Source organism: Caballeronia sordidicola (assembly GCF_002220365.1).
Lineage (GTDB): Bacteria > Pseudomonadota > Gammaproteobacteria > Burkholderiales > Burkholderiaceae > Caballeronia > Caballeronia sordidicola_C.
On sequence record NZ_MTHB01000070.1, the window covers coordinates 1 to 40,809 of the forward strand.

Here is a 40,809-nt window from a genome sequence, read left to right on the forward strand (position 1 = left end):
CACCTGACCCGCCGCCCGAACCGCCGTTGCCGTTGCCGTTGCCGTTGCCGTTGCCGTTGCCGTTGCCGTTGCCGTTGCCGTTGCCGTTGCCGTTGCCGTTGCCGTTACTGTTACTGCTGCCGGACCCTGCTCCGTTCGCACTGCCTGCGGATGGCCCTGATGTACCGCTCCCGCTGCCGCCCGTGCCGCCGCCAGAGGTGCTACCCGACGAACCAGCCGAGGCTCCGCTCCCCGTCCCCTTGCCTTGGTTACCTGATCCTGCACCGCTGCCTGAAGTCCCGTTCGACGAATTACCGCCGTGCCCTTCAGCGGCGATGCCCGTATTAGACCCAGTCGCCGACGCCACGGCAGAACCCGACGTCTCCGAGCTGGATGCATCGGACTCCATGCCATATCCATCGTTCACGGGTCCGCAATTTCCCGCCATCAGCTTGTGATGGCTGTCATAACAAGGCAGCAACGGCGCCGCTGAAAGTAGTGTGCTCCCGGCTTGCGCATTGGCCATCGGCGGAATAGCGCTGGCGATAACAATGCAACTCACTCTAAGTGCGGTCTTCAGATTCTTTTTATAAGCAGTACTCATATTTCCCCCGGATTTAAACGCGTCTTTGTTCCGCGTTCCTCATCAATCAAGGACGCGATGTGAACCTAGAATGACAGCATGGGAGAAGCGTTCTGTGCGCTGCGCCACGTGAGCCTGGGGAGATGATTCGAAAGAGTGCGAGAGAGCGCAGAGAACGTTTGCGCATGCCGGTGAAAACCATATGGAAAACCCGGGGTGCCGATCGAAAACCCTGATTCAAGTCCTGTTTTATAAGGGTTTCATCAGTTTGGAATGCCGGTCACGTATCCGATTCCGACGCGCCCGGATCTGAGCAACGCGATGAGGCTCAAACGTGTAGGAAGCAACCATCGACGATGTTCCGGCCATGGTTGCCGCGTCATCTTGTAGAGGGAGAAAGGGGTTGGCGAGACAATCCAAAAAACGAAGCGAAAATCACAGCGACGAATATGGATACACCAGCGAATGTTGCTGAGGAGATGAAACGAAGGATGGTAATGCGAGGGAAAAGAGACCAGCGCTGTCCAGCCGGATTCTCTATCGGCTGACAACAGTCATGTAAACAACCGCATAGGCATTTTCAACAACCGGCCGATCAGGTCACCGGCGCGGGATTAAACAAAGTAAGCGCGTTATGCAACTTCAAATGCTCGACAATATTCGACAACGCGCCTTTCTCGTTTCCGGGCGTCGTGTTCGCGCTGCGATCCGCGCCGCCACGCTTCAGATACGTGTCGTACCACCGCATCTCGCGGATGATCGCCCGCGCAACCTCGGCGTTGGCAGCGCGGCTCGTCAAGTGGGACACGCCATCGCGAAGTTCGGGCACGTCGGCAAACATCACCGTCGCGCCCGCACGCACCAGCAGATCGGTCGCCAATCCCACTCTAAGGTGACTGCTCACGGCTGCTCGCCCATCACTACCGCTGTTCCTTGACCCGCGAAACGAGTTGCGTCGGGCTCACGAACTGCAGCGCGATCAATACCCATACCAGCGTGATCGCCATGTAGATCATCGCCATTGCATCAATGGATTGAGGCGCGCGCACACCCGTCGAAAAGACCGCGTAGTACAGCGCGACCACCAACGTCTGCGTGGTTGGCCCGGCGGTAAAGAACGTCAGTTCGAACATGCCGATAGTGCGAACGAGCACCAGCAAGCCCGCAGCCAACATGCCCGGCATCAGCAGCGGCAACAGCACATAGCGGAAATACTTCGCCGTGTTCGCACCAAAAATACGTGCGGCTGCTTCAAGGTTCGGATCGATCTGTTCAATGAACGGTGTCATCACGAGAATGACAAACGGCAGCGCCGGTACCAGGTTCGCCAGGATCACGCCGCTCAACGTCCCGGCAAGACCAACCTTGTACATGACGGTTGCCATCGGGATGCCGTAGGTGACGGGCGGGACCATCAGCGGCAGCAGGAACACGAGCATCGCGAAACGCTTGCCTCGAAATTGCACGCGGGCAAGCGCATAGGCGGCCGGCACGCCCAGTGCGATTGACAGGATCACCACGGCGCCAACCACCTCCATCGTCACCCACAACACGCTCGCAAGCTGGAAGTCGCTCCATGCCTGAGCGTACCAGTGCAGAGTGAACCCGGGCGGCAGCAGCGTGCCGAACCAGCGCGTCGCGACCGAGTTGACAGCCACGGTTGCAATCAGCAACAGGACGTTGAACAGGAAAAACGCCATCGCGCCCCAGACGAATAGCTTCCAGAGCCGGTCCCCAAGGCTTAAGCGCGGTTTCATCGGCTTGGCCGGTTGTGCACCGTCGTTGCGGCTGTCGCGAGGAGCCGAGGCTTGCGGGGAAGTGGGAACTGTCCAGGCAGGTGCATGATTATCGGTCGCCATCAGCCTTTACCTCCGGTCACCGGACCTGTGTAGAAGAAGCGGCGCGTGCTCAGCATGCCTGCCACCACCAGCAACTGTACGAAGCCCATCACCATCGCAATCGCGGAGGCGAGAGAATAATCATAGCTTTCGAATGCGGCTTCAGCCGCGGCTATCGAGATCACCCGCGTGGGTCCGGCCGGCGCACCGAGCAGCACCGCCGACGGGAACACCGAGAACGCCTGCACGAATGACAAACACGCGGCCATGGTCAGCCCCGGCATCAGCAGGGGCAGGTAGATCTGTCGAAACTGCTCCCAGGGACTGGCCCCCAAGGTGGCCGCGGCGCGCGCCAGTGTCGGGTCGATGCCGGTCACGTACGAGAGCGTCAGCAGAAAGGCAAACGGAAACCCCGACACGATCAGCGATATCAACACGCCCCAATAGTTATGCGTGAGACGCACTTCATCGCTATATAAATGCAGTCCATGCACCGCCTGCGAGAACCAGCCGTTCGGACCGAAATAGGTCAGCATGCCATCGGCAATCAGCACGGTGCCGAGCGTCACAGGGATCACCAGCAGCGTGGTCACGAACTTCTGATACGGCGAATTCCGGCGCAAAGCGAACGCGACCGGAACCGACAGACCTACGTTGATGATCGTCGCCGGCACCGCTAGCTTCAAGGTCACGATGATGGTCGGCCACATCGCCGTATCGGTGAAAAAGGCGATGTAGTTGGCGAAGGCGGAGCCGCCGTTCATCGGCTGGAACGACAGCACGAGGCCGTACACGAACGGATAAACAAACAGCGCGAGGATGAAGATCAGCGCGGGAGAAACCAACCACGCTTTGGCGTCACGCGGGACTGCAGCCGGCAGGGGAGCATTTGGCAGGGTTGGCGAGCTCATGGCGTTTCCCCGTCGTACACCAGCGTGCGTGATGGAGGAACGCGCAGACAAATGGGTTCACCTACCGCCACGTCACCTGTCACGCGCGCCCACAGATTGCCGAACGCGGCCTTCACGCGGATCAGCGAATCGTGGCCGCCGTATTCCACCGTCAGTACCTCTGCATCGAACGCATTCTCGGCTCCCGGCGCAGCGCGTTCCAGGTCTTCGGGACGCATGGCGACACTCACGCGCTTGCTGTCGAAGCCGGCCATTGGCATGCCAATCAGCCGCACGCCGTCCGAGCTCACGGCCACTCCTTCGCCCTGCATGCCTTCCAGCGTAAATTGGGCCACGTTCCGATAACCCAAGAAACGCGCGACATGCAGGTTGCCGGGCCGTTCATAGATTTCCTTCGGCGACGCGACCTGCTGCACGCTCCCCTCCCGCATCACGACAATGCGGTCGGCCATCGAGAGCGCTTCGTCCTGGTCGTGCGTCACGTAGATCGTCGCGCGTCCGAGCTGGCTGTGAATGCGCCGGATCTCGGCACGCATTTCAATGCGCAGCTTGGTATCGAGATTCGACAGCGGCTCGTCCATCAGCACGAGTGACGGTTCGATCACGATTGCGCGGGCAATCGCAACGCGCTGCTGCTGACCGCCGGACAATTGCCCCGGCAGCTTCTTCTCCTGACCAATGAGCTGCACCATCTGCAGCGCTTCATAGGCGCGACGGGCGGCTTCGCTCTTCGCAATGCCGCGCATCTTGAGGCCGAACCCAACGTTGTCGAGCACGGACATATGCGGGAACAGCGCGTAGTTCTGGAACACCATGCCAAAGCCGCGCTTTTCCGGCGGCAGGACGTCAATCCGCTGGTCGTCGAGCCAGATCTGTCCGCCGGTCAGCGGTTGCAAGCCGGCAATACAATTAAGCGCCGTCGACTTGCCGCATCCGGACGGCCCGAGCAGCGCGATGAATTCGCCGCGCTGGATGTTCAAGGCAAGACCACGGAGCGCCGCGACCGCCTGACCTTCGGCGTTCATGAAACTGCGGCTGACCGAATCAAGACGCAACTCATCAAACTGATGCTTCATGGCAGGTTCCTGAGGCTGATAACGACACCGTGCAACGGACTTGACTTGATTGCTCTAAAGCAATCATCAAGCCGCTGCACGGCCGCGAAAATTACTTCGATTTCTGCGACCCGATCTCGCGGTCCCACTTCTGGAACGCGGCGACCATCGCGGTGGCGCTCAGCGGCACCACATGCGGACGGTCAGCCAGCAGCTTCGCGTATTCAGGCCGGCCGTACTTCTTGATGACTTCCTGGCTCTTCGCCGGGGCCGAGTCGATGGTCACGCCCTTGACTGCCGGACCCGGATAGAAATAACCGTCATCGAAGGTCATGGCCTGCTGTGCGGGTTCAAGCATGAAGTTCATCATCTTGTAGAGCACCTCGAGCTTTTCCTTCGGCACGCCGTTCGGGATCACCATGTAGTGGGCATCGTTGACCCACGTCATGTTGTCGAAGGCCTGGACCTTGTATTCGGCCGGCACAAGGCCAAGGGCGCGCGGGTTGATGTCCCAGCCGGTCACGGTCACCGTCATGTCACGCGAGCCTTCGCCCAACTCCTTCATCACCGCTGACGTACCGCCCGGGTAATACGGAATGCAGTCGTTCAACTGCTTCAGGAACGCCCAGGTCTTGTCCCAGCCGTTGATCGGGTCTTGCGGATTCTTGTCGCCGAGCACATACGGCAAGCCCATCAGGAAAGTGCGGCCGGGACCGGAATTGGCAGGACGTGCATAGATCAGCTTGTCCGGATGCGCCTTGCACCATGCGAGCAATTGCTCAGGCGTTTTCGGCGGATCGGTCACCTTGGCCGGGTTGTATTCGATCAGCGGACCCGCGGGCATGTACGTCACTTCAATCCCGTAGCCTTGCGCCAAGTCCTGCATCTTGCGCGGACCGGGCGCGTATTTATCGAGTACGCCCGGGAATGCCGCGGCCTGATCCGGCAGCAGTTTCATCCAGAGCTTTTGTTCGATACCCGCGGCAAGCGCGTCCGTGCCGGTCAGCACGAGGTCGATATCCGAGCGGCCGGCAGCCTGCATCGCCTTGATCTTGCCGGGCAACTGCGGCGCGGGCGCGTTCGTGAACGTGATGCTGGAGACGAGTTGCGGGTACTTCGCCTTGAAGGCCTCGAACGCCTTCTGCGTCAGTTGCAGGTTGCCTGCCACATCCACGATGTTGATCGCCACCGGGTCCGCCGCGTGCGCGGCAGGTGCGGTAACCATGGACACCGCGGTAACCGCCGCCACTGCGCTCAACGCCATGCGCAGTGCCCCCAGCTTCGCCGACAAACGGCCGGACAGAATCATTTCGTCTCCTCGCTCTTTGTATGGATCTTATTGCGGATCGATTTGAGGCCGATGCCGCCACGCGACACAAATGGACCGCGGCCAGGATCAGCTTCGCGGCGCATTTATCGATGTATGTTGTCGTATGAGAACATAACTGTCGCAGGGCAGGTTTTCTATCACCGTAAACCCTTAAACGCGATCCCTTCGCCCTCCCGTTCAAGATCGGACAGATATCGTCTTTTCCCTTATGGATGGTCGTTCCCACGATTTGATCCCGCGTGGGATAAGATCGATACGGAGGCTTGATGACATCGGATGGGGACGCGAATATCATCGACCATGTTGTACGACAACCTATCTTTTGAAAATGATTGCAGATGCCGCGCTCAGTGGCGCGGAAAAGACGAATAAAGGGGATTATTGCCCGAGGGGCCGCTCCCCGGCGCGCGAAGCGCCGGGCAAGCCTTGTACCAACATCACATTCAGTGACTTGCCGACGCCGGTTGCAAGGGGACATCGGACGACGCACCGGACGACGCGCCGGACGACGCTTCCACCAGCGCATTGGCGGCCGGCATTCCAGGCACACTCTCCTGCTCGCTGCGCGACGCGGCGACCGAGAACGCGAATGTGTTAAAGCCCCCGGCGCTCGCAGCAAACACCTTGCCACCATGCATTTCCGCGGTCGCCTTGACGATTGCCAGGCCCAGTCCATGGTTCTCACGGCTGTTGGTCCGCGAGACCTCGGCGCGGTAAAACCGGTCGAACAGATGATCGAGCACGGCGGGCTCAATAGGCTCCCCCGGATTGGTCACGGCCACGCGCACCAAGTCGCCTTCACGCGCAATCGAAACCTTGATGGTCGATCCTGGCACGCAATGCTGGATCGCGTTCATCAGGAGATTGATGCACGCCCGGCCAAACAACGACTTGTTCACCCGCACGAGCGCGTCGCCGTCAGCGATCGCACGCACGTGCGCCTCCTCGAGCGGGATCTCTAAAAATTCCAGCGTATGGGCAACTTCTGCAGCCAGCGACGCATCGACCAGTCCCGTCGCGCGTTCGCCCTGATCGGCCCGGGCGAGGAACAGCATGTCGTTGATGATCGCCCGCATGCGCTCGAACTCTTCCAGGTTCGACTGCAACGTGTGACGCAAATCTTCCACAGAGCGGTTGCGGGTCAGCGCCACTTCGGTCTGCCCGATCAGGATGGTAACGGGCGTGCGCAACTCGTGCGCGACATCGGCATTGAACGATTCAAGGCGCCCGTAAGCGCCGTCAAGACGCTCGAGCGCTCCGTTGAATGAGTTGGCCAGATCGTTGAGTTCCAGCGGCAGCGAGCGCGTATTCAGCCGCTGCGAGCGATTGTTCGGGCTCACCGCCGACGCGTCCCGGGTCAGCCGCGTGAGCGGCGCAAGCCCGATCCGGGTGACCCAATAACTCAGCAGCAGCACCCCGAGACTACCCAGGGCGGACAAAGCCGCTAGCGCAAAGCCGAAGGCGCGCATGGTTCGCGCGTTGGCCGAATAACCGGCCGCGACCTGCAGCATCACCGCTGGCCGCGTGCCATAAGCGGGAAGCTCGACCGTGTTGGTCAGCATGTCGTTTTCGCTGCCGGGGCCGGTTCGTACCCGTTCGTAGCCGCCCGACCATCGGTCCATGACCTGTCCGGTGACCGGTTTGCCGAAGTGGTAGGACGAATCGGCGCTCCACACTGAATACAACGTGACGCCGTCGCGCGGAGTCATGTCAGTGAGCTTTTCGCGCGCCATTTTCCATTTTTCAGGCGTGATCGCGTGATACACGATGATCCGCGCGATCTGCGTGCGGTCGTCGAGCGACTCGCGCAAATGCAATTCGAGTTGCGTGCGCAACACCAGGAAAAGCCCGGTTCCGACCAGCGTAAAGACAAACAGCGCGACGGCCGCGAACATGAAAGCCAGACGCCGGGCGATTGATCGATTCATGATGTTCCCGCTTCTTCGCGGACCTCCAGAACGTAGCCCATGCCGCGCACCGTGTGCAGCAACTTGGTCGGGAAGGGGCCGTCCAGCTTGGCCCGTAGACGTTTGATCGCGGTTTCCACCACGTTGGTATGGCTGTCGAAATTGACGTCCCAGACCAGTTCGGTGATTGCCGTCTTCGACAGGATATCGCCCTGGCGGCGCGCCAGCACGCTCAGCAACTGGAATTCCTTGGCCGTCAGGTCCAGCCGCACGCCGTCACGCGTGGCGCGCCGGCCGATCAAATCGACATACAGGTCGCCCAGCGAGATCAGCGTCGACTCCTGCACGCGGGTGCGCCGCGCCAGCGCATGCAGCCTCTCGACCAGTTCCAGGAAGGAGAACGGCTTGGTCAGGTAATCGTCGGCGCCTTCGCGCAGGCCCCGCACCCGGTCGTTGATCTGGTCGCGCGCGGTCAGCATGATGACGGGGGTCGCCTTATGCGCGCGCAGCGCCTTCAGCACGCTGAAGCCGTCGCGTTTGGGCAGCATGACGTCGAGCACGATCACGTCGTAGTCGAATTCGATCGCGAGATGCGTGCCCTCCTCGCCGTCAAGGGCTACGTCGACAATCCACCCCTGCTCCGTCAAGCCGGAGCGCAGATAGTCAACGACCTTGTGTTCGTCTTCCACGATGAGCAATTTCATGCGCGCCTTCTTGTGTACGTCTTCCCATTATAGAAAAACGTTTTCTCTCTCCCTGCGGCGAGTGGCGTAACCCGGTCTCGCGTGGTCCAGCGCGGTCCGGGTCGGGACCCGCCAATCGCGCGTCAAATCAGTTTGGCGGGTTGGTTGCCGCCGTTTTCTCCGGTGCTGCCGCGTTGACGTCCCAGCCGCCCCCCAGCGCCTTTGCCAGCGACACCGACATCGTCCATTGCTGGCCATGAATCTGCACATCCTGACGCTCGCTCGTGAGCAGCGACTGCTGAGCGGTGATCACATCGAGGAAGGCAACCAGCCCGCCCGAATAACGATCGTTGGCGAGCGAGAGCAAACGCCGCGCGTCCGTGACGGCCTCCTGCGACTCCTTCGATGCCGCATCGAGCACCGATAACCCGGTCACGCCATCCTGCACCTGCTGGAATGCATTAAGCACCGTCTGGCGATAGTTTGCTTCGGCCGCCTGATAACCGGCGCTTGCAAAGTCCACATTGGCGGCGCGCCGGCCGCCATCGAAGACGACTTGGCCGAGTGTGGCGCCCAGGGTCCACATCAGCGTGGGCGCGGTCAGCAGGCTGGCGAACTGCGTGCTTTCCCAGCCGATGCCCGGCATCAGCGAAAGGCTCGGGAAAAACGCAGCTTTCGCCACGCCGATCTGCGCATTTGCAGCCGCCATCGCGCGTTCCGCGGACGCAATGTCAGGACGCCGCTGCAGCAGATCGCTCGGCAGTCCAAGCGGGATCGTGGGGACGGAAGCATCGATCACCTTCGGCGCAATGGCGAACTGCGGTGCGGGCACGCCGATCAGCGCGGCGATCGCATGTTCGAACTGGGCGCGCTGGTTGAGCAGCAGGCGAGCCTGGACCCGCGTGGAATCGAGTTCGGATTTCTGTTGCAGCACGTCGAGCCCGGACACCGAACCGAGGTCATGCTCAGTGCTCACGTAATCCAGTGCCTTCTGCTGCAGGACGACTGACCGGTTCAACACGTCGATCTCGGCATCGAGTTCGCGCATCGAAAAGTAGTCGCTCGCGAGGTCCGTGGTCAACACGAGCCGCGCGTTGGCGAGATCGTCTCGCGATTGCTCGGCAGACGCTGTCGCTCCTTCGACTTCGCGGCGAATCCGGCCAAACAGGTCGGTGTCGTAGTTGATAGTCGGACCGACCGTGATGTTGTTCTGCACCGTCGACTGTGTCGGCGTGGCGTAGTTGGTCAGTGGCCGGTTCTGCGATATCCGGAAGCGTGACCCGCTCGCGCCGAGATCGACCTCGGGCACCTGCTGCGCACGGTTGTTGGCGAGCGTCGCACGCGCCTGCGCGTAATGGGCACTTGCGGCGGCGAGCGTCTGGTTCTGCGCAAGCGCCTGCTGTTCGAAGCCATTCAACGATTCATCGCCGAAACTCGCCCACCATTGCGGGGCCAGCGGCGCGTGCGACGGCTCGGCGAGACGCCAGTACGAATCGGTGTGCCACGCGGGCGGTGCATCGGCGTGAGGCTGCTTGTAGTCCGGCCCAACCGTGCAGGCGGACAGCAGGACCACTCCGGATGCGACCACGGTCGTACTCGCGATCAGGGTCTTGAGGGTCTTGAGGCTCTTGAGCCGTGCCGGCAGAATCGGCCACTGAATCGGCCACTGAACCGGCCTCGGGCGCGCGCGCTTCACGATGTCCCCTTCTTGGCAGGCTGCTGCGGCGCGATCAGGACATGGTCACCGTCTGCAATGGAATCGCTTGGATTGATGATGATCTTGTCGGTTGCTTCAATGCCGCTTTCAATCTCCAGCGACTGCCCCAGGTCCTGCGCAATCACGATCTTGCGCAGATCGACCTTGCCGTTCTGATCGACGACCGCAACCCGTGGCCCTTCGGAGCGGAACAGTAGCGCGTTGCCCGGCACCAGCAAGGGCGCCCGCACGGTAGCAGGCAGCGAAACCTGAACGTACGCACCGGGCCGCAGCTTGCTATCGGGATTGGGCAAGCGCACTTCGATCTGCAGCGACCGGGTCGGGACGTCGATCGCGCCGGAGATATGAGCGATCGAGCCGTGGAACTGCTGGCCCGGCAACTCCGCCTGCGTGACGATGACATCCTGCCCTTGCGTCACGTTCTGCGCATAAGCCTGCGGAAGCTGTACATAGACTCTCAGCGGGTCCGACTGCGCCAGCGCGAAGAGCGCACGGCTCGCGCCGCTGCCCGCATCGATCAAATCGCCCACATCCACGTTGCGCTGCGTCACCACACCCGCGAACGGCGCGACGATGCGCTTGAACGATTCAAGCTGCTTCAGGCGCTGCACGTTGGCGTTTGCTGCCGCAAGATTCGCGACATCCTGGGTGTAGGTGCTCTGGCGTTCATCGAGTTCCTGTTGAGAGACGGCATCGCGTTGGCGCAGTTGCTGCCAGCGATCGAAGGAACTCTTCGCGAGCACGAGACTGGACGAGGTCTGATCCCGTTGCGCCACTGCTTGCGCGAGTTCCTGGTCGATTTCAGGCGTATCGAGATCGGCGAGCAACTGGCCTTGCTTCACCCGCGTGCCGATATCCGCATACCAGTGCAACAGATAACCCGTGGCGCGTGCGTAGATAGGCGACTCCACGTAACCGCGCAACGTGCCCGGCAGCAGGGTGTTGCCGCCACCCACCGCTTGCTTGGGCAAGATGACGTTCACGTACACCTTCGCGTTTTGCTGCGAGGTTGCAGCCACCGAGTGGCTTTGCATCACGTCCGACACCACCGTGCGTCCGGCGCCAAGCACGAGCAGGACCAGCACCACGATGACGGCGATCTTCGCGCGTTTCCATTCCCGGCCCCGAGGCGGCAACGCGTGCCCGTCCTCGGTATCCCTTGCGGGAATCGCCAGCGAAGCATGAGATTTTTCAGTCATATCAGTCAGCCATATTTAACTTGGAACGTGCTCGCCGGCGCCATGGCCCGGGCCATCATGGCCTGGGTTGCCGCCTGAACCGCCGCCTGAACTCCCGCCGCCATGATCATCCCGGTCACCCGCCGAACGATCACGCCGCCGGGCCAGCCGGCTGTGAATACCCGCAAACACGAGCGGCACGAAAAAGAGTGTGGAAACAGTAGCGAACAACAATCCGCCGATCACCGCGCGGCCGAGCGGCGCGTTTTGTTCGGAACCCTCGCCCAAACCAAGCGCCATCGGAATCATGCCGATGATCATGGCGAAGGCCGTCATCAGCACCGGCCGGATACGGCTTGCACCGGCTTCCAGTGCCGCGGTCAGCGGAGGTGCGCCGGCTTGCAGCCGCTGGCGCGCAAAGGACACCATCAGGATACTGTTTGCGGTCGCCACGCCCATCGTCATGATGGCCCCGGTGAGCGCCGGAACGCTCAGGTGCGTGCCGGTGAGGAACAGCATCCAGACGATACCGGCAAGCGCCGCCGGCAACGCGCTGACGATAATCAGCGGGTCGACCCACGACTGGAAATTCACCACGATCAGCAAATACACCAGCACGATCGCCATTGCCACACCGACACCCAGGCCGAAGAACGACGAACGCATGGTCGCGACCTGGCCGCGCACGACGATCTGACTGCCGCGCGGCAACGTTGCGCGGGCCTGGTTCACGAGCTTGTCGACCTCTGTCGCAATGCTGCCGAGGTCACGCCCTTCCACGCTCACGAACACGTCGATGACCGGGCGGATGTTGTAGTGGGTGACTACCGCGAACTGGCTTTGCGGCGTGACCTGCACGAGGTTGCCAAGCAACTGCGTGGGCCCGGTGGCGCTGCCTGAAACCGGCGTGCGCAGCAGTTCGTCGATCGATGAAATCTGGTACTGCGGTGTCTGCACCGCGACTGAATACTCAACGCCGTTCTTGTTGTTGAACCAGAAACCCGGCGATGTCTGCGAGCTGCCCGACAACGAAATCAGTACGTTCTGCGCGACGTTGTTCGCCGTGAGGTTGAGCTGCTGGAGCCGGGTGCGATCCATCTGAAGGTTGAGCGCGGGTTCGTCGAGCTTCTGCTGGATGTGCGTGTCCACCGTGCCGGGAATCTGGCGGATCGCTTTCATGAGCTTCGCGGCAACTGCGAAATTGCCCTTCTGGTCGGCCCCGGAAATCTGCACGTCAATGGCGGCCGGCAACCCAAAGTTCAGGATCTGCGTCACGATGTCCGCAGGCTGGAAGAAAAACTCGACGCCTGGAAAACGCTGCGGCAGCACGGCGCGCAACTTGTCCACGAAGTTCTGCGTGGGTTCGTGGTCCGGCTTCAACGCCACCTGGATTTCTCCGTCGAGCGTACCGATCGTGCCCGCGTTGCTGTAAGACAAGTTGATGCCGCTATACGGCAAGCCAAGGTTGTCGAGGAGCGTGTTGAGTTGATCCGCCGGCACGACCTGGCGCACCACTTCTTCGACCTGGTCAGCCAGCCGCGCGGTTTCCTCGATGCGCGTGCCGGTCGGCGCGCGCATATGCAGGCGGATGTCGCCGGCGTCGACCGTCGGAAAGAAGTCTTCACCGAGCACGAACACCAGTCCCACCGACAGCACGCAAAAGCCAAGAAACAGCGATGCGAACATGCGGCGGCGCACGAGCAGCGTGCTCAGGATCACGATGTAGGTGGCGCGCATGCGCTCGAAACCCGCATCGAAACGGTGATACAGCCGCATGAACAGATTCGGCTTCGAACCGTTCTTCGGCTTGTGCGCGTGGCCCATCAGCAACATCGCGAGTGTTGGCACCAGCGTACGCGACAGGATGTATGACGCGAGCATCGCGAACACCACGGCTTCGGCGAGCGGCACGAACAGGAATTTCGCCACGCCGGTCAGGAAGAACATCGGCACGAACACAATACAAATACACAGCGTGGAGACGAGCGCGGGAACTGCGATTTCGCCGGCCCCTTCAAGAATGGCCTCGTGCAGGTCCGTACCCATGTGCAGGTGCCGCTCGATGTTCTCGATGGTCACCGTTGCATCGTCGACCAGGATACCCACCGCCAGCGCGAGCCCCCCGAGCGTCATGATGTTGATGGTCTGCCCGAGCGCATGCAGCACAAGCAGGGATGAGAGGATCGACAGCGGAATGGAAACCGCGATGATGCAGGTGCTGCGCCAGTTGCCGAGGAACAGCAGGATCATCGCGGCCGTCAGTGCGGCGGCAATCAGCGCTTCGTGGATCACGCCCTGCACTGCTGCCTTGACGAACACCGACTGATCGAAAAGCGGGGTGATGGTGAGGTCTGCTGGCAACGAGGCCCGGGCGTTCGGCAGCAGCGCGTAAAGCGCATCGACGATAGACAGCGTCGATGCGCTGCCGTTCTTCATCACCGACATCAGCACGCCGCGATGCCCGTTCTGACGCACGATATTCGTCTGCGGAGAGAAGCCGTCGCGTACATGGGCGACCTCTCTCAGGTAAGTGGTTGCACCATTGAGCGTACGCACCGGAATGTCGTTCAGCGCGGCTATGGTGGCCGGCGAACCATTCATGTTGATCGTGTATTCCTTCATGCCGATCTTGGCCGTGCCGGTCGGCAGGATCAGGTTCTGCGCATTGAAGGCGCTCACCACGTCCGACGGCGTCAGGCCTTTCGCCAGCAGCGCGCGCGTATCCAGATCGACCGAGATCAGCCGGCTTTTACCGCCATAGGGATAAGGCACGGCTGCACCGGGAATGGTCACCAGCTGCGGGCGCAGGAAGTTCAGGGCGGAGTCGTTCAGGTCCTGCTCGGAGAGCGTGGGACTGGACAATCCCAGCTGGATCACCGGGATACTGGAGGCCGAATAACTGATCACGAGCGGCGGCGTGGCACCCGGCGGCATCTGCTTCAACTGCGCCTGCTCCACCGCCACCGTTTGGGCAATGGCCGTCTGAATGTTCGCGGTGGGTTGCAGGAACACCTTCAGGATGGCGATGCCGGGCAGTGACTGCGACTCGATATGTTCAATATCGTTGACGGTCGTGGTCAGGCTGCGCTCATTGACCTGCGTGATACGGTTGGCCATGTCCTCGGCTGACAGGCCCGTGTAAGTCCAGATAATGCTGACGACAGGAATGTTGATGTCCGGCAGCACGTCGACCGGCGTTGTCAGGAGCGCAAACGGCGTTGCCAACAGGATCAGGATGGCCATCACGATAAACGTGTAGGGCCGCTTTAGCGCAACGTTGACGATCCACATTGAGACGCGCTCGAAAAAAGCAGGAAAGAAGAATGAACCGCTTGGATTCAGCGACGACACCATTCAGGCAAAGCCACTTAGGCAAAGCCATTAGGCAATGTCTTGCACACGGCGAGCCGGATCGAGTGCGGCCCGAAGCCATGCGGCCTTTCATGCAGCCAACAGGCCACGGATAGGCAACTCATGCCCTGATCTTAACGGGCAGGTGCCAACGCCTAGATGGCGCCAAAATGGCAGAAATGTCAGGAAGCGGATCTTTCCGCTGATTTGTCAGAGGCAAACGTTTTCGCGCCGTCGGGGCTGCTTTTCATACCCGATAAAAATAGAAGACTTCACGCCAGTTTCGAGTCGACCCACGTTACAAAAGCAGCCACCAATGGCGCCTCCGTCAACTCATGCCGACGTATCCAGTAATACGCATGCTTGGCCGGCACGGTGACACGAAACGGACGAACGAGCGTGCCATCGGCGAGATCGTCACGGACGGAAAAGCTATCGCCTAATGCTACGCCTTGTCCCCGCACTGCGGCTTCGATTCCCACATGCGCAATGCCGATTTCAAGAATGCGCAAACCTTCAGGCTTGTCAGCCGACGCCTCCGCCAACCATCGCCGCCACGATCCGGCGTGCTCGCAGAACAAGGTCCGGTTCGCGAGGTCCTGCACCGTGCGAAGCGCCCGAGGTCCGTTCATCAGCGCCGGGCTCACAACGGGGAACAGGACCGGATGCATGATGAGCTTGACGTCGCGGTCACGCCAGCGGCCCTCGCCATATCGGACGCAGAGGTCGACATCGGATGAATAGATTTCCTTGTCGTCATTGGACGGGATCAGTTTTAAGTTGACTGCGGGGAATTGCTCCAGGAAATCACCTATATGCCGTGCGAGCCACCGCGAGGTGAACAACATCGGCGCCGATACAACCAAGTCTCCCGCAATGACGGGCGAATCCAGCCTGACCACTGCCGTCGCGATCATGTCGAACGCGTTCTTGACCGGCTGCAAGAGCGCCTCGCCGGCGGGCGTCAGTTTCACCCGCGCCTTCGAGCGGATGAACAACGCCACGCCAAGCGTGCTCTCCAGCACGCGCACCTGATGGCTGACGGCGCTAGCCGTGACATTGAGTTCCTCGGCCGCGCTCGCAACCGTGCCATGGCGTGCTGTTGCTTCGAACGCACGCAGGGGATTGAGCGGGGGCAGCCGATGGCGCATGGGCAAGTCTGGAGAACGTGAAGAAACGAGAGATGCTGAGAAAAATTTGATTTAAGGCGAATTTAATTCTCTCTACAAGCAAAAAATTTGATTGCGTAAGCTAGGCGTCATTCTGAAACGCTCGCAGGGAACCTCGTGGGCGCACTGCTTCGGCAAACTTTGGCAAACACATGAACACTACTGACTCAACCGAAGACTCAACCGAACGCCTCTGGGGCGGCCGCTTTAAATCAGGGCCCTCGCTGGCGCTGGAAAACCTGTCCCGCTCGGACCCAAGCTTCTTCCGACTCGCCCCCTACGATCTCGCCGGCTCGCGCGCTCATGCAAACGAACTGAGGCGAGCCGGGATCCTGAGCGCCGACGAGCTTCAACAACTGCTCGACGCGATGCAGCAAATAGAGACCGAGTTCGTTGCGGGCGACCTCGCCCCTATCCTTGCCGACGAAGATGTCCATACCTTCCTCGAGCGCGAACTGACGCAGCGTCTCAAAGCGATCGGCGGGAAGTTGCGCGCGGGCCGCTCACGCAACGATCAAGCGGCGAACGATTTGCGTCTATATCTGCGCGACAAGGCTCGCAAGCTGGCGTTGGTGATCATCGAACTGCAGCATGCGCTGGTTGAACAGGCCGAGGCGCACATACAAACCGTCACGGCCGGCTTCACGCATCTCCAACCGGCACAGCCGATCGTGTTCGCGCATCAGTTGCTCGCGCATGCGCAGTCGATTTATCGCGATGTCGACCGGCTGGTCGACTGGGATCGGCGCAGCGCGCGTTCGCCGCTCGGCGCGGCGGCGCTGGCGGGGTCCGCGATCTGCTTGCGGGCCGATCTGTCCGCGCTTGAACTCGGCTACGACGGTCCGTGCGAGAACTCCATCGACGCCGTCGCCTCGCGCGACCACGTTGCCGAGTTCACGTTCATCACAAGCATGCTGGCCGTCAACTTGTCGCGGCTCTCCGAAGAAGTGATCCTGTGGACCTCGCGGCAGTTTGGCTGGGTCGAACTCGACGATGCGTATGCAACCGGCAGCTCGATCATGCCGCAGAAGAAAAACTCGGATATCGCCGAGCTGACACGGGGCAAGGCGGGCCGGTTGATCGGTAACCTGAGCGGGTTGCTCGCCACGCTCAAATCGCTGCCGTTGGCTTACAACCGTGATCTCGCAGAAGACAAGATCGCCGCGTTCGATAGTATCGATACACTCGACCTTGTCTTGCCTGCCATGGCCGGTATGATCCGCACCATGCATGTGAACGTCGAGGAAATGCGACGCCAGGCGCCGCTCGGGTTTACGCTCGCCACCGAAGTCGCGGACTGGCTCGCGCTGCGCGGCGTGCCGTTCAGCGAAGCACACGAGATCACCGGCGCACTGGTGAAAGCTTGCGAACAACAAGGCATTGAACTGGGCGAGGTGTCGGTGGCAACCCTCGCAGCGGTGGATGGGAGACTTGAACCCGGCGTCCTCGATCACGTCACGCTGGACGCCGCCGTCGCGGCGCGCAGGGGTTACGGCGGCACCGCGCCGGCACGCGTGGCCGAACAGATCGCGCGCCTGCGCAGCGCTACTGAAGAACAAGTCGCGTGGGCGGCTTACTACAAGGGACCTTCATGCTGAGCGCATCGAACGACCGTGCATCGGCGTCCGGCAACGCCGACAGCTTTACCGATATCTCGCAGTTCGAACACGTGCCGAGGCGTTACTACGGGCGTTATCTCGCCTCTGTCGTTATCCTCGCGATTGTGGCGTATATCGTCGTGGCGTTTGCGCGCGGACAGATCGACTGGGTCGTCGTGGGGCGCTTCCTGACAGCCAAGTCGATCCTTAAAGGCCTTGGCAATACCATCGTCATGACGATCCTCGCGATGGCGCTGGGTATTGTGCTTGGGGTGATCGTCGCAATCATGCGGCTCTCGACCAATCCAGTCTTGCAAGCAGTCGCGCAAGCCTACGTGTGGCTGTTTCGCGGCACGCCGGTGATCCTGCAATTGTTGCTGTGGTTCAACCTCGCGCTGGTGTTTCCGGTCATGGGCATTCCCGGCCTGTTCGAAGTTCGCACGGTCGACATCATGACGCCGTTCCTCGCTGCCCTGCTCGGACTGGGGGTTAGTCAGGGTGCCTACACATCGGAAGTCGTGCGCGCGGGGCTGCTTTCGGTGGACACCGGCCAGTACGAAGCCGCCAAGTCGATTGGCATGCCGAAACTCCAGGCACTGCGGCGCGTGATCCTGCCGCAGGCCATGCGCGTGATCGTGCCGCCTATCGGCAACGAACTGATCGGCATGGTGAAGCTGACCTCGCTCGCCAGCGTGATCCAGTACGCGGAGATGCTGCACAGCGCCGAGAACATTTACTATGCGAACGCTCGCGTGATCGAATTGCTGATGGTCGCGGGCGTCTGGTATCTGGTGGTTGTCACGGTGCTTTCCCTGCTGCAGTCCCGAGTCGAATTGCGCTTTGCGCGCGGCGCGGGACGCGCGTCCGCGAAACAGTAGCCCCACCCATACGCGAACCCAGGCAACAATGAACCCACTAGTCAAAGCGGTCGACCTGCGCAAGTCCTATGGCGAATTCCAGGCGCTGCACGGCATCAATCTCGATGTCGCAAAGGGCGAAGTGCTGTGCATTATCGGGCCTTCCGGCTCGGGCAAAAGCACCTTCCTGCGCTGCATCAATCAACTCGAGACCATTAGCGGCGGCGCGCTATGGGTGAATGACGAACTGGTCGGATACCGGCGCGTCGAGAACAAGCTTTATCCGCTGTCCGAAAAGCAGATGGCGCGGCAACGTCTTGCGACCGGCATGGTATTCCAGCGCTTCAATCTTTTTCCGCATATGACGGCGCTGGAAAATGTGATCGAAGGACCAGTCCAGGTGTTGAAGAAGAAAAAATCCGAGGCAGTTGAAGAAGCGCGGGCGTTGCTTACGCGGGTCGGGCTTGGTCACAAGTGCGACGCGTTTCCGGTCGAGTTGTCGGGTGGCCAGCAGCAACGTGTCGCCATTGCACGGGCGCTTGCCATGCATCCTCAACTCATGCTTTTCGACGAACCCACCTCGGCCCTTGACCCCGAGCTGGTGGGCGAAGTGCTGAGCGTGATGCGCGATCTCGCCAAGAGCGGCATGACAATGATCGTGGTCACGCACGAACTCGGCTTCGCGCGCGAAGTGGCGAATCGCGTGGTCTTCATGGACCAAGGCAAGGTAGTCGAAACCGGCACGCCCGAACAGGTGCTGTCGCGACCGCAACAACAGCGTACTCAAGAATTCATTTCGGCCGTGCTTTCCTAGCGTCACCGCGCGCGTGGCAACGGCATTTAAACCGGCTATTACCCCCCGTCAACCTCCTCGTCCAGGCGATTTTTATGATCAATTCCTTGTTCCGGCGAACCCTAGTCAGCCTCGCTTTTGGCGCAGTGTCGTTCTCTGCGTCGTTGGCTCACGCCCAGACGCCCGTGGCGGGCAACGGCACGCTCACGGCCGCCATCGTGCCGAACTATCCGCCGTTCGAATACAAGGACCCGGCAAGCGATGAACTGACCGGCTTCGACGTCGATCTCGGCGTCGCGCTAGCCGCAAAGATGGGGGTGAAACTGAAGTGGGACGAGACCAACTTTGACCAGATGATGAGCGCGCTGACCACGCATCGCGTGGATGTGATCCTGTCGGGTATGACGGACTTGCCGACGCGCCGCGAGGCAATAAACTTTCTTGACTACATCAAGTCCGGGCCGCAGTTTTACACGCTGAAGGCGCGCGCCGGCGACTTCCCATCGATCGAAACAGTGTGCGGCAAGCATGTGGGCGCGAGCCGCCGCACGTCGTGGCCGGACGACATCAAGACGTGGAGCGACGAGCACTGCGTCAAGGCGGGGAAACCAGCAGTGCTCGTGGTGGGTACAGATGGTTCAGCCGACGCTCGCCTGCAGTTGCGCCAGGGACGCATTGACGCCGCCGTGCAAGGTGGTGAAACGCTGCCCTATCAGAACACCCTTGAGAAAGATGCGTACGCGCCGATCGGCCAGCCGTTCCTGTCACAGTACTCGGCGATTGGCATGGCGAAGAACAGCCCGGCTTTGAACGATGCGCTGAGCCAGGCATTCGGCAAACTGATCGCCGATGGTACCTATGCAAAGATCCTGAAGAAATGGGGCTTGCAGGAACACGCGGTGTCGAAGGTCATCATCAATTCGCAAGAGTAAGAAGGCGACGGGCATACGCTTGATCGACGCGTATACGGAAACGGGCGTTGTCAGAGGGAACCCTTCGACAACGCCCGTTTTACTTGAAGCTTCAAATTACCGCTCGACCTGACGATTCCAGCGCGCGTCCCATTGCGGACGATTTGCGTTGATCACATCCCAGTCCACCACGTTCACCTTCTTCACCAGGTCATCGAGGTTGCCCAGTTGCTGCTGCATCGTGTCGGGCATCTTCGCCTGGCGGTTCGTCGGAATCTGGCGACCGGCGCTCGCTGCCTTGCTTTGTGCCGACGCCGAGATCATGAACTGCGCAAGCTTTTGCGCGAGCGCCGGATCGGGGTTGTTCGCCACCACGCATTCATCGACGAGCAACAGCACCGGACCTTCCTTCGGGTTCACATAGGCAACGGGAATACCCTTCGCCTGCAGGTCACCCACTGCCGTCGGTGTGAGCGGGAACAGGCCGGCTTGACCGGTCTGGACCATCTCCGAGATCTTCGCCGAGTTCGGAATGTACTCGATCACGTTCCGGCCCACGGTGCTTTGCCATTTCGTGAAACCCGGTTCGACGTTCTTCTCGGAGCCGCCCTCAAGCCGGTTGATCATCAGGAAGCCGTGCAGGCCGAACGTGCTGCTCGATGCCGACTGGAACACCACTTTGTCCTTGTATTTCGGATCGGCGAAATCGAGCCATGACGTGGGGGGCGCCCAGCCATTGGCCGTGAAGAGCTTCGTGTTGTAGGCAATGCCGGTCATGCCGAGCTGTACGCCCGCGCCGATATCGTCCTTCATGCGAGCGAACGGATAAAGCTGCTTGAGTTCGGGGCTGTCGTCGAGTTTTTGGCAGACGCCCATGCTGACTGCGCGCGCCATCACGCCATCGTCGAGGAACACTACGTGGATTTGTGGCTTCGCTTTGTTCGCGAGCAGCTTGGCGAGAATGTCAGAGGACGTGCCGGGGACCACTACTACTTTTACGTTGTTGGCCTTCTCGAATTCGGGCAGGACCTCGCTCGTGTACGCTTTTTCCATCGCGCCGCCGTTCATGCCGATGTAGATCGTTTTGGTGTCGGCTTGCGCTGGCGTGGAGAGGGCTGCTGCGCACAAGGCGGCAATGCCAGCACTGGCGACTGTCTGAAACGCTTTCATTTACTGATCTCCATTAGAAGGGGGGCATGCCTGATTTTTGTTCGCACTTTTTTGAGGTTACTCAAGCAAATCTCTTGATTGAAAATGCATCGATCGGCGTGTTCGTCGCTGCGTCCACAACAAGGTCGGAAAGCACCTCTCCAACCCCCGGGGCAAGCAGGAACCCGCCGCCCGAAAATCCAAACGCATGCAGTAGCCGCGGTGTCGTGCGGCTAAAGCCAATCACTGGATTGTCGTCGGGCGTACTGCCTTCCACCCCTGTCCAGGTCCGCAACAGTAACGCATCCTTCAACGCCGGCAAAAGCGCGCACGCCGCGCGCATCACTGTGCGTGTCGTCTCCGTGAGCGGTTGCGCATACTCGCCATCGCCCAACCCACGCCCGCCACCAATCACCACAATTGCCACGCGATACCTGACGGGCATAAATGCCGCCGCCATAGACCCCAAGATTGTGATCGATGAAATACGGCAGTGGCTCAGTCACCCACATGTTCGGATAGATCGGCTCCATCGGGATGGTCTCGCCAAAGTATCCGGCCACCGTGTTGCCCCACGCGCCGGCAGCATTGACCAGCCAGTCGCTCTGAACCTCGATCGTCGCGCCTGAGTCGTGCCGCGCCTCAACAACGAACCGCTCTCCCGCACGCACGATGTTCGTCACCGCGGTCTGCTCACGGACATCGGCACCGGCTGCACGCGCCGCGCGCGCGAATGCCGGTGACACGACGCGCGGATTCGCATGACCGTCACGGGGACATAACGAACCGCCCACCGCAGCCGCCCCAAGCCACGGGTAACGGCGCCTGAACGCAGGTCCGCTCATCAACTGCAAATCGAGGCCGAAGGGGTTGGCAAGCTGCGCGTACGCCTCAAGCGCCGCAAGATCGGCTTCGCTGCGAGCCAACCTCAAATGCCCCGAAACAACGAATTCTCCATCCGTGCCGACAAGTTCCGGCAGCCGGTCCCAAATCGATCGTGCACGTACCGCCAGCGGTAATTGTTCGGCCGGGCGCCCCTGGCGGCGCACGCCGCCATAATTCACGCCGCTAGCCTGCGCGCCGCAATACCGGCGTTCGAAAAGCCCAACCTTAAGACCCCGCTTCGCAAGCATCAAGGCCGTCGATGACCCCACCAAACCGCCGCCCACCACCAGCACGTCAAACCGCAAAGTCTCATTCATCGCGTGCGTGCTCCGGAATGCCGGCAAGGTGGTCCCCTTCTTCCGCCTCGTCTGTCATCGCTATCGATAAAGGCACGGGTTTGATCGGCGCCTGTCCGCGCAAACGTCCAACCTCCGCGATGGGTTTGCCCGTTTCCGCGCTCAGCAATTCCGCCGCTGCCGCGCCACACATGCGCCCCTGGCAACGACCCATGCCCACGCGCGTCAGCGCCTTCAACCGATTGATCTCACTCGCCTCGCCAGCACGAATGCAGCGGCGCAGCGCGCCGGCATCGATCTCCTCGCAGCGACACACCGTCATGTCGTCCGGCCAGTGCGACGCGCAATCGGCGGGCGGCGAAAACGCCTGTTCCAGCCCAATCCGAAATTCGGCGATGTTCGCCAGTTGCCGATCCAGCTTCGTGGCCTGAGCCTGAACGTTGGCGTTACCAGCCGGATTCCCAAGGTCCTCCAGCATCGCCAGCGCCGCGCGACGGCCAGCCAGTTCCGCAGCATCCGCACCGGCGATACCCGCGCCATCGCCGGCGAGATAAACGCCCGGCACCGAAGTGCGACCAGCGGCATCACGCTCCGGCAGCCACGCGCGGTTGATTGGATCGAAACGAAAACGGCAACCCGCCAGATCTGCAAGCTGCGTTTCGGATCGCAGGCCGTAGCCAAATCCAACCGCATCGCAGGGAATGGTCAGCTCTTGATCGCTATCGCGATAGGTCATGGCCTGCACGGCTTTATCGCCGGTCGCACGCACCAGCGTCACGCCACGTTCAATGCGAATCCCACGCGCCGCCAGCCAGCCGACGTAATAGAGGCCCTTTGCAAACGTGGACGGTTGACGCAGCAAACGCGGCGTCGCGGCTAACTGACGAGAGAACGGATTGGTATCGAGCACCGCCTCAACCTGCGCGCCCGCCTTCGCGTATTGATACGCGACGAGGTAAAGCAACGGCCCGGTCCCCGCGAACACCACGCGGCGTCCGATCGCGCAGCCCTGCGATTTCAGCGCGATCTGCGCAGCGCCAAGGGTGTAGACCCCCGGCAGCGTCCAGCCCGAAAACGGCAACACGCGGTCGGTCGCGCCGGTCGCGATCAGCAAGTGCGAATAAGGCACCGTGCGCTGGCGTCCGCCGTGCAAGGTATCAAGCCGCGCAGCGCCGCATCCCCACACCAGCGTGTCAGGTCGATAGTCGATCTTTGGAAGCAGGCAGGCCATGGTTGAGTGCACGGCGTCGGCCTTGCCTGCTTCCATGCCATACAGCGTGCGTTTGCTGCGGGCAAAACCCGCGTCCGCCGGCGGCTGTCGATAGATCTGGCCACCGGCACGCGGCGCTTCGTCGATCACGACCGGCACCAGCCCCGCCGCCACCAGCGTCTCAGCCGCCCTCACGCCAGCCGGTCCCGCGCCGACAATGACAACCCGATGCATCCTGTTTTTATCGATAGCCGCGCTCACGCTCCGATCACTCCCGAAGGCCGCGTCAGGACCCGCATGCCGTCCTTGACGAAGGTCGAACACGCCCTGATCCGTGTGCCCTCTTCCAGTTGTACCCAGCAATCCTGACACGCGCCCATCAGACAGAATCCTGCACGCGGTTCACCGCTAAACTCGGTGTCACGCACGCGCCGGGTGTGCAGCAGGATGGCGCTCAATACGGTATCGCCAGTTAAGGCTGTGATAGCTTCGCCATCGACCGTAATCCCCACTTCCTTGCGATGCGCTTCAGTAAGACGCACAAATTGCGGCGTGGCATCGGCCGCGCTCTGCTGCTGGCCGGCCGATGTTGCGCTGGGGAGATTTGTCATCGCGTAGAGTGAAGTCGTGGGTGCCGAGAGAATCAATGCGAACCGATCAGGATCCGGTTCAGTCCATATACGCGATCGAGCACGATCATCGCCCCGGCCGTCACGAGGATCACGAGGGCAGATACGGACGCCATCATCGGGTCGATCGATTCCGTCGCATACATGTACATGCGCACCGGCAACGTAATGGTCTGCGGCGAGGTCACGAAGATCGACATGGTCAGTTCATCGAAGCTGTTGATGAACGCGAGCAGCCAGCCGCCCGTAATACCGGGCAGGATCATCGGCAGCGTGATGCGGCGAAACGCCGTCCATCGATCCGCTCCCAAAGACTGCGCCGCATGCTCGATGCTGCGATCCATGCCGCTCACCGAGGCCAGCACCAGCCGCATCACGAACGGCGTGATGATGATCATGTGCGCCGCGACGAGCCACGTGAACGAGCCGGTTGCGCCAATCATCGCGAAGAAGCGCAGGAACGCAATGCCGAGCACGAGGCTTGGAATCACCAGAGGCGAGAGGAACAGGCCATTGAGGAATTCACGCCCCGGAAAACGTTCACGGCCGATAGCAAGCGCCGCCGGCAACGCCAGTGCGAGCGACAGCGTAGCCGACGCGAACGCCAGCTTGATACTGTTGAAAAACGCCGAGATGAAATCCGGGTAGTCAAGAATCGCGCGGAACCAGCGTAACGAAAAACCGTGCGTGGGCAGCGTCAGCGTCTGGTCCGGCGTGAACGCAACCAGCACGATGATGACAAGCGGCGCCAGCACGAACAAGATCACGAGCGTGTGAAAACTCAAGGCAACGAGGCCGTTCTTTCGCATTGCAGCGGTCTCCTTTCCTTAACCGAGGCTTCTGGAGTAACGACGCTCCAGAACCCGGTAGTACGTGATCATGATCACGAGGTTCGCGATCAGCAACAGGATCGCGATGGTCGCGCCGAGCGGCCAGTTGAGCGAGCCGAGGAATTCATCGTAGACAGCGGTGGCCGCTACTTTCAGACGACGGCCGCCGAGCAGGCCGGGAATCGCAAACGCGCTCGCCGACAAGCCGAACACCATCAGGCTGCCCGACAAAATGCCTGGCGCGATCTGCGGCAACACAATGCGCCGCAACGTGGTCGACGGTGACGCCATCAGCGAAAGCGCCGCGTTTTCAACCTGCGGATCAAGCTTCTGCAGCGAGGTCCAGACGGGGATCACCATGAACGGCAGCATGACGTGAACGAGCGCAATCACGATCGCGAAGGTGGTGTACTCCAGCTTGTAAGGACCCAGCCCGAAGAGGCCGAAGAACTGATTCACGATACCGCCCGTGTTGAGCAACATGCTCCAGCCGAACGCACGCACCACGACTGACACAAGCAACGGTGCAAGGATCACGAGCAGAAACATCGAGCGCCACGGATCACGCATGCGGTACAACACGTAAGCCTCAGGCGCACCAATCGCAACGCACAGCAAGGTCGTCAGGATCGCGATGCCGAAGGTCCGCGCAAAAATGGTCTGGTAGTAGCTGTCCGTCAGCACTTCAAGATAGTTGCCGAACTGGAACGCGGCGATCGGGCCGCTAGCGGGATCGAAGCGATAGAACGTCAGCACAACAGTCATCGCGAGCGGCGTCAGTACGAGGACTGCGAAGAGGATGAACGCAGGCAAGCTCATCAGCCAGGGCGGCACGAATGCGTGCCACGGCGCGCGGTCTTTACTCAACGCGCCGCTATTTTCCGGTCCAGCCGATTCGATGGTACTAGCCATGGCTCGCTTCCTGGATCACACGCACCGCATCGCGATGCCAGTCGATGCCGACCGTTGCGCCTTCGGCTACCGGTTCGGTACCTTCGTTCTGGCTGCAGACGAGCACTTCGCCAATGGCGGTATCGACGCGATAAAGCCATTGGCTACCCAGGAAAAAGCGGCTCGTGACGGTCGCCGACAAGCGCCCCGTTCCGACCGCGCATAAGTGCAGCTTTTCCGGACGGATGCACAGGGTCACCGTATCGCCTTCGCGCCACACCGTGCCCGCCTCAATGCACGCAATGCCGGTCAGGTCATGTCCGAGATCGACATGCACTTCGTTGTGACGCGCCTCGGTCACCTTACCCGCCAGCATGTTCGCCTTGCCGATGAACTGCGAGACAAAACGATTCTCCGGCCGCTCATAGGCGCGATACGGCGAGTCGACCTGCGTCACGCGCCCCGCTTCCATCACGACCACGCGGTCACTGATAGACAGCGCCTCCGATTGATCGTGCGTGACCATCACCGTGGTGGTCCCGACCTTGCGCTGAATCCCGCGCAATTCAAACTGCATCTCTTCGCGCAGCTTGGCGTCGAGGTTGGACATGGGTTCATCGAGCAGCAGCACCGGCGGCTTGATCACCAAAGCACGCGCAATCGCCACCCGTTGTCGCTGGCCACCCGACAATTCACGCGGATACCGTGCCGCGAGCGCATCGAGCCGCACGAGCGCCAACGTCTCGCGAATCCGCTCCGCGCATTCGGCTTTACCGACACCGCGCATTTCGAGCCCGAAGCCGACGTTCTGTGCGACCGTCATATGCGGAAACAGCGCGTAGCTCTGGAACACCACGCCCAGGCCGCGCTTGTTCGGCCGGACATGCGTGAGGTCCTTGCCGTCGAGCGAAATCCGCCCTCGCGTTACATCGATAAAACCAGCGATCATTTGCAGCGTCGTCGTCTTGCCGCAGCCCGAAGGCCCCAGCAGCGAGACGAATTCGCCTTTTTCAACCGAGAGGCTCACGTCGCTCACGGCGTTCAGGTCGCCGTAGGCTTTTGTCAGTTTGTCCAGCACGAGAAACGACACGGTGGCCTCCAGGGTCTAGCGAAAAACAGTTGAACGGACGCGGGGTATTTACGCAAAGGCAACGCAAAGGCAACGCAAAAACAGCACGTAAACAGGCGAAACCGGTGAAAACGCGCCGATGATTCAGAGGCGCCAGATAGGACAAGGACAGATTCGAGCAGGACAGATTGCAGCGCAACAACCGGGGATGACCGCGGAAGCCTTTGGCCCGCCGGGCGCACACCGCGGTTGGCGGGCGCGTCGGGCGAAAGGAGTCGACGTCGGGGTGGGACGCCGGATGTAGACTTCGTTTTAAATCTTCTTCAAGTTCGGATCAAACGTCGAACTTCACGCCTTGCGCAAGCGGCAATTCACGGCTGTAGTTGATCGTGTTGGTCGCGCGGCGCATATAACCCTTCCATGCATCGGAACCCGATTCGCGCCCGCCGCCGGTTTCTTTTTCACCGCCGAACGCGCCGCCAATCTCAGCGCCGCTCGTGCCGATGTTCACGTTCACAATGCCGCAATCGCTGCCCGCCGCCGACATGAATTGTTCGGCTTCGCGAATGTCGTTCGTGAAGATCGCCGACGACAAGCCCTGCGGCACGCCGTTTTGCAGTTGCAACGCTTCAGCGAAGTCGTTGTAGGTCATCACGTAGAGGATCGGCGCGAAGGTCTCGCGTTCGACCACCGCCGTTTGTGCCGGCATGCGTACGAACGCCGGACGCACGTAGTAAGCATCGGCGTGGCCGCCTACATCAACACGCTCGCCACCCTTCACAGTGCCGCCTTGCTCGCGGGCATCGCCCAATGCCTTCTGCATACCATCGAACGCAGCACGGTCGATCAGCGGACCGACAAGCGTATCTGACTCGACGGGGCTCCCCACTTTCACCGATCCAAACGCTTTTTCCAGACGCGGCAGCAATTGGTCGACCACGCTCGTATGCACGATCAGGCGACGCAGCGTCGTGCAACGCTGTCCCGCCGTGCCGACTGCCGAGAAGGTCACGCCGCGCACGACCAGATCGAGGTCGGCGCTAGGCGCAACGATCATTGCGTTGTTGCCGCCCAGTTCGAGGATGCTGCGACCCAGCCGCTTCGCCAGCACTTGCGCCACTTCAATCCCCATGCGCACGCTGCCGGTCGCGCTGACCAGCGGCACCTTCGGCGACTCGGTCAGCACCTGGCCGACATCGCGTGCGCCGAGCAGCAACTGGCTCAGGCCTTCAGGCGCGACGCCCGGATGGGTCTTGTTGAATTCACGCAAAGCCTTTTCGAACAGCGCGTGACAGGCGATAGCCGTGAGCGGCGTCTTTTCCGATGGCTTCCAGACCACGGCGTCACCGCAGACCAACGCCAGCGCCGCGTTCCACGACCACACCGCGACGGGGAAGTTGAACGCCGAAATCACGCCGACCACGCCCAGCGGATGCCACGTTTCCATCATCCGGTGACCCGGACGCTCGGAGGCAATCGTCAAGCCGTAGAGCTGGCGTGACAGGCCGACGGCGAAGTCGCAGATGTCGATCATTTCCTGGACTTCGCCCAAACCTTCGGACGTGACCTTGCCGGCTTCCAGCGTGACGAGGCTCCCAAGCGCGGCTTTGTGTTCGCGCAGCACATTACCGAAAACGCGCACGAGTTCGCCGCGTTGCGGCGCGGGCACGGTGCGCCATTTGAGGAAGGCGGCGTGAGCAGCATCTATCTTGCGGGCGGCGTCGGCGGGGGTATCAACAGCCAATCCAGCGAGCATCGCGCCGTCGAGCGGCGAACGCGCCGTGAGGGCATCGCCCTTCCACTGGCCGAGGTCTACACCGAGTGCGTCAAGAATATCATTCAGTTTCATCACTTCCTCTCTATGTCGGGTGGTTGCCAAGCACTGCGGCGCGGCCCAAGGCCACGGTTCGTCAGTGCCGTCCTGGAACCTGCTCCGGCGCGTAAATACGACCATTCGTCGGAGCAGAGTTTCAGGGCTTAAAAAAACGGCTGCAAATGATTAATCGGCACGACTTTGTGCGTTGGGCGAACCAACTACACTCAGCCGAGCGGTCCATCTGCGTTCAGGTTATGCGATTAGAACGCGTTTCACGGGATCTGGCGAGCCTTGGCGAGCCTTGGGGGCCATGCGGGCGGCGGCTTGTGATCTACACCGGCATCTACCGGCTCGCCAATGCGAGCTTGAGCCGCCGCACGCCTTCGAACACTTCAGCCTCGCCCGGCGCGGCGGCGAACGAAAGCCGCATGCTCGATTCATCCGGATTGCGTGCGTAAAACGCCGGTCCAGGCACGTAGATCACGTTCTGTTCGATCGCGCGCTTGAGCAAATCGGCGGAATGACGGCCGCCCTTCAATCGCGCCCAGACAAACATGCCGCCTTCGGGCATCACGTACTCAATTTCATCGGGAACAAACTGGCGCAATGCGCTGGACAACGCCTCGCAACGCTTGCGATAGGCCAGCGCGATCGTTTGTATGTGGTCAGCCAGACGCCCGCGCTCCAAGTAGTGGCGCGCCGTTTCCTGCGCGAGCGGCGAGGTGCAGAGATCGCTTGTCTGTTTTGCGACGAGCATGCGACGTGTGATGGCAGGCGGCGCAATCGACCAGCCGATGCGCAAGCCCGGGGCAACGATCTTCGAGAGGCTGCCGAAATACACGACCCAGTCGCTCGCGCCTGGGATGGCATCGGCGAGTGCAGTGATAGGTTTCACCGGTTCGCCTGAGAAGCGCAGCTCACCATAGGGATCGTCTTCGACCAGCACGAAACGAAACCGCATCGCGAGCCGCGCAAGCGCTTCACGACGCGCCGCCGGCAAGGTTGCGCCGGTCGGGTTCGCGAAGGTCGGCACCGTGTAGAGCAGCTTCGGCCGCGTAGCCGGATCAAGCGCTTCGATCTGCTCGGTAAGCGCATCCACATCGATACCTTGCGCATCGGTGCGCACCGGGATCAGACGTGCGCCCGCGAGCCGCAGCGCCTGGATGGCGGCCGGATACGCCGGCTCTTCGATCAGCACCGCGTCGCCCGGCGCGACCAGGATCTTGATCAACAAGTCGAGACCTTGCTGCGAGCCCGTGGTCACGATCACGTCGTCCACATCGCGCGTCACGCCGCGATCAGTCATTAACCGCAGGATCGCGCGGCGCAGACCGGGCGAGCCGGCTGTGTCGCCATATTGCAGGCACGCAATCGGATCGGACGAATAGGCATCCTCCAGCGCCTGGCCGATACCCGCCCGATCGAAGAGATCCTTCGACGGATACCCGCCCGCAAACGAAATCATCCCGGGCCGGCCAAGATACTTGAAAAGCTCACGGATCGCCGAGCCTTGCGGCGCCTTGAACGGTTCCGTGAAGGCATACAGATCGGCGGCGCGGTTAGCAGAATCAGCGGCGGAATTCACGCGGCCGCCGTCATCTTGAAGATGCCCGTGGCATTGCCGGCATCGAAACCGAGATCAAGCTTGGCTCGCCCCGTGGCCTCGTCCATGACCGCGTCGCGGCTGATGAACTCGTAGAAGGAACCAGGGACGTCGCGCTCGATCCGCGCGCCATCGGCGCCGACGAAAACCCGGCGCACGGGATCGGCGCGAAACGCTGTCTGGCGCACCCGGCCCGACTTCGAAATTTCAACGCTGTCCTTGATCGGACGGCCGAGTTCGCGCTGGGCATCGGCGACGGCGAAGACGTCATCCACACGGTCAGTCGCATGATTAAACGCGTTGCCTTCGGTTGCAATCCACGCCATTTCCGCCGACTCGGCGCGCAGCACTTCATAGTCCGTCAGACGCGGAACCGTATGCTGGCGCTCAAAACAGCGCACGAGCACAGGCAGCAGGTCGAGAGCCGTAGCCAGCGGCAGTGAATGGTCGCGCTCCAGCTCGGCCAGCGACGCAACCGCTTGCGGCGTGAGCGGATCGACGCTCTTGCCGATCACGTTCGTTACGGCTTGCTGGAACTCGGAACTGAAGCGCTCGGGATGCAGTTCGCTGACGAAATACTGCGCGATTTCATCAGGAGCATCGACGTGCATATACGAGCGCCCCGTCATCTTGATGCGATCGAGCGGGTACGTACCGTTCAGCACAAAACCGAGCGGCTTAAGGATGCGCGTGAACGCGGCTTCGCCCGGCGGCAAGGCGCCGGATTCAGCCCAGCGCACGGTGCGCAGCGCGCCGTGGTCGAACTGAACGCGGGTTTGCGTGTGCGCAAGGTCGTCGGTATAGGCGCGGCCGGTTGGCACGCGTTCGAGCAGGCCGGCGAACAGCGCCATGTTCATCGCTTGGGCCAGCTCGGCACGGTTGACCGTGCCCGGCGTGGTAATGGCCAACACGGGCGGCAAGTTCATCAATCGCACTAACCCGGTTACATCAGATTCCGGCAGGGCAACAGCAAGCAATGCGGCGAGATTCGAGTTCATTTATCCAGTTCCGGCTGATCTAGCGTGGTGCGAGCCCAGGGCCCGGTTCGGCGATTCACTGGAAGGCAATTCTGGAGGGCGGAAAAAAGCCACGCAATTGATATAAACTCATGACTTCATTCTAAAAAAGAACCAAGTCGTTCAATCAGTTGTCAAGCGCCCCCGACGCGCTACTCGCAAACGGTACCGGTAAAACATGAGAAAAGGGATTCCCAATCTGGTCGCCTTGCAGATCTTCGAGGCCGCCGCGCGCCACGAGAGCTTCACCCGAGCCGCCAATGAGCTCTCGCTCACGCAAAGCGCGGTTTGCCGCCAGGTTGCGGGGCTGGAAAACCGCCTGGGCGTCGCGTTGTTCCTGCGCGTCAAGAAGCGGATTGTGCTGACCACGCATGGCCGTGATTACGCGGCGCTCGTGCGCAAGAATCTCGACCGGATTGAGCGCGATACGCTCGAACTGATGGCGCAACGCGGTGTGGGGCGGATTCTGGAGATAGCGGTCGTTCCTACGCTCGCCAGCCAGTGGCTGATTCCGCGCCTCCCGCAATTTCGCGCGCTGCGGCCGGACATCACCGTGAATCTGTCGATACGCACCGAGCCTTTCCTGTTCAGCGATTCGCCCTTCGACGCGGCGCTTTATTTCGGCGATTCGGTATGGCCCGGCACACAGGGCAAGCAGCTGTTCCGCGAGGGCAATGTCGTGCCGGTGTGCAGTCCTTCCCTGCTCGCCGGGAGTACGCCCGGTGAGCAGACTTCGCTCGAACAGCTTGCTGATTTGCCGCTGCTGCATTTATCGACACGGCCCGACGCCTGGCGCACCTGGTTTCGTCTAAACGGGCTCGAGCACGATGTGCGAGCGGTACGCGGCGCGCGCTATGAATTGTTCACGATGCTCACCAGCGCGGCTCAGGCGGGCTTGGGCGTCGCATTGCTGCCGGAGATCTTGCTCGCGGACGAGTTGTCGACCGGCCGGCTGGTCGTGCCGCTGAATAGACCGATGTCCGGCAAGTCCGGTTATTACCTCGTCGCACCCGATGAAATTGCCCAGGACGAACCGTTCGTCGCGCTCTCGGACTGGTTGAGTTCGATCGTGCCGCAAACGAAAACGGAGGCGTAGATCAAAGGGCTGGGGGGTTGGATGCATTACCCGCCTTCACGAAATCGATAAACACGCGCAACGGTGCGGGCAAGTGGCGATGCCCCGGATAGTAGAGAAATGGCCCGGAAAAGCTCGGCCACCACGATTGAAGAATCGGCTCCAACGCGCCGCTATCGAGGTACGGACGCAGCATTCCCTCGAACAGGTGAATCACGCCCACGCCTGCCACGGCCATACTGATTGCAAGATCCATTGCCGCGCCGGGCCTGACCAGCAGCGGCCCTGCAGGGTCCAGCCGCACCAACTCCCCGTCCCGCTCGAAATCCCAGGTTGGCTTCGCGCCGCCGGCAAACTGGCCGCGCAAGCACGCGTGAGAAAGCAACTCTCGGGGGTGCTCGGGTCTGCCGTGCGTATCGAGATATGCCGGTGCGGCGGCGGTCGCGAAGCGCTGCACGCGTGGCCCGATCGGAATGGCGATCATGTCCTGCTCGAGCCGCTCGTCATAACGAATGCCCGCGTCGCAGCCGATCGACAGCACATCGACGAAACCATCCTCGACCACGACTTCAACGCGAATGTCAGGATAAGCCTTCAGGAACGGCGCGATGACAGCTGGCAACACGATCCGCGCTGCGCTCGACGGCACGTTGAGCTTCAGCGTGCCGCTTGGCGTGTCCCTGAACCCGTTCAAGACATCCAGCGCGGCTTCCATCTCGCTGAACAACGGCGCCAGCTTTTCGATGAGGCGCAGCCCCGGTTCGGTCGGGGCCACGCTGCGAGTGGTCCGATTGAGCAAGCGCAGGCCGAGTTTCGCCTCGAGGCGGCGCACAGCAATGCTCAGACTCGAAGCAGAGACGCCACTAATCCGGGCTGCGTCGCGAAAACCGCCGGCGCGAGCAACTGACACGAATGCGGCAAGATCATTTAATTCCATGGTCACTGTTCACATTTTTGAACAACCCGTGCAATTTAGACCGGATTATCTAACAACACAATCACCTCCATACTGGCGTCACATTCATCAAGGAGAGCGTCATGTCGAATTTCATCCCATTAAGCACCTTTGCGCTTGCCGGTCGTCCGGTGCAGCGCCTGGGCTACGGCGCCATGCAGCTGGCAGGACCCGGCGTGTTCGGGGCGCCAAAGGATCACGACGCAGCGATTGCCGTATTGCGCGAAGCGGTGGCGTCGGGCGTCAATCACATCGATACGAGCGACTTTTACGGACCGCACATCACCAACCAGATCATTCGCGAAGCGCTTCACCCGTATCAGGATGATCTCGTGATCGTCACCAAGCTTGGCGCCGTGCGCGGTGACGACGGTGCCTGGCTACCGGCGATGGAACCGGAAGACCTCAGGCGCGGCGTCCACGACAACCTGCGCAATCTCGGCCTGGAAGCGCTTGAAGTGGTCAATATGCGGATCATGGGGAACATTCACTCACCCGCGGAAGGATCGATCGAAAAGCAGGTCACAGCGCTTGCCGAACTGCAACGCGAGGGGCTTGTCCGTCACATCGGACTGAGCAACGTGACCTCGGCCCAGATCGCCGAGGCGCAGGGCATTGCGAAGATTGTCTGCGTTCAGAACCACTACAACCTGGTCCAGCGGGAAGACGACACACTGGTCGACGAACTGGCGAGCCAGGGCATTGCGTATGTACCGTTCTTCCCGCTTGGCGGGTTCACGCCGATTCAATCGTCCGTGCTGTCTACGGTCGCTCAAAAGATCGGCGCGACACCGATGCAGGTAGCGCTCGCGTGGCTCCTGCATCGCTCGCCCAACATTCTGCTGATTCCGGGCACGTCGTCGCTCGCGCATCTGCGGGAAAACATGCAGGTGGCACAGTTGAGTTTATCGGACGCGGTGCTCGCTGAACTGGACGCGATCGGCCAAGCCAATGGGGCACACTGACCGCGTGGAACGCTAAGTCTGGCGGATGCGGCTGACCTGAGCGAAGCTCAGCGCGATTGCGCCTCTTGACGGGGTTCCGCTGCGCTGCGCAAACGCGTTTCCGCGTGGCGGCATCGAACGGACGAACGGCCCGTTGCTGTCAGAGCGACGGGCCGTCAAGCATTGCTGGCCGACGCTCCCAGCTATCAGGCTGGGGTCCACTTCTGTAGAAACCATCGGGCTGGATGAAGAGCATTGCTCGGCCAGCACGCGTCCGTCAGGGTCGACGATCATGCCGCTTTGATTGTTGCCCTTCTCCGACCCATTGCTAAAGACAACGAACATTCCGTTGTCGGACGCTCGCGCGATCAACGACCGCCGCAACCAGGCCGCCGCACTGGCGCTTTCTGCGGCGACTGCGCCATGGGCAACGTGCGGACCAGATCGCTGCCCTGGAGAAAGCCGCTGTAACGCAGCATCCCCATTGCTGTCCGAACCATATGTCCGATGCGGCGCAACAAGTAAGGTCGCGCCCATCAACGCCGTCATGCGAACGTTCTCGATCAGATAATTATCTGCGCCAACCAGAATGCCTATGCGTACGCCCCAAGTCGTATCGATGACGGTGTACTGCTCGCCACATTCGATTGCGGGGTGTTCGACCATGTGCAGTTTTCGATGACAACAACGCCCGCCTCCCGGCATACAAATCACATAGCTGTTGAACAACCTCCCATCCGGCGCACGCTCGATAAATCCTACGCCCGCTGCCACGCCAGTACGCTCGACTGCGTTGGCGACTGCATCAATCGAGCGACCATCGAGCGGCTCGGCGAGCGTCACGAGCTCGCGGCGACGAAGAGCCAGGGTATCGCCGTATCCGACCAGGCTCGCCTCAGGGAAAACAATCAGTGAGATTTCCTGAAGCGCAGCATCGGCGAGCCACGCTGACACGTTCGCGACGTTCTGCGATGCATTCCCGCGTTGGGAGATCAGTGGGACCGTCGCCACCTTGAATGGGGGAGACGAGGATATAGACATGTCGTTTGCCGCCTGACTGAAGGGTCCGAAGAGAGTCCATTGGACCGCCGGGCATTCAATAAGTAAAATGAATCATTCGACACATTCAATTACTTCATGGAATGGAACTCAAACTTCTACGCGCCTTCCTGACCGTGACGGAACTCCACCATTTCGGCCGCGCTGCCGAGGCGCTGAATGTCACTCAACCGGCCCTCAGCAAGCAGGTAGCGGCTTTGGAAGACACATTGGGCGCGCGGCTTTTTGAACGCGGCAGGCATGGCGCCGAGCTGACATCATTTGGCGCCGAGTTCCTTGCGGGCGCGCAAACGCTGGTACGCGATGCGGACGAACTGATCGCACGGGCGCGCGAAGCCAGCAGTGGAAAGCGTGGATATTTGCGCGTCGGTCTTGGGCTCACGACCTTGACCCTGGCGCCGCAACTGATCGCGGAATTTAGAAGGCTGAATCCGAACGTCAGCGTGTCGCTCAATGATCTTTCTTCAGCCGAGCAAACCCGCCGGCTTCTCGCAGGAAAGCTCGACGTCGGCTTCCTCCGCATGCCGGCCGACAGCGGGTTGTCGTGTTTGCCGTTGCTCACTGAGACATTGGCGCTGGCCGTGCCTCAGCACGCAAAATGGAAGCGTCTGCCGTCTGACCTGAATGATCTCAACGAACTTGGCTTGATCGCGCTCGCCCGCAACCGCGGCCCCGGACTGGCAGCACAGATAGATCGTTGGTGCAGTGAGCACGATTTCGTGCCTCGGGTGATTCAGCAGACCGACGATATTCAGTCTGTTCTTGCGGCTGTCGCTGCGGGCGTAGGCGCTGCATTTTTGCCGTCCCGGGCGAAGTATCTTTTGCGGGATGCGAGGGTGCTTCCGTTACGCGATGCGGCCGCCCGTTGGCAAGTCGGGCTGGCGTGGCAAGCGACTCGTGATAACGCGGTCGTGGCGCGTTTCATCGAATTCGTACGCGCGGCGAAGATACCCGCTTCGTAAAGCATCGGTTGACTAAGGTGAATGTCGGAGCGTTAACTGCCTCTCAATGCGACGTGTGAACTGCGTTACATTCCGACGGAGCGTGCCTTAATCCCTGGCTCCGGACCGCCACACGGCAAAGCAAGCGACCGCGGTATTGCTGGGAAACGGGATTCGTTGGAATAGCTCGGAATTGGCTGAACTGCCGGGACAGGCGGAAAGCCGAGGACCACAGCGTGCTGCAGTTGGCTCCAGGCAACTTGCAGATGAGGCTTTGTTCGCAGAGAGGCGCTTGACGACCCCGAGCAGCGGACATCGGCCCCGCTATTCGCTGCACCTCGTAGCCGGTGGTGCGTGCATATCGTTCGTGCGACGTGACAGGGCGCGCTTGCCGTCTTGCTCATTCCTTGCTCTCAGGAAACATACATCCGCCATTGCGGACCAGCGCCTTCACCTCTTCGCTCACTTGCATCGGGTTTTGACGCAATCGCGCAGCGAACTCTTTGCTGCGCCGCACGTACGACTTCGAATCGTACTTCGCGCTCCAAAGAACTATGTTAAGCACGACGGGGATGAGATCCAGGCCCTTCTCGGTCAGCGTGTAGAAGTCACGGCGCCCGTCGTCGGGGCTGGGCGCCCTCGAGAGGATTTCTTGCTCCTCAAGAAAAGCAAGGCGGGAAGCAAGGACATTGGTCGCGATTCCCTCTTCCGATTTCAGGAACTCGCCATACGTCTTCTTGCCCACAAAAACGATGTCGCGAATGATCAAGAGCGACCAGCGGTCGCCGAAGATCTCCACGCCGTAGTTCACTGCGCAATGGGACCGAACGTCGTCTTTAGATGTCGTCTTCATGGCTAGATCTTAACATTGCTTGCATATCGCAAGTAAATTTCATTTTTACTTGTTTTTTGCAAGTAATGTGAATAGGATGGTTGCTAGTGATTACGAGCACCACCCAACTCACCAGGACTGCACATGAGCACTATCAGCATCATCGGCACAGGCGGCATGGCCGCAGCGATCGGCGGCCTTGCCGCCAAGGCCGGACACACCGTCGAGGTGGTCAGCCGCGACGCCGCCCGAGCACGGGCGCTGGCCGAGCAGGTCGGAGCCGGCGCGACGACAGGAACGTTCGGCGCCGCCCCGGCTGGGGACATGGTCATCCTGGCGGTTCCCTACTCCGCCATTCTTCACGTGGTGAAGCAGTACGGCGAAGAGCTGGCAGGCAAGGTTCTTGTCGACATCACCAACCCCGTCGCGTCCAACCACACGAGCTTTGTGACCCCCGGCGACAGTTTCGGCGCGCAGGAGATCGCCAAGGCCGCCCCTGCCAATGCGGATGTCGTCAAGGCGTTCAACACCCAGTTCTCCCACGTCCTGGCTGCCGGTCCCACCGAGGGCCACCCATTGGACGTGTTCATCGCCGGGGACGACACGCAGGCGAAGGCACGCGTCTCGGCGTTCATCGAGAGTCTCGGACTGCGCCCGATGGATACCGGGCCTCTGCCGATGGCGCGGACGCTGGAGCACGCCTGCCTGCTGTCGCTGGGTCTCCTCACCCAATCCGTCAAGCACACCAACTTCTCAATCGGCGTCAGCCTTCCCAGCTGAGTGCACCGCCCCCCCTTCTCGCATCACATCACTCATAAGGAAAACTAACATGCACGTTTTCGTCACTGGCGGGACCGGCCATATCGGTTCGTACATCATCCCTGAGCTCATCGCCGCCGGCCACGAGGTCACCGGCTTGGCCAGGTCGGACGAGTCCGCGGCGGCGGTGTCCGCGCTCGGCGCCAAGGTGCGTCGCGGGGATATTTCCGACCTCGATGGGCTCAAGGCGGCGGCGGTGGAGTCCGACGGCGTCATCCATGTCGCGCACAGGCAGGACCTGCTTCCCTCCGGCGGGCTTGACGCCGTGGCCGCTGCGGAGCTCCAGATCATGCTCGCGTACGGCGAGGCACTGGCGGGAACCGGAAAGCCGCTGGTCGTGTCGGGGAGCATTGGCTCGCCCGGATGGGAAAACCTGGGCCGGCCAGCCACCGAAGAGGACCCGGCCCTTCCCGGCGGCGATGCGTACAAGGGGACCTTGCGGGTTCGCAACGTCGTGGAGCTCACCGTGGTCGGCCTCGCGCAGCGGGGCGTGCGGTCTTCGGTCGTGCGGATCCCTCCCATCGCGCACAGTACGACCGATGCCGGCTTCCTCCCGCTGCTGATCGGGCTCGCGAAGGAGAAGGGTGCCATCGGCTACCCCGGAGACGGCGCGAACCTGTGGCCGGCCGTGCATAGCCGCGACCTCGCCTCCTTGTTCCGCCTGGCGCTGGAGAAGGGTCCGGCCGGCAAAAGTTGGCACGGGATTGAGGGCGAGGGCATCCGGTTCCGCGAGATCGCCGAGGCCATTGGCAGCCGTCTGGGCCTACCCGCCGTGAGCATTCCCTTGGACGTACTGATGCTGCCGGGATACTTCGGATTCCTATCAAATTTGGTCACGCTGGATCTCCCGGCGTCCAACCTCATCACCTGCCAGACCCTCGGCTGGGAGCCTGCTCAGCCCGGGCTGCTCAAGGACCTCGACAACGGCCATTACTTCCCTGCCCGCTGAGTTGAGGCGGGAGCCCGGCCGAACGAGCGCGCCGGACAGCAATGTCGCGATCCCGTGCTGCATTTGGGCAAAGACTCGGTCGACTCGGGACGGCATGAGGGATGCCGCACGCGGCTCGGCACACACGTAATATCAACCAGGGGTTGCCCCGTTTAAAGACTACGAGCAATACTCCAACTCGCAAGGAAACTACACATGAGCACTATCAGCATCATCGGCACAGGAGGCATGGCTGCGGCGATCGGCGCCCGTACCGCCAAGGCTGGATACACCGTCGAGGTGGTCAGCCGCGACCCCGCCAAGGCACGGGCGCTGGCCAAACAGCTCGCAGCCGAAGCGACCACAGGGACGTACGGCGCCGCGCTGGCGGGCGACATCGTCATCCTCGCCGTGCCGTACGGCAGTGCGGCGGCGGTGGTGACCGAGTTCGGGGACGCGCTCGACGGCAAGGTGATCATCGACATCACCAACCCGATCTCCCCCGACGCCACGGGCCTCGTCACACCCCACGGCAGTTCTGGTGCGCAGGAGATCGCCAAGGCCGCCCCCGCCGGCGCGCATGTCGTGAAGGCGTTCAACACCCTCTTCGGCCCCGTACTCGCTCGGAGTGGACGCCTCGACGCGTTCATCGCCGCCGACGATCCGAAGGCCAAGGCACGCGTCTCAACCTTCCTCGAGAGTCTTGGGCTGCGTCCGTTCGATGTCGGCGGCCTGCACATGGCCTCGACGCTCGAGTCGCTCGGCTTGATGCTCATCGGTTTAGCCAAAAACGGCGCCGGCACCTTCGACATCGCCTTGAACGTCGATGTCGGCTGAAGCACCGACACCCCGTCCTCACCCGCAGCTCCACAACGACACTGGGAACAACACGTCTCTCACGTCGTTCTCATCAGCCCATTCCGATGGAGTTGTCTGTCGACGGCGGCTTTTCGACCCTATGCAATCGTGCCGCAGAGCGTGGGACCTACGCGCTGCGACTAGGCCTGGAAACCCTGCGGCAGATCAAGGGAGTAGAGACCGTCCGACTTCAGGGACGCGATCGTTCCCTCCCTTGCTCAAGTCGCGGGTTTATTTCGATCGTATCCGACCAACTCGGACACGATCCGATGTAACAGAAATGGAGAAATTCCGATGAGCACGCAAGAGAATGTCCAGATTGTGAAGGATTTTTTTGCAGCAATGGGCCGTGGCGACAAGCAAGGACTGCTGGCGATTTCTGCCGAAGACATTGAGTGGACCATTCCGGGCGAGTGGGCGCTGGCCGGCACGCACCGCGGACACGCGGGATTGGCGGATTTGCTTCAGAAGGCTTCCGAAATGCTGGAAACGTCATACCCAGAGCCGCCCGAATTCGTAGCGCAGGGCGACCGGGTTCTGGTCGTCGGCTTCGCCACGGGCATAGTCAAAGCCACGAATAGGACATTCGAGGACGATTGGGTCTTCGCCATTACCGTTCGAAATGGCAAAGTGACGAACCTCCGGGAGTACATCGACACGCTTGCACTGGCGCGCGCCTCCGAACTTTAAAGCTGAAGCTAGCGACGAATCTAACAACAATAGTCAATCAGTTGGGTCGAACTGAATATGTGGAAGTCGCAGGCAGGCACGTTAGTGCGGGTACTTACCTCATTGAGACGCGAACCCATCGAGCCCCCTGTGTCAAACTGCTGTGAGACAACTTCTTCAAACAGTTTAAGGAAGTTGCCCACAGATGGATAAGCAGATGAAAGAGGTTTTTGAGGAACGTGACGTCAGTGCGAAGGTTTTCCCCGAGGGGGCCTCGGGGAAAACGGCAACCGATGCTGAGGTCGTCGCGGCGCCAAGCCGCCGGAGTTTTTCGACGAGCTACAAGCGCCGTATTGTGCGGGAAGCCGACGCGTGCAATGCCAGCGGCGCGGTCGGGGCACTGCTGCGCCGTGAGGGTCTCTACAGCTCGCATCTGAGCCACTGGCGCGTGGAGATCGAGGCGATCGACACTGCG

The 40,809-nt window shown here is 61.2% G+C and carries 33 protein-coding genes and 4 pseudogenes; 12 read left to right on the forward strand and 25 right to left on the reverse strand.

Features of this window, described 5'->3' with window-relative positions; translation table 11 throughout:
• The 12 genes and pseudogenes from BSU04_RS11840 to BSU04_RS11895 all read right to left on the reverse strand — a co-directional run.
• Positions 1-583: pseudogene (locus tag BSU04_RS11840) on the reverse strand (hypothetical protein); the annotation flags it as partial.
• A gap of 628 nt (positions 584-1,211) precedes the next feature.
• Positions 1,212-1,502: pseudogene (gene garD / locus BSU04_RS11845) on the reverse strand (galactarate dehydratase); the annotation flags it as partial.
• Positions 1,483-2,421: an ABC transporter permease gene (locus tag BSU04_RS11850; protein ID WP_089160786.1), complete on the reverse strand. Its 939-nt coding sequence runs from the start codon at positions 2,419-2,421 to the stop codon at positions 1,483-1,485. The pseudogene garD and the gene BSU04_RS11850, both read right to left, overlap by 20 nt.
• Entirely contained in the window at positions 2,421-3,311 is an 891-nt protein-coding gene (locus tag BSU04_RS11855) for an ABC transporter permease (RefSeq protein WP_089160787.1), read from the reverse strand. Before BSU04_RS11855 ends, BSU04_RS11850 begins: the two co-directional genes overlap by 1 nt.
• Entirely contained in the window at positions 3,308-4,387 is a 1,080-nt protein-coding gene (locus BSU04_RS11860; RefSeq protein WP_089160788.1) for an ABC transporter ATP-binding protein, read from the reverse strand. Before BSU04_RS11860 ends, BSU04_RS11855 begins: the two co-directional genes overlap by 4 nt.
• Positions 4,388-4,478: 91 nt before the next feature.
• A complete protein-coding gene (locus tag BSU04_RS11865; protein WP_373452823.1) occupies positions 4,479-5,630 on the reverse strand; it encodes an extracellular solute-binding protein in 1,152 nt (383 codons plus the stop codon).
• A gap of 509 nt (positions 5,631-6,139) precedes the next feature.
• Positions 6,140-7,624, reverse strand: coding sequence for a heavy metal sensor histidine kinase (locus BSU04_RS11870; RefSeq protein WP_089160790.1), 1,485 nt, complete (start codon positions 7,622-7,624; stop codon positions 6,140-6,142).
• Positions 7,621-8,307 carry a heavy metal response regulator transcription factor gene (locus BSU04_RS11875; RefSeq protein ID WP_047846805.1) on the reverse strand — a complete coding sequence of 229 codons (687 nt, stop codon included), beginning with the start codon at positions 8,305-8,307 and terminating at the stop codon, positions 7,621-7,623. Before BSU04_RS11875 ends, BSU04_RS11870 begins: the two co-directional genes overlap by 4 nt.
• A gap of 127 nt (positions 8,308-8,434) precedes the next feature.
• Positions 8,435-9,892 (reverse strand): efflux transporter outer membrane subunit, encoded by a 1,458-nt coding sequence (locus BSU04_RS11880; RefSeq protein ID WP_089160815.1) that lies wholly within the window; start codon positions 9,890-9,892, stop codon positions 8,435-8,437.
• Between the two features lie 86 nt (positions 9,893-9,978).
• Entirely contained in the window at positions 9,979-11,202 is a 1,224-nt protein-coding gene (locus BSU04_RS11885) for an efflux RND transporter periplasmic adaptor subunit (protein ID WP_089160791.1), read from the reverse strand.
• A 15-nt stretch (positions 11,203-11,217) separates the two neighbouring features.
• Positions 11,218-14,472: an efflux RND transporter permease subunit gene (locus tag BSU04_RS11890; RefSeq protein ID WP_089160816.1), complete on the reverse strand. Its 3,255-nt coding sequence runs from the start codon at positions 14,470-14,472 to the stop codon at positions 11,218-11,220.
• A 332-nt stretch (positions 14,473-14,804) separates the two neighbouring features.
• Positions 14,805-15,683, reverse strand: coding sequence for a LysR substrate-binding domain-containing protein (locus tag BSU04_RS11895; RefSeq protein WP_089160792.1), 879 nt, complete (start codon positions 15,681-15,683; stop codon positions 14,805-14,807).
• Positions 15,684-15,853: 170 nt separating this feature from the next.
• Between BSU04_RS11895 and argH the strand changes: the two genes are divergently transcribed.
• From argH to BSU04_RS11915, 4 genes are all read left to right on the forward strand, one after another.
• Positions 15,854-17,299, forward strand: coding sequence for an argininosuccinate lyase (gene argH / locus BSU04_RS11900; protein ID WP_089160793.1), 1,446 nt, complete (start codon positions 15,854-15,856; stop codon positions 17,297-17,299).
• Positions 17,293-18,177 (forward strand): amino acid ABC transporter permease, encoded by an 885-nt coding sequence (locus BSU04_RS11905; RefSeq protein ID WP_089160794.1) that lies wholly within the window; start codon positions 17,293-17,295, stop codon positions 18,175-18,177. Before argH ends, BSU04_RS11905 begins: the two co-directional genes overlap by 7 nt.
• Positions 18,178-18,205: 28 nt before the next feature.
• A complete protein-coding gene (locus tag BSU04_RS11910) occupies positions 18,206-18,970 on the forward strand; it encodes an amino acid ABC transporter ATP-binding protein (protein WP_089160795.1) in 765 nt (254 codons plus the stop codon).
• Between the two features lie 74 nt (positions 18,971-19,044).
• Positions 19,045-19,881 (forward strand): ABC transporter substrate-binding protein, encoded by an 837-nt coding sequence (locus BSU04_RS11915; RefSeq protein WP_089160796.1) that lies wholly within the window; start codon positions 19,045-19,047, stop codon positions 19,879-19,881.
• 96 nt (positions 19,882-19,977) lie between these two features.
• Here the strand turns inward: BSU04_RS11915 and BSU04_RS11920 are convergent, their stop codons facing one another.
• From BSU04_RS11920 to BSU04_RS11965, 10 genes and pseudogenes are all read right to left on the reverse strand, one after another.
• Entirely contained in the window at positions 19,978-21,030 is a 1,053-nt protein-coding gene (locus tag BSU04_RS11920) for an ABC transporter substrate-binding protein (protein ID WP_089160797.1), read from the reverse strand.
• A gap of 181 nt (positions 21,031-21,211) precedes the next feature.
• Positions 21,212-22,211, reverse strand: a pseudogene (locus BSU04_RS47535) (NAD(P)/FAD-dependent oxidoreductase); the annotation flags it as partial.
• Positions 22,204-23,634: an FAD/NAD(P)-dependent oxidoreductase gene (locus BSU04_RS11930; RefSeq protein WP_089160798.1), complete on the reverse strand. Its 1,431-nt coding sequence runs from the start codon at positions 23,632-23,634 to the stop codon at positions 22,204-22,206. The gene BSU04_RS11930 and the pseudogene BSU04_RS47535, both read right to left, overlap by 8 nt.
• 23 nt (positions 23,635-23,657) lie before the next feature.
• Entirely contained in the window at positions 23,658-24,011 is a 354-nt protein-coding gene (locus tag BSU04_RS11935) for a (2Fe-2S)-binding protein (RefSeq protein WP_089160799.1), read from the reverse strand.
• 32 nt (positions 24,012-24,043) lie between these two features.
• A complete protein-coding gene (locus BSU04_RS11940; RefSeq protein WP_089160800.1) occupies positions 24,044-24,838 on the reverse strand; it encodes an ABC transporter permease in 795 nt (264 codons plus the stop codon).
• An 18-nt stretch (positions 24,839-24,856) separates the two neighbouring features.
• Positions 24,857-25,771: an ABC transporter permease gene (locus BSU04_RS11945; protein ID WP_089160801.1), complete on the reverse strand. Its 915-nt coding sequence runs from the start codon at positions 25,769-25,771 to the stop codon at positions 24,857-24,859.
• Positions 25,764-26,840 (reverse strand): ABC transporter ATP-binding protein, encoded by a 1,077-nt coding sequence (locus BSU04_RS11950; protein ID WP_089160802.1) that lies wholly within the window; start codon positions 26,838-26,840, stop codon positions 25,764-25,766. Before BSU04_RS11950 ends, BSU04_RS11945 begins: the two co-directional genes overlap by 8 nt.
• Positions 26,841-27,153: 313 nt before the next feature.
• Positions 27,154-28,668, reverse strand: a complete 1,515-nt coding sequence (gene amaB, locus BSU04_RS11955) for an L-piperidine-6-carboxylate dehydrogenase (RefSeq protein WP_089160803.1) — start codon at positions 28,666-28,668, stop codon at positions 27,154-27,156.
• Positions 28,669-28,978: 310 nt separating this feature from the next.
• A complete protein-coding gene (locus BSU04_RS11960) occupies positions 28,979-30,220 on the reverse strand; it encodes an aminotransferase-like domain-containing protein (protein ID WP_373452822.1) in 1,242 nt (413 codons plus the stop codon).
• Positions 30,217-31,164 carry a DUF1338 domain-containing protein gene (locus tag BSU04_RS11965; protein ID WP_373452824.1) on the reverse strand — a complete coding sequence of 316 codons (948 nt, stop codon included), beginning with the start codon at positions 31,162-31,164 and terminating at the stop codon, positions 30,217-30,219. The genes BSU04_RS11960 and BSU04_RS11965 overlap by 4 nt, the downstream gene beginning before the upstream one ends.
• 268 nt (positions 31,165-31,432) lie before the next feature.
• Between BSU04_RS11965 and BSU04_RS11970 the strand changes: the two genes are divergently transcribed.
• The gene (locus BSU04_RS11970) at positions 31,433-32,350 is read left to right on the forward strand and encodes a LysR substrate-binding domain-containing protein (protein ID WP_089160805.1); all 918 of its coding nucleotides are present in this window, start codon (positions 31,433-31,435) and stop codon (positions 32,348-32,350) included.
• 1 nt (position 32,351) lies between these two features.
• Here BSU04_RS11970 and BSU04_RS11975 read toward each other — a convergent pair whose 3' ends face one another.
• A complete protein-coding gene (locus BSU04_RS11975; protein ID WP_089160806.1) occupies positions 32,352-33,266 on the reverse strand; it encodes a LysR family transcriptional regulator in 915 nt (304 codons plus the stop codon).
• A gap of 101 nt (positions 33,267-33,367) precedes the next feature.
• Between BSU04_RS11975 and BSU04_RS11980 the strand changes: the two genes are divergently transcribed.
• Positions 33,368-34,249, forward strand: a complete 882-nt coding sequence (locus BSU04_RS11980) for an aldo/keto reductase family oxidoreductase (RefSeq protein ID WP_089160807.1) — start codon at positions 33,368-33,370, stop codon at positions 34,247-34,249.
• 12 nt (positions 34,250-34,261) lie between these two features.
• Here the strand turns inward: BSU04_RS11980 and BSU04_RS11985 are convergent, their stop codons facing one another.
• The gene (locus tag BSU04_RS11985; RefSeq protein WP_089160808.1) at positions 34,262-35,269 is read right to left on the reverse strand and encodes a nitrilase-related carbon-nitrogen hydrolase; all 1,008 of its coding nucleotides are present in this window, start codon (positions 35,267-35,269) and stop codon (positions 34,262-34,264) included.
• A 101-nt stretch (positions 35,270-35,370) separates the two neighbouring features.
• Between BSU04_RS11985 and BSU04_RS11990 the strand changes: the two genes are divergently transcribed.
• Positions 35,371-36,249, forward strand: coding sequence for a LysR family transcriptional regulator (locus tag BSU04_RS11990; protein WP_089160809.1), 879 nt, complete (start codon positions 35,371-35,373; stop codon positions 36,247-36,249).
• 379 nt (positions 36,250-36,628) lie between these two features.
• Here BSU04_RS11990 and BSU04_RS11995 read toward each other — a convergent pair whose 3' ends face one another.
• Positions 36,629-37,081 (reverse strand): winged helix-turn-helix transcriptional regulator, encoded by a 453-nt coding sequence (locus BSU04_RS11995; RefSeq protein WP_089160810.1) that lies wholly within the window; start codon positions 37,079-37,081, stop codon positions 36,629-36,631.
• Positions 37,082-37,204: 123 nt separating this feature from the next.
• Here BSU04_RS11995 and BSU04_RS12000 point away from each other — a divergent pair, with 123 nt between their 5' ends.
• From BSU04_RS12000 to BSU04_RS12020, 5 genes and pseudogenes are all read left to right on the forward strand, one after another.
• Positions 37,205-37,840: an NADPH-dependent F420 reductase gene (locus tag BSU04_RS12000; RefSeq protein ID WP_089160811.1), complete on the forward strand. Its 636-nt coding sequence runs from the start codon at positions 37,205-37,207 to the stop codon at positions 37,838-37,840.
• A 49-nt stretch (positions 37,841-37,889) separates the two neighbouring features.
• Entirely contained in the window at positions 37,890-38,828 is a 939-nt protein-coding gene (locus BSU04_RS12005; protein WP_089160812.1) for an SDR family oxidoreductase, read from the forward strand.
• A 168-nt stretch (positions 38,829-38,996) separates the two neighbouring features.
• Positions 38,997-39,644 carry an NADPH-dependent F420 reductase gene (locus BSU04_RS12010; protein ID WP_256982569.1) on the forward strand — a complete coding sequence of 216 codons (648 nt, stop codon included), beginning with the start codon at positions 38,997-38,999 and terminating at the stop codon, positions 39,642-39,644.
• 315 nt (positions 39,645-39,959) lie between these two features.
• A complete protein-coding gene (locus tag BSU04_RS12015; protein ID WP_089160814.1) occupies positions 39,960-40,355 on the forward strand; it encodes a nuclear transport factor 2 family protein in 396 nt (131 codons plus the stop codon).
• Positions 40,356-40,539: 184 nt separating this feature from the next.
• A pseudogene (locus BSU04_RS12020) lies at positions 40,540-40,809 on the forward strand (hypothetical protein); the annotation flags it as partial.

What these genes read in the sequence shown, in the direction of transcription:
- BSU04_RS11870 (WP_089160790.1), bottom strand. Translation starts at nt 7,624, where the DNA reads ATGAATCGATCAATCGCCCGGCGTCTGGCTTTCATGTTCGCGGCCGTC.
- BSU04_RS11995 (WP_089160810.1), bottom strand. Translation starts at nt 37,081, where the DNA reads ATGAAGACGACATCTAAAGACGACGTTCGGTCCCATTGCGCAGTGAAC.
- BSU04_RS11970 (WP_089160805.1), top strand. Translation starts at nt 31,433, where the DNA reads ATGAGAAAAGGGATTCCCAATCTGGTCGCCTTGCAGATCTTCGAGGCC.
- BSU04_RS11855 (WP_089160787.1), bottom strand. Translation starts at nt 3,311, where the DNA reads ATGAGCTCGCCAACCCTGCCAAATGCTCCCCTGCCGGCTGCAGTCCCG.
- BSU04_RS11910 (WP_089160795.1), top strand. Translation starts at nt 18,206, where the DNA reads ATGAACCCACTAGTCAAAGCGGTCGACCTGCGCAAGTCCTATGGCGAA.
- BSU04_RS11905 (WP_089160794.1), top strand. Translation starts at nt 17,293, where the DNA reads ATGCTGAGCGCATCGAACGACCGTGCATCGGCGTCCGGCAACGCCGAC.
- argH (WP_089160793.1), top strand. Translation starts at nt 15,854, where the DNA reads ATGAACACTACTGACTCAACCGAAGACTCAACCGAACGCCTCTGGGGC.
- BSU04_RS11975 (WP_089160806.1), bottom strand. Translation starts at nt 33,266, where the DNA reads ATGGAATTAAATGATCTTGCCGCATTCGTGTCAGTTGCTCGCGCCGGC.
- BSU04_RS11930 (WP_089160798.1), bottom strand. Translation starts at nt 23,634, where the DNA reads ATGCATCGGGTTGTCATTGTCGGCGCGGGACCGGCTGGCGTGAGGGCG.
- BSU04_RS11885 (WP_089160791.1), bottom strand. Translation starts at nt 11,202, where the DNA reads ATGACTGAAAAATCTCATGCTTCGCTGGCGATTCCCGCAAGGGATACC.
- amaB (WP_089160803.1), bottom strand. Translation starts at nt 28,668, where the DNA reads ATGAAACTGAATGATATTCTTGACGCACTCGGTGTAGACCTCGGCCAG.
- BSU04_RS11875 (WP_047846805.1), bottom strand. Translation starts at nt 8,307, where the DNA reads ATGAAATTGCTCATCGTGGAAGACGAACACAAGGTCGTTGACTATCTG.
- BSU04_RS11865 (WP_373452823.1), bottom strand. Translation starts at nt 5,630, where the DNA reads ATGGCGTTGAGCGCAGTGGCGGCGGTTACCGCGGTGTCCATGGTTACC.
- BSU04_RS11985 (WP_089160808.1), bottom strand. Translation starts at nt 35,269, where the DNA reads ATGTCTATATCCTCGTCTCCCCCATTCAAGGTGGCGACGGTCCCACTG.
- BSU04_RS11860 (WP_089160788.1), bottom strand. Translation starts at nt 4,387, where the DNA reads ATGAAGCATCAGTTTGATGAGTTGCGTCTTGATTCGGTCAGCCGCAGT.
- BSU04_RS11920 (WP_089160797.1), bottom strand. Translation starts at nt 21,030, where the DNA reads ATGAAAGCGTTTCAGACAGTCGCCAGTGCTGGCATTGCCGCCTTGTGC.
- BSU04_RS11990 (WP_089160809.1), top strand. Translation starts at nt 35,371, where the DNA reads ATGGAACTCAAACTTCTACGCGCCTTCCTGACCGTGACGGAACTCCAC.
- BSU04_RS12005 (WP_089160812.1), top strand. Translation starts at nt 37,890, where the DNA reads ATGCACGTTTTCGTCACTGGCGGGACCGGCCATATCGGTTCGTACATC.
- BSU04_RS11980 (WP_089160807.1), top strand. Translation starts at nt 33,368, where the DNA reads ATGTCGAATTTCATCCCATTAAGCACCTTTGCGCTTGCCGGTCGTCCG.
- BSU04_RS11935 (WP_089160799.1), bottom strand. Translation starts at nt 24,011, where the DNA reads ATGACAAATCTCCCCAGCGCAACATCGGCCGGCCAGCAGCAGAGCGCG.
- BSU04_RS12000 (WP_089160811.1), top strand. Translation starts at nt 37,205, where the DNA reads ATGAGCACTATCAGCATCATCGGCACAGGCGGCATGGCCGCAGCGATC.
- BSU04_RS11945 (WP_089160801.1), bottom strand. Translation starts at nt 25,771, where the DNA reads ATGGCTAGTACCATCGAATCGGCTGGACCGGAAAATAGCGGCGCGTTG.
- BSU04_RS11890 (WP_089160816.1), bottom strand. Translation starts at nt 14,472, where the DNA reads ATGTGGATCGTCAACGTTGCGCTAAAGCGGCCCTACACGTTTATCGTG.
- BSU04_RS11895 (WP_089160792.1), bottom strand. Translation starts at nt 15,683, where the DNA reads ATGCGCCATCGGCTGCCCCCGCTCAATCCCCTGCGTGCGTTCGAAGCA.
- BSU04_RS11850 (WP_089160786.1), bottom strand. Translation starts at nt 2,421, where the DNA reads ATGGCGACCGATAATCATGCACCTGCCTGGACAGTTCCCACTTCCCCG.
- BSU04_RS11915 (WP_089160796.1), top strand. Translation starts at nt 19,045, where the DNA reads ATGATCAATTCCTTGTTCCGGCGAACCCTAGTCAGCCTCGCTTTTGGC.
- BSU04_RS12015 (WP_089160814.1), top strand. Translation starts at nt 39,960, where the DNA reads ATGAGCACGCAAGAGAATGTCCAGATTGTGAAGGATTTTTTTGCAGCA.
- BSU04_RS11940 (WP_089160800.1), bottom strand. Translation starts at nt 24,838, where the DNA reads ATGCGAAAGAACGGCCTCGTTGCCTTGAGTTTTCACACGCTCGTGATC.
- BSU04_RS11965 (WP_373452824.1), bottom strand. Translation starts at nt 31,164, where the DNA reads ATGAACTTGCCGCCCGTGTTGGCCATTACCACGCCGGGCACGGTCAAC.